This is a genomic window from Myxococcus sp. AS-1-15, from assembly GCF_020037055.1.
GTDB classification, from domain to species: domain Bacteria; phylum Myxococcota; class Myxococcia; order Myxococcales; family Myxococcaceae; genus Myxococcus; species Myxococcus fulvus.
Genome location: NZ_JAIQDF010000028.1, coordinates 1 through 57,413 on the forward strand (window position 1 = coordinate 1; position 57,413 = coordinate 57,413).

The 57,413-nt window shown below is 70.9% G+C and carries 42 protein-coding genes and 1 CRISPR repeat array; of the genes, 20 read left to right on the forward strand and 22 right to left on the reverse strand.

Annotated features, from left to right (window positions below; all coding sequences use genetic code 11):
• The first annotated feature begins 451 nt into the window (after nt 1-451).
• Nucleotides 452-1,773: direct repeats of the CRISPR family, unit length 31 nt; unit sequence GCTCGCCGTGATGCCGGAAGGCGTTGAGCAC.
• Nucleotides 1,774-2,026: 253 nt separating this feature from the next.
• Nucleotides 2,027-2,791 (forward strand): SGNH/GDSL hydrolase family protein, encoded by a 765-nt coding sequence (locus K8625_RS41935; RefSeq protein ID WP_223785872.1) that lies wholly within the window; start codon nt 2,027-2,029, stop codon nt 2,789-2,791.
• Nucleotides 2,792-3,018: 227 nt separating this feature from the next.
• Complete coding sequence (locus K8625_RS41940) at nt 3,019-3,543, forward strand: hypothetical protein (RefSeq protein ID WP_223785873.1); 525 nt, start codon at nt 3,019-3,021, stop codon at nt 3,541-3,543.
• A 54-nt stretch (nt 3,544-3,597) separates the two neighbouring features.
• Here the strand turns inward: K8625_RS41940 and K8625_RS41945 are convergent, their stop codons facing one another.
• From K8625_RS41945 to K8625_RS41955, 3 genes are read right to left on the reverse strand one after another with little or no spacing between them, the layout of a single operon-like run.
• Complete coding sequence (locus K8625_RS41945; RefSeq protein ID WP_223785874.1) at nt 3,598-4,428, reverse strand: sulfite exporter TauE/SafE family protein; 831 nt, start codon at nt 4,426-4,428, stop codon at nt 3,598-3,600.
• Between the two features lie 22 nt (nt 4,429-4,450).
• Nucleotides 4,451-4,768, reverse strand: coding sequence for a rhodanese-like domain-containing protein (locus tag K8625_RS41950; RefSeq protein ID WP_141329155.1), 318 nt, complete (start codon nt 4,766-4,768; stop codon nt 4,451-4,453).
• Between the two features lie 25 nt (nt 4,769-4,793).
• A complete protein-coding gene (locus K8625_RS41955) occupies nt 4,794-5,495 on the reverse strand; it encodes an MBL fold metallo-hydrolase (protein ID WP_223750852.1) in 702 nt (233 codons plus the stop codon).
• Between the two features lie 95 nt (nt 5,496-5,590).
• On the opposite strand from K8625_RS41955, the gene K8625_RS41960 reads away from it, so the two are divergent.
• Nucleotides 5,591-6,016, forward strand: a complete 426-nt coding sequence (locus tag K8625_RS41960) for a YeeE/YedE family protein (protein WP_141329151.1) — start codon at nt 5,591-5,593, stop codon at nt 6,014-6,016.
• 12 nt (nt 6,017-6,028) lie between these two features.
• Nucleotides 6,029-6,499 carry a DUF6691 family protein gene (locus tag K8625_RS41965; RefSeq protein ID WP_223750853.1) on the forward strand — a complete coding sequence of 157 codons (471 nt, stop codon included), beginning with the start codon at nt 6,029-6,031 and terminating at the stop codon, nt 6,497-6,499.
• Between the two features lie 69 nt (nt 6,500-6,568).
• Here the strand turns inward: K8625_RS41965 and K8625_RS41970 are convergent, their stop codons facing one another.
• Complete coding sequence (locus tag K8625_RS41970; RefSeq protein ID WP_223750854.1) at nt 6,569-8,083, reverse strand: ABC transporter substrate-binding protein; 1,515 nt, start codon at nt 8,081-8,083, stop codon at nt 6,569-6,571.
• 735 nt (nt 8,084-8,818) lie between these two features.
• Here K8625_RS41970 and K8625_RS41975 point away from each other — a divergent pair.
• From K8625_RS41975 to K8625_RS44350, 7 genes are all read left to right on the forward strand, one after another.
• A complete protein-coding gene (locus K8625_RS41975) occupies nt 8,819-9,340 on the forward strand; it encodes an RNA polymerase sigma factor (protein WP_223785875.1) in 522 nt (173 codons plus the stop codon).
• The gene (locus K8625_RS41980; protein WP_141329144.1) at nt 9,327-10,088 is read left to right on the forward strand and encodes an anti-sigma factor; all 762 of its coding nucleotides are present in this window, start codon (nt 9,327-9,329) and stop codon (nt 10,086-10,088) included. The genes K8625_RS41975 and K8625_RS41980 overlap by 14 nt, the downstream gene beginning before the upstream one ends.
• Nucleotides 10,089-10,222: 134 nt before the next feature.
• On the forward strand, nt 10,223-10,579 hold the full coding sequence (locus K8625_RS41985) for a rhodanese-like domain-containing protein (RefSeq protein ID WP_223785876.1): 357 nt from the start codon (nt 10,223-10,225) through the stop codon (nt 10,577-10,579).
• Between the two features lie 328 nt (nt 10,580-10,907).
• A complete protein-coding gene (locus tag K8625_RS41990) occupies nt 10,908-12,491 on the forward strand; it encodes a bifunctional UDP-sugar hydrolase/5'-nucleotidase (protein WP_223785877.1) in 1,584 nt (527 codons plus the stop codon).
• Nucleotides 12,492-12,532: 41 nt separating this feature from the next.
• On the forward strand, nt 12,533-13,573 hold the full coding sequence (locus K8625_RS41995; protein ID WP_223750859.1) for a YeiH family protein: 1,041 nt from the start codon (nt 12,533-12,535) through the stop codon (nt 13,571-13,573).
• Nucleotides 13,574-13,596: 23 nt separating this feature from the next.
• A complete protein-coding gene (locus tag K8625_RS42000; RefSeq protein ID WP_141329137.1) occupies nt 13,597-14,052 on the forward strand; it encodes a DsrE family protein in 456 nt (151 codons plus the stop codon).
• Between the two features lie 169 nt (nt 14,053-14,221).
• Nucleotides 14,222-15,019 (forward strand): sigma-70 family RNA polymerase sigma factor, encoded by a 798-nt coding sequence (locus K8625_RS44350; protein WP_223750860.1) that lies wholly within the window; start codon nt 14,222-14,224, stop codon nt 15,017-15,019.
• Nucleotides 15,020-15,041: 22 nt separating this feature from the next.
• Here K8625_RS44350 and K8625_RS42010 read toward each other — a convergent pair whose 3' ends face one another.
• Together K8625_RS42010 and K8625_RS42015 are read right to left on the reverse strand one after the other, a co-directional pair.
• Nucleotides 15,042-16,691, reverse strand: a complete 1,650-nt coding sequence (locus K8625_RS42010) for a phosphatidylserine/phosphatidylglycerophosphate/cardiolipin synthase family protein (protein ID WP_141329133.1) — start codon at nt 16,689-16,691, stop codon at nt 15,042-15,044.
• A gap of 125 nt (nt 16,692-16,816) precedes the next feature.
• Nucleotides 16,817-17,779 (reverse strand): hypothetical protein, encoded by a 963-nt coding sequence (locus K8625_RS42015; protein ID WP_223785878.1) that lies wholly within the window; start codon nt 17,777-17,779, stop codon nt 16,817-16,819.
• A gap of 807 nt (nt 17,780-18,586) precedes the next feature.
• On the opposite strand from K8625_RS42015, the gene K8625_RS42020 reads away from it, so the two are divergent.
• Both K8625_RS42020 and K8625_RS42025 read left to right on the forward strand, forming a co-directional pair.
• Nucleotides 18,587-23,332: a YdeI/OmpD-associated family protein gene (locus K8625_RS42020; RefSeq protein WP_223785879.1), complete on the forward strand. Its 4,746-nt coding sequence runs from the start codon at nt 18,587-18,589 to the stop codon at nt 23,330-23,332.
• Between the two features lie 3 nt (nt 23,333-23,335).
• A complete protein-coding gene (locus K8625_RS42025) occupies nt 23,336-23,674 on the forward strand; it encodes a hypothetical protein (protein WP_223785880.1) in 339 nt (112 codons plus the stop codon).
• A 181-nt stretch (nt 23,675-23,855) separates the two neighbouring features.
• On the opposite strand, the gene K8625_RS42030 is transcribed toward K8625_RS42025, so the two are convergent.
• Nucleotides 23,856-24,509 carry an SDR family oxidoreductase gene (locus K8625_RS42030; protein ID WP_223785881.1) on the reverse strand — a complete coding sequence of 218 codons (654 nt, stop codon included), beginning with the start codon at nt 24,507-24,509 and terminating at the stop codon, nt 23,856-23,858.
• Nucleotides 24,510-24,601: 92 nt separating this feature from the next.
• Nucleotides 24,602-25,816 carry a phosphatidylserine/phosphatidylglycerophosphate/cardiolipin synthase family protein gene (locus K8625_RS42035; RefSeq protein ID WP_223785882.1) on the reverse strand — a complete coding sequence of 405 codons (1,215 nt, stop codon included), beginning with the start codon at nt 25,814-25,816 and terminating at the stop codon, nt 24,602-24,604.
• A gap of 133 nt (nt 25,817-25,949) precedes the next feature.
• Here K8625_RS42035 and K8625_RS42040 point away from each other — a divergent pair, with 133 nt between their 5' ends.
• From K8625_RS42040 to K8625_RS42055, 4 genes are all read left to right on the forward strand, one after another.
• Nucleotides 25,950-26,504 (forward strand): DUF2378 family protein, encoded by a 555-nt coding sequence (locus K8625_RS42040; protein ID WP_223785883.1) that lies wholly within the window; start codon nt 25,950-25,952, stop codon nt 26,502-26,504.
• A 37-nt stretch (nt 26,505-26,541) separates the two neighbouring features.
• The gene (locus K8625_RS42045; RefSeq protein ID WP_223785884.1) at nt 26,542-27,198 is read left to right on the forward strand and encodes an exopolysaccharide biosynthesis protein; all 657 of its coding nucleotides are present in this window, start codon (nt 26,542-26,544) and stop codon (nt 27,196-27,198) included.
• A 150-nt stretch (nt 27,199-27,348) separates the two neighbouring features.
• Nucleotides 27,349-30,891, forward strand: a complete 3,543-nt coding sequence (locus K8625_RS42050) for a serine/threonine-protein kinase (protein ID WP_223785885.1) — start codon at nt 27,349-27,351, stop codon at nt 30,889-30,891.
• On the forward strand, nt 30,884-31,768 hold the full coding sequence (locus K8625_RS42055; RefSeq protein ID WP_223785886.1) for a methyltransferase domain-containing protein: 885 nt from the start codon (nt 30,884-30,886) through the stop codon (nt 31,766-31,768). The genes K8625_RS42050 and K8625_RS42055 overlap by 8 nt, the downstream gene beginning before the upstream one ends.
• Here K8625_RS42055 and K8625_RS42060 read toward each other — a convergent pair.
• The 8 genes from K8625_RS42060 to K8625_RS42095 all read right to left on the reverse strand — a co-directional run bounded on the left by K8625_RS42060 (nt 31,758) and on the right by K8625_RS42095 (nt 44,457).
• A complete protein-coding gene (locus K8625_RS42060) occupies nt 31,758-32,597 on the reverse strand; it encodes an SDR family NAD(P)-dependent oxidoreductase (protein ID WP_223750871.1) in 840 nt (279 codons plus the stop codon). The genes K8625_RS42055 and K8625_RS42060 overlap by 11 nt on opposite strands.
• Nucleotides 32,594-33,370, reverse strand: coding sequence for a lysophospholipid acyltransferase family protein (locus tag K8625_RS42065; RefSeq protein WP_223750872.1), 777 nt, complete (start codon nt 33,368-33,370; stop codon nt 32,594-32,596). Before K8625_RS42065 ends, K8625_RS42060 begins: the two co-directional genes overlap by 4 nt.
• A complete protein-coding gene (locus K8625_RS42070; RefSeq protein WP_223750873.1) occupies nt 33,367-34,335 on the reverse strand; it encodes a 3-oxoacyl-ACP synthase III family protein in 969 nt (322 codons plus the stop codon). The genes K8625_RS42065 and K8625_RS42070 overlap by 4 nt, the downstream gene beginning before the upstream one ends.
• Nucleotides 34,332-36,254, reverse strand: coding sequence for a patatin-like phospholipase family protein (locus K8625_RS42075; RefSeq protein WP_223785887.1), 1,923 nt, complete (start codon nt 36,252-36,254; stop codon nt 34,332-34,334). The genes K8625_RS42070 and K8625_RS42075 overlap by 4 nt, the downstream gene beginning before the upstream one ends.
• Before the next feature lie 78 nt (nt 36,255-36,332).
• Nucleotides 36,333-39,506, reverse strand: coding sequence for an efflux RND transporter permease subunit (locus tag K8625_RS42080; RefSeq protein ID WP_223785888.1), 3,174 nt, complete (start codon nt 39,504-39,506; stop codon nt 36,333-36,335).
• Nucleotides 39,507-39,515: 9 nt separating this feature from the next.
• Nucleotides 39,516-40,661: an efflux RND transporter periplasmic adaptor subunit gene (locus tag K8625_RS42085; RefSeq protein WP_223785889.1), complete on the reverse strand. Its 1,146-nt coding sequence runs from the start codon at nt 40,659-40,661 to the stop codon at nt 39,516-39,518.
• Nucleotides 40,649-42,247: a TolC family protein gene (locus tag K8625_RS42090; protein ID WP_223785890.1), complete on the reverse strand. Its 1,599-nt coding sequence runs from the start codon at nt 42,245-42,247 to the stop codon at nt 40,649-40,651. Before K8625_RS42090 ends, K8625_RS42085 begins: the two co-directional genes overlap by 13 nt.
• 143 nt (nt 42,248-42,390) lie before the next feature.
• Nucleotides 42,391-44,457, reverse strand: coding sequence for a tetratricopeptide repeat protein (locus K8625_RS42095; RefSeq protein WP_223785891.1), 2,067 nt, complete (start codon nt 44,455-44,457; stop codon nt 42,391-42,393).
• 261 nt (nt 44,458-44,718) lie between these two features.
• Here K8625_RS42095 and K8625_RS42100 point away from each other — a divergent pair, with 261 nt between their 5' ends.
• Entirely contained in the window at nt 44,719-45,969 is a 1,251-nt protein-coding gene (locus K8625_RS42100; protein WP_223785892.1) for a hypothetical protein, read from the forward strand.
• Nucleotides 45,970-46,092: 123 nt separating this feature from the next.
• Nucleotides 46,093-46,929: an alpha/beta fold hydrolase gene (locus K8625_RS42105; protein WP_223750880.1), complete on the forward strand. Its 837-nt coding sequence runs from the start codon at nt 46,093-46,095 to the stop codon at nt 46,927-46,929.
• A gap of 47 nt (nt 46,930-46,976) precedes the next feature.
• Here the strand turns inward: K8625_RS42105 and K8625_RS42110 are convergent, their stop codons facing one another.
• The 5 genes from K8625_RS42110 to K8625_RS42130 all read right to left on the reverse strand — a co-directional run bounded on the left by K8625_RS42110 (nt 46,977) and on the right by K8625_RS42130 (nt 55,024).
• Nucleotides 46,977-49,865 (reverse strand): HEAT repeat domain-containing protein, encoded by a 2,889-nt coding sequence (locus K8625_RS42110; RefSeq protein ID WP_223785893.1) that lies wholly within the window; start codon nt 49,863-49,865, stop codon nt 46,977-46,979.
• The gene (locus K8625_RS42115) at nt 49,858-51,069 is read right to left on the reverse strand and encodes a VWA domain-containing protein (protein ID WP_223785894.1); all 1,212 of its coding nucleotides are present in this window, start codon (nt 51,067-51,069) and stop codon (nt 49,858-49,860) included. Before K8625_RS42115 ends, K8625_RS42110 begins: the two co-directional genes overlap by 8 nt.
• Nucleotides 51,066-53,375 carry a DUF5682 family protein gene (locus K8625_RS42120; RefSeq protein ID WP_223785895.1) on the reverse strand — a complete coding sequence of 770 codons (2,310 nt, stop codon included), beginning with the start codon at nt 53,373-53,375 and terminating at the stop codon, nt 51,066-51,068. The genes K8625_RS42115 and K8625_RS42120 overlap by 4 nt, the downstream gene beginning before the upstream one ends.
• Complete coding sequence (locus tag K8625_RS42125) at nt 53,375-54,460, reverse strand: AAA family ATPase (protein ID WP_141325968.1); 1,086 nt, start codon at nt 54,458-54,460, stop codon at nt 53,375-53,377. Before K8625_RS42125 ends, K8625_RS42120 begins: the two co-directional genes overlap by 1 nt.
• 93 nt (nt 54,461-54,553) lie before the next feature.
• On the reverse strand, nt 54,554-55,024 hold the full coding sequence (locus K8625_RS42130; protein ID WP_223750885.1) for a hypothetical protein: 471 nt from the start codon (nt 55,022-55,024) through the stop codon (nt 54,554-54,556).
• Nucleotides 55,025-55,198: 174 nt separating this feature from the next.
• Between K8625_RS42130 and K8625_RS42135 the strand changes: the two genes are divergently transcribed.
• The gene (locus K8625_RS42135) at nt 55,199-56,173 is read left to right on the forward strand and encodes an NADP-dependent oxidoreductase (protein WP_223785896.1); all 975 of its coding nucleotides are present in this window, start codon (nt 55,199-55,201) and stop codon (nt 56,171-56,173) included.
• A gap of 69 nt (nt 56,174-56,242) precedes the next feature.
• Here K8625_RS42135 and K8625_RS42140 read toward each other — a convergent pair whose 3' ends face one another.
• Nucleotides 56,243-57,268 carry a linear amide C-N hydrolase gene (locus tag K8625_RS42140; protein ID WP_223785897.1) on the reverse strand — a complete coding sequence of 342 codons (1,026 nt, stop codon included), beginning with the start codon at nt 57,266-57,268 and terminating at the stop codon, nt 56,243-56,245.
• Between the last annotated feature and the right edge of the window lie 145 nt (nt 57,269-57,413).

The following is a 57,413-nucleotide window of genomic DNA, read 5'->3' on the forward strand; positions in this document are numbered from 1 at the left end:
ATGGCCCAGCTCATGGTGCGGGTACATGCCTACCTCGACGCGCGGAATGCACAGCGCTCTGCCTGTCCATCCCTGCGGCGAGCCGACCTCAGGCGCGCCTCCTGACGTCGTGCGAGAATCGAGATCGTTGGTTTAGAGCTTTATTGCAGGGCCATCCTTGCGGCTTATTTGTAATTTTCAGCTTTGACTTCTGAATCAATCCTGTGCACGAATCGGACGGACGTCGTCCGGAAAGTCCGGAGGGCGGAACAATCACGGACGTATCTTCAACGGCACGTCGGCGGGTGAGCCCTGCTGGCGGGAAGGAACCATATGAAGGCGTTCCAAGTCTCTGGTCGCGCGCGTCTGCCCCGGTGGGCCAAGCCCTCGTCATCACGACGCCCATGCTGCTGGTCGGCTGTGGCCTCGGTCCGCTCATGAGCGCCCCGCGCATCACCAACGCGGACAGCAACGACGTCGTGATGCCGGAAGGCGTTGAGCGCCGCAACAGGCTGAAGGATCTTGAGCGGATGGACGCCTGCCGCTCGCCGTGATGCCGGAAGGCGTTGAGCACACGTACTCCTGGGGGCTCATGAGGTCCCACGCGGTGCCGCCGCTCGCCGTGATGCCGGAAGGCGTTGAGCACGCGAAACCGTCAAGGACGTCGTGCCAGACCAGCGTGTGAGGCCGTTGTTCGCCGTGATGCCGGAAGACGTTGAGCAATTCTCAAACGTGACACTCTCACCCTTCTTCACCACGACGCCATCGCTCGCCGTGATGCCGGAAGGCATTGCGCACGCCACGTTTCGCGAGCTGAGGAACGAGGTGAACTTCCCGCCGCTCGCCGTGATGCCGGAAGACGTTGAGCACGACTCTGCCTCATCCATCATATGCGCCAGAGAGTGCCGCCGCTCGCCGTGATGCCGGAAGGCGTTGAGCACTCTGGCCTCCAAGGGATGCGGACGGCGACACGCGAACCGTTGCTCGCCGTGATGCCGGAAAGCGTTGAGCACTAGGCCGCCTGCACGAAGAGCTCCGCGCGGAAGCGCCCGTTGCTCGCCGTGATGCCGGAAGGCGTTGAGCACCTCGACACCGGCGTCGCCGATGGCGTGCACCAGCAGCCGTTGCTCGCCGTGATGCCGGAAGGCGTTGAGCACCCGCTTCGGTTGGCCTTCAACTCCTTCAGTTCGCCGTTGCTCGCCGTGATGCCGGAAGGCGTTGAGCACTGGAGGCGCTGAGGGTTGACGTACTTCTGCCCCTGCCCGTTGCTCGCCGTGATGCCGGAAGGCGTTGAGCACGATAGCATTCGTGGACTCGACCCGTCCGGCGCGCCGTTGCTCGCCGTGAAGCCGGAAGGCGTTGAGCACCACTCCAACGTGAAACCCACCACGGGGATGTCTTCCTCCGTTGCTCGCCGTGATGCCGGAAGGCGTTGAGCACACCTCCGGAGCGCCGCAGAGGTCCAAGTACGCGTCCGTTGCTCGCCGTGATGCCGGAAGGCGTTGAGCACTTGCGGTTGGCGACGGCCTGCTCGACGGCGGTCCACCGTTGCTCGCCGTGATGCCGGAAGGCGTTGAGCACCAGTGGGAGTGTTCGCGGCGACCGTCGCTCCGAACCGTTGCTCGCCGTGATGCCGGAAGGCGTTGAGCACTCAAGCGAGAATTTGAAAAAGCTTTCCTTACGAAGCCGTTGCTCGCCGTGATGCCGGAAGGCGTTGAGCACCTCACAGGCGACAACCAGGCGCTCGTGAACAACGGACCGTTGCTTGCCGTGATACCGGAAGGCGTTGATCCACGGACCCGTGGCTCCACTCGCGGCCCTATCACACGGATACATGTTTCACACTGCGAACAGGTCCGACCCAACGGTTCTGGAAATTTTCCACAGGGCCGCTCTCGCGGCTTGTTGGCATTTTTCAGCTTTGACTTCCGAATCAATCCTGTGCGCGAATCGGACGTCATCCGGAAAGTCCGGAGGACGGAGCAGTCACGGACGTATCCCCAAACGGCACGTCGGCGGGCGAGCCCTGCTGGCGGGAAGGCACCCTATGAAGGCGTTCCAAGTCTCTGGTCGCGCGCGTCTGCCCCGGTGGGCACAAGCCCTCGTCATCACGACGCCCATGCTGCTCGTCGGCTGCGGCCTCGGTCAGCTCATGAGCGCCCCGTGGATCACCAACGCGAACAACAACAACGTCGTGTTCCTGGGCGACTCCATCTTCGCGCTCTCGGGGGAGATTCAGACCGCCCTCCACGCCAAGGCGGGTGGGACGTTCCGCAACTACACGACCTCCGGCGCGGAGATCGAAGGTGGCGTCATCACCCCCTCCGTCCGCGGCCAGTTCGACCTCGCCGAGTCCGACAATCCGAACAGCCACATCGTGGTGATGGATGGCGGCGGCAACGACATCCTCATCCCCACCATCGCGCTCGCCGACCCGTACAACTGCAAGACGCAGTGGTATGAGTTCGGCCGCCTGTCGCAGAGCTGCAAGGACTACATCGACGACATCTACGTCGAGGTCGCGGACCTGCTGAACGACATGTCCACCAGCGGCGTCACCGACGTCGTCTACCTCGGCTACTACCGCACCAAGTTCGGGCTCCTCAACGCCAGCGACCTCGACCAGGCCGTCGACTACGGAGACCAGATTCTCGGCACGGCGTGCGCGAACGCCGTCGTCGACTGCGACTTCGTCGACCCCCGCGCGGCCATCACCAACGCCGACATCAAGGCCGACGGCGTCCACCCGACGACCTCGGGCTCGAACAAGATCGCCAACCTCATCTGGTCCAAGCTGGAGCCGCGGCTCTGATGCTCGGTCGGCGCGGGAACATCATCGTCCTTCTCGCGGCCGGCACCCTCCTGTCGGCTGGCGCGTTCTCCCTCGTCCGAGGTGGGGACGCGCCGGTCGCACAGGAAGATGTGTCGCGGCCCGTGCCTGCTCCGGTGTCGTCCCCTGGGGAAGCGCCTCGGCGGACCGTCAGGCAGGACTCCGGACCGACACCGAAGGACCCGACCGCCGAGGTATCCGCGCGCTGGATGCAGGCGGCGCAGGCCCTCAGTCAGGAGGAGGAGGCGAAGCGACGCGAGCTCCTCGACGTGGACCCGACGCTCCCACTCGAGGCGCAACAGGCAGTGTTCCTCGAACGGCTGTCCACCATCGCCGGCGTGGACCCGCGAAAGACGGAGGCCCAGCTGGTGCGCTCTCAGGCGACGGAGCTGTTCCTCCGGCTCGAACCCGTGCAGGCCCACCTCGTCGGGATGCCGGTCGAGGAACGACGGGCCGCCCTCGCGGACATCCGGCGACGCATGGGCTACTCCGCGGAGCAGATTGCGCGCAAAGCCGCGGAGGACGTGTACAAGGATGCCCGCTGGGAGAAAGGGCACGCGTACATGAAGGCGCGCGAGGCGCTGCTCTCACGGCTCGGGCAGGCGGACTCCCTGGACGCCGAGCTGGACTCCTTGCGCGAGCAGTACTTCGGCCACGAGGCACCGACGCTCGCGCGCGAGGAGGCCGCGGGGTTCTTCCGCTTCCAGCGACGCCGCGTCTACGGGCGGAACTGAGCGGCTTGCGTCGCGCCTCGCCGCCCACCATGACGCCGCTCGCGGACCGCGCCGTTAGTGCTCGCCCGAGCTCCGAGGCGTGCCCGTCACCGCGGCGCCGACGGACGTGGGCGTCACCTCGCCCACGCTCATCAGGGCCTCGCGGTTCTTCACGAGGATGAACACGCCCATCACCACGAGCAGGCCGGAGAAGGCCGTCTTCAGCGTGGCCTGGGACACGAAGTGGGAGGCCCAGGTGCCGGTCAGGATGCCGGCCACGGCGATGGCCGTGAAGACACCCAGCGCGCCCCAGGGCACCTCGACATGGCCGAGGTAGCCCGCGAAGCCCACCAGCGAGTTGAGCGCGATGACGAGCAGGCTGGTCCCCACCGCCTGCTTCATCGGCAGCCCCACCAACAGCACCAGCGCCGGGACGATGAGGAACCCTCCCCCCACGCCCACCAGCCCCGTGAGCCCGCCCACCCCCAGGGCCGCCAGCACCATGACGGGCACGGGCGCCTTGTGGGGCGAGGGCGCGCTCGCGGCGTCGCGTCGGCCGTTGCGGAACATGAAGAACGCGGACACCAGCATCACCGCCGCGAACAGCAGTAGCTGCGTCGCCCCGGACAGGAGCGCCGACAGCCTCGCCCCGCCATAGGTCCCCGCCATGGCCACCAGCGCGAACAGGAGCGCCGCCCGGAACCGGACGTTCCCCTTGCGCCAGTGGCTCGCCGCGCCCACCAGGCTCGTGACGCCCACCACCGCCAGGCCCATGGCGATGGACTCCTTGGCGCCGAAGCCCAGGACGTACACGAGGATGGGGACGGTGAGGATGGAGCCGCCGCCGCCAAGCAGGCCGAGCGACAGCCCCATCAACGCCGCCAATGAGAAGCCGAGCAGTTCCATGGTGTCCTTCCGTGACGCGCGCTCAGCCCGGGAGCGGCTCACGCACGGCGAGCATCCCGCCCGCCAGGTTGTAGAGGTGCTGGAAGCCGGCCCGGGCCAGCAGCCCCGCCGCCCGGGCGGAGCGCCCGCCCGAGCGGCAGATGAGCAGCAACGGCGCCTCGCGGGGCCACGTCACCGCCACGCGCTCGAGCGTGTCCAACGGGACGAGCTCGGCGCCGGGCAGATGCCCCAGCGGCCCCGTGAACTCGTCCGGCTCGCGCACGTCGATGCGCCGCGTGCCCGGGGCGAGCGTGTCGAGCTGCGCGGGTGTGATGTCTCGATAGGGAATCGGTGTCGTCATGTCATGGCTCCCGCCCGTGAGGGCGTCAGGCCCCCTGGGGCGCGGGCGCCGTGTGGCCACAGGCCCGGTTGGCGGGGACCGCGATGTCTATCTTTCGCGGCTTGGGCAGGTTCAGGTTCTCCATGATGTGGATGAACTCCGCCTCGCTCTTGCCCGCCACGCGGGGGTTGTGCCGCTTCTCCTCGGCGATGCTCGACACCGTGCGCCCCTGGTAGTCATGGCCGGGATACACGAGCGTCGAGTCGGGCAGGGTGAAGAGGACGCGCGTGAGGCTGTCGTACAGCTGCCGCGCGTTCCCGTTCTGGAAGTCCGTGCGGCCGTTGCCCCGGATGAGCAGCGCATCCCCCGTGAACACGCGGTCCCCGAGCAGGTAGCTGAGGCTGTCGTCCGTGTGCCCCGGCGTGGCGAGCACCCGGAAGACGAGCTCGCCCACGCGCACCTCGTCCCCGTGACGGACGTGCATGTTGGCGCAGCTGGCGCCCCCCACGCCGCCCACCACCGTGGCCTGCGTGCGCTCGCGCAGCACGCCCGACGCGGTGACGTGGTCGGCGTGGACGTGCGTGTCGAACACGTGGGTGAGCGTCAGGTCCAGCTCCGCCACCAGCTTCAGGTCGCGCTCGACCTGCTCGAGCACCGGGTCGATGAGGACGGCGTGGCGCGTGGCCTCGTCGCCGAGGAGATAGGTGTACGTCGAGGACTCCGCATCGAAGAGTTGTCGGAAAATCATGTCGTTGCCTCCTGAGGGTGAGAGCCCGACGCGTTCCAAAAGGATTCTTCACGCCCGCGCGAATCCTTTCCGGCGCGCACGGGCTCTCACGTGACATGGCTTCTTCCTTCCTGCTTCCTCTCCTCGGCGGTGCGCTCATCGGGTTGAGCGCATCCCTGCTCCTGTGGGCCAACGGCCGGGTCGCCGGTATCAGCGGCGTGGTGGGCTCGCTGCTGGCCCCCGTGCGCGGTGACGTCGCCTGGCGCGTGCTGTTCTTCCTGGGGCTGCTGTCGGGCGGGCTGCTGCTCGTCTGGCTGCGTCCCGAGACCTTCCCTGCGTCCGCCTCCCCGAGCGCCCGCGGCACGCTGGTGCTGGTGGGCGCCGGGTTGCTCGTGGGCCTCGGCTCGCGGCTGGGCAACGGCTGCACCAGCGGTCACGGCGTCTGCGGTCTCAGCCGAGGCTCGCAGCGCTCCTTCTGGGCCACGCTCACCTTCATGACCACCGGCGCCCTCACCGTCTTCGTGGTCCGTCACGTCCTCTAACGGAAACTCCCGATGCGTCTTCTCATCACTGCCTTCCTCAGCGGTCTCATCTTCGCCCTCGGACTGGGGCTCGCCGGCATGACGGACCCGGCCAACGTCCAGGGCTTCCTCGACATCGCGGGCGACTGGGATTACCGGCTCGCCTTCGTCATGGGCGGCGCCATCGCGGTGCACGCGGCGCTGCGTCCCCTCATCCTCCGGCGCGGGCGGCCGCTGTTCGCCCCGCGCTTCCCCGACCTCCTCCGGGGCAGGCCGGACGCGAAGCTCCTGGCGGGCTCGGCCCTCTTCGGCGTGGGCTGGGGGCTCGGCGGTTACTGCCCTGGTCCCGCGCTCACCTCGGTGGCGAGCGGCGCGCCCCAGGTGCTCGTCTTCGTGGCCGCGATGTTCGGCGGCTTCCTCCTCGCGCGCCTGCCATGGGCGCGCGGGAGCGCGGGGGCGCGGAGCCCCGGCTCAACGACGGTGGAGCCGCTCTCCTCGCCTTGAGGCGGGAGCTCGACACGAACCACGGGGAGGGAGGGAATCCAAATCCCTCCCTCCCCACGACTTCACAGCCTACGGGCTGAACGTCCCCGTGAGCACGCTGGCGCGGGCACGCGGCAGCGCGCGCTTGAACGGGCTCGTCGCCAGGTCGGAACCGGGCTGGTACCAGCTCTGGATTTCAGCGAAGTACGTCTGGCCCGACTGGAGCACGCCCGGCGGCAGGTACACGCTCTGCAGGTCGGTGTGCAGCGACGTCACGCGAGTCGCGGTGGTGGCGCCGTTGCTCGTGCCCAGCCGGTAGATGTTCACCACATAGTTCGTGGCCGTGCCAATCAGCGGCTTCGACCAGCGCAGCGAGGCGTCCGTGCCCACGCCCGTGAGGGTCTGGAACGCGCCACGGGTGTTGACGAGCGGCGCCTGCACCGGCCCGATGAGGGGCTGCACCGGCGCTGCGGAGAACGCGCTCGCCTCCTGGTCCACGCGGATGTCCACGCTCATGGTGAAGGGCGTCGCCGTCCCCAGCGCGTACGTCTTCGTGAAGCCCGCGGCCGCCAATGCCACCTTCTGCCACGTCGCCGGCAACGGGTTGTTGTAGGTCATGCTCCCCGTGACGATATCGGTCTTCAGCGCGTCAGGATTGAGCTTCACCAGGAGCGGCGGCCCACTGATGGACGCGAGCGCCTGGCCCACCGCGGCCGGCCGCGCGGACATCCAGATTTCGTTGTACGTGCTCACCGCGCTCGGGTTCACCTGGGTGCGCAGGGCGTCGAACGCCGAGCGCCTCCAGTCCACCGAGAACGTGCCCGTCGCGGCGGGCTGGGTGAAGGTCCCACTGACGGAGGTCGACTGGCCATCCGCATGGGTCAGGTTCGCTTCGAGCACCTTGTGCATCGAGCGGTAGGGCACGCCCATGGGGCTCGACTGCAGCCGCATCTGCGCCAGCGAGAACACATCCCCGAAGGCGAGGTGGTTGAGCAACACGGGGTTGGTCATGTTGGCGTAGTCGAAGCTCAGCGCGGAGAACGACGTCGCGCCCGCCTGGGGGAACCCCGTCTCGTTGCCGTAGAGGTAGCCGAACGCCCCCGGGTTCAACGAGTACATGTCCATGTAGTCCCCCGTCTGCCAGGGAGACAGGCCGGACGCGGACACCGTCACGGGGGTCGGCTGCCAGGGGAAGAGGCCATTGCGCCCCCACTCCGTGGAGCCCAGGTCGAACGTGCGGCCCGTGCTCACCAGGAAGCGCGAGCCCACCCTCAGGTAGATGCGGCCGGAAGGGACGTTGGGCACGGAGATGCTGCCGTCCGCGGCGCCCGAGCCCGGGTACGCCGTGAACGCTCCCGTCGTTGAATCCCGCGTGTAGGCCACCACCGTCGTGGCGGACTGGTTGTAGGAATTCGTCACATTGCCTGACGACGTGACGAACGTCACCGGGCTCGTCCCCGTGACCTGCGTGTTCAGTCCCTGGATGACCTGGGAGGCGGAGTCCTCCGCCACGGAGGTCTCCATCGCCTCGCCTTCCTCGAGGCCCGCGCAGCCGGCCCCCGTCAGTCCGACCAGGAGACCCAGGGAAAACAATGAGCTTTTCATGTGGATGAATGATGTCCCGTTGAGACGGCGTCCGGAATGGCGCCGCTGGAGATGATTCATATCGCGCGGGTCTGACATTGATTGATGTGTCTGGGTATTTGTATGGGAATGAAACTTCGGCATCGAACCGCGATGCACGCGGTGATACCGGAGTCGCTTCGCCCCCGCGCTTTGTCAGAGGGGGCTGGTAGGGTCCTTTTCGTCCGCCAGACCTCCGGGCGGACGCGGCATGGGGCCCCATGCTCGTCGCGTCGGGGGGACACCGTTCCTGCTCGTGAGGGGCCGGTCTCGTCACGGCCGCGTGTGGTGTGCTGCCGCTCGCATCGAGGCGTGCCGTTGCCAGGTCCTGGATCCAGGCCTGGTCGTGCATGGCCGTCGCGGTGGCGCAGCCTCACCCCGCGGCGTCGGCGAGACCAGGCCCTTGCAATTGCAGGCTTTGAGTGGGGCCGCGACGCGCCTGTCGGTGCCTCGCACCCTTGCGGCGCGGTCGCCTTGTCTCCACAGCTGCTGTTGGCGGGGAGCGCGATGTCTGTCTTTCGGAGCCTGGGCGGGTGGAGGTTCTCCAGGCTGTGGAGGAACTCCTCCTCGCGCACGCTTGCTTCCTTCCTGGCAGGGGCGCTCGCCGGCATGAGGTACTCGCACTCCAGTGCGTGAGCCCCTGATACGCCGGGCGTGGGAGCGATGTCCCGTTCCATCGTGGGAACTTCCCACCCGGGTCGCCGTGTCTTCCCTGTCGTGAGCCCCCGCGCCTTCATCGAACGAGCCCTGGAGCACCTGCCCGCCCTGCGGCGCGTGGGCCGACGGCTGACGGGCAGCGCGGTGGAGGCCGACGACCTGGTGCAGGAGACGCTGGCGCGCGCCCTGGAGCAGCGAGGCGCACTGAAGGAACCCGCGAGCCTCAAGGCCTGGCTACTCGCCGTACAACGCACCGTGTTCCTCAACTCCCGGCGTGGACTGTGGCCCCGCCTGGAGGTGCTGGAGGGTGGGCGAGGTCAGCCGCTCCCTCCCGAGCCCTCCGCCGACCTCGAAGTGGAACTGCACGCGCACGCCTTGAGCGAGGGGATGCGCGCGGCGCTCGACGCTCTGGCGCCCGAGTGGCGCGACGCGCTGTGGCTCCGCGAGGTCGAGGAGCTGAGCTACGACGAGATTGCCCAGGTCCAGGGGTGCCCGGTGGGCACCGTGCGCTCACGGTTGGCACGGGCGCGACTGGCGGTGTTCGACTTCCTCGAGAAGGAGAAGTCCCATGGAAGCCTGTAGCCCCGGCTGGCAGGAGCGGCTCTCCGCGTGGTTCGACGGCGAGGCCTCGGCATCCGAGCGACGCGAGGTGGAGCAGCACCTGCCCCGATGTGCGGGCTGTGCTCGGGAGGCGTCCCGTTACGCTTCGCTGCGGCGGACCCTGCAGACAGAGCGCGCCATGGAGGCCCCGGTTCCGTTGGCGCTGGCGGGACGAGTCACCGGACTGGCGCCGCGCCCGAGGTGGGCCTCTCCCTCGCGAAGGCTGGCGGCGGGCGTGGCCGTGGCGCTCGCGTCGGTGGGGCTCTTGTGGACGTCCTGGCCCGGCGGGATGAACGAGGCGCTGGCGATGGACCTGGAGCGGCATCACCTCAAGGCCTTCTCGCGCGTGACGCCCTGTGAGTTCGAGTCCTCGGACCCCGCGGCGGTGAAGGCGTGGGTGGAGCGGGAGGTGGGCTACCCCGTGGACGTGCCGGTGGTGCCCGGGGCGACGCTCCTGGGCGCGCGGCGCTGCAGACTGCACGGCAAGCTCTCCGCGTCGCTGCTGTACCGACATGAGGGGGGCAAGGCGATGACGCTCTTCCTGCCCCTGCCGGGCTCGCAGGCGGCGAAGGAGGCGGCGCGCTTCGCGGGCGATGGCCCCCGCTGCACCCGAGGGCCCGTGGGCGAGCGCATCTGCGTGGCGCCCGGTGGGGACGCGCGGGCCTCGCTCGCCGTCTCCGAGCTCGAGCCCGACGTGCTCCTGGCCGCGCTGGCCCGCCTGGCCCCCTGACCCGGGCCCTTCGCGCCCCCCGGGAATCAGGACGCATGCCAGGGCGCTGAATCCTTTTGCCGCCGTCCTGGCTCTGACCGGGCTGAACCCACACTCCCGGGGGCACTCCGCCTCCGGTGTCGGATGGAGCCATCATGAAGGTCGCCCTCGCCGTCACCGCCGCCCTGCTCGTGGGGCTGGTCCTCACCGCCTGCTCACACCTGCGCGCGGGAGACCCCGCCGTGGCGGAGGAGGCGCGCCGCCGGGTGGAGGCGGGGGCCACGCTGGTGGATGTCCGCTCGCCCGAGGAGTTCGCGGACGGTCACCTGCCGGGCGCGGTGAACATCCCGGTGGGGGAGCTGGCGCGGAGGCTCGGCGAGCTGGGACCGCCGACCACCCCCGTGGTCGTCTACTGCCGCAGTGGCGCACGCAGTGGCCGCGCCGAGCGTCTGCTGAAGGAGCAGGGGTTCCAGGACGTCCTCGACCTGGGCCCCATGCCCGCGTGGCGGTGAGGCGCGTGGTGCGAAGGCGTCACGGCACTTCGGCCCGGGGCCTGTCGCGGCGCGAAGCAGCGAGGTGCTCCGCATGGCGTCCCGTCCGCGCACGAGCCTGGGCGCTCCTCCGAGGTGGAGGTTCGAGGTGGAGCGCTCCTGGTCGGGAGCGTCGCGACGCTTGCGGTGTGTCCGCCCGGTCGGCGCGCGCCGTTGAGGCGGTCCCGTTCCCCGGGCGCCTGGACGCCTCGTGGCGGAAGCCCGAGGGACGCACTTTCGGCCCGGGAACTCCGCGACGCATGAGACGTGTCCTCCCCGGCGTCACCCGCCATCCCTCACCAGGTGCTCGATGAAGTTCCGTCCCCTGTTCGCACTGCTCGCGCTGGTCTCCGGTTGCGCGTCATCGCCGAAGTCCGCCGCACCGCCCTCGAAGCGTCAACAGCTCACCATCCTCTACGTGGCGGACCTGCACGCGCAGCTGCGCGCGCACCCGGAGCTGTTCTGGCGCGACGGCGAGGAGCGCATCGAGCTGGCGGGCGGCTTCGCGCGCCTGTCCGCGGCCATCCAGCGCATCCGCGCCGAGCGGGGTGGCGACGTGCTGGTGCTCGACGGCGGTGACACGATTCAAGGCTCGGGCGCGGCGGCGCTCACCGAGGGCCGCGCGCTCATCGCGCCGCTCAATGCGCTCGGTCTGGACGGCGCGGTGCCGGGGAACTGGGAGGTGGTGTACGGCCCCCAGGTGCTTCGCCAGCGCGCCCGTGAGCTGAAGCATCCGCTCTTCGCCGCGAACGTGCGCGACGCGGCGAGCGGCGAGCGGCTCTTTGCTCCCTCGCTGGTGAAGGACGTGGGGGGTTTGAAGGTCGCCGTGGTGGGCTTCACGGACCCGGACGTCCCGCGTCGACAGCCGCCGGGGTACAGCCAGGGGCTGCGCTACGACGGCCCGGAGGCGCTGCCCACGCTGGTGCGCGAGGCGCGCGAGCGCGACGGCGCGCAGGTGGTGCTGTTGTTGTCCCACGTGGGGCTCGCCAAGGCCGTGGGGCTCGCGGCCCGGGTGCCCGGCGTGGATGTCCACCTGTCCAGCGACACGCACGAGCGCACCTATGCCCCCATCGAGCAGGCGGGCACGTGGGTGGTGGAGCCCGGCGCGTTCGGCTCCTTCCTCGGCCGGCTGGACCTGTGGCTCGAGGAGGGGAAGGTGGTGGACCGCCGCTGGGAGCTCATCGAGCTGACCGCGTCGCGCTTCCCCGAGGACCCCGAGATGGCGCGGCAGGTGGAGGCCGCGCTCGCCACGCACGACGAGGCGCTCCTGGCGCAGGTGGGCCACACCGACGTGACGCTCGCGCGCTACGCGGTGGTGGAGAACCCGCTGGACAACATGCTGGCGGACGCCATCCGCGCCGCGGGCGGGACCGAGATTGGCCTGTCCAACGGCTTCCGCTTCGGCACGCCGCTGTTGCCCGGGCCCGTGCGCGAGGCGGACCTGTGGAACCTCTTCCCCGTCACCAACAAGTTGAAGACAGGCAAGGTGAGCGGCCGCCAGCTGCGCGCCTTCTGGGAGCAGGAGCTGGAGAACGTCTTCGCGAAGGACCCCGAGCATCGCTTCGGTGGATGGCTGCCGCGCCCCTCGGGGATGACGGTGCGCTTCCGCGCCGCCGCACCCAAGGGCCAGCGTGTCCTCGCGCTCGAGGTCGCGGGGGCGCCGGTGGTGGACTCGCGCCTGTACACCGTGACGGCCTGCGAGCGCGACGGCGACGCGCCGGACATGCTGTGTCGAATCCCCGGCGCGCTGGAGCCCCACGTGCTCGACCTGGACGCGCACGAGGCGGTGCGCCGCTTCCTCGCCGGCGCGCCTCGACTGAGCGACGCGCTGGAGGGCCGCGCGGTGGGCGAGGACCTTCCGGCCGTGCTCCGCACCCAGCAGGTCTCGCGGTGAGCCCCGCGCCGGACCCACGACGTCACGAACCCGGGCATGAGATGACCGCACCTGTCGCCGCTCCCTCCTCGACCGTCGTCACCGAACCCCAGGCGATGTGGCGCCGACGCCTGCCGGGCCTGGGGCTCGCCGCCGCGCTGGCGGGCGTCAGCTACGCGCTGGCGCTCCTGCCCGGCCTGAAGGTGGTGGGGCCGCTCACGGTGGCCCTGCTGCTGGGCATCTCGCTGCGGACGTCACTGGGGCTCTCGCCCGTGTGGAGGGAGGGCACGCGGTACGCGGCGCGCACGGTGCTGCGGCTGGGCATCGTGCTGATGGGGGCGCGGCTCGACTTCGGGCTGGTGGCGAAGGTGGGCCCGCGCGTGCTGATGCTGTCGGTGGCCGTCATCGTCGTCGGCATCCTCGGCATCCGGTGGGTGACGCGGCGCTTCGGCGTCCCGGAGAAGCTGGGGACGCTGCTGGCGGTGGGGACGTCCATCTGCGGCGCCAGCGCGGTGGTGGCCGCCAGCTCCGTCACGCGCGCGGAGGAGGAGGACACCACGCTGGCGGTGGGCCTGTGCGGCGTCCTGGGCACCGTGGGCGTCCTCTTCTACGTCTTCGTGGGGCCGCTCCTGGGGCTGAGTGACGCGCAGCTCGCCATCCTCTCCGGGGCCACGCTGCACGAGGTGGCGCAGGTGATGGCCGCGGCCTTCACGTTTGGCGCCGACGCCGGGGACCTGGGCACGCTGGTCAAGCTCACCCGCGTGGTGCTGCTGGCGCCGGCGCTCGTGGTGCTGGGGCTCGTCTCCGGGGTCGGCGGGAAGGTGCGCTACTCGCTGAAGGAGCCGCCCATCCCCTGGTTCGTCATCGGCTTCCTCGCGGTGGGCGTGCTGGGCACGGTGGGGGTGGTGCCCGCCTGGGCCCGGGCGTGGCTGTCCACCGCCAGCGTCTTCCTCATGGTCCTGGCCATGGCGGCCATGGGCCTGGGCACCCACCTGAGCATGGTCCGCCGCGCGGGCCTGCGCGTCGTCTACGCGGGGCTCGTCGGCTTCGCCGCGCTGGCCCTGTTCGCCTGGGGCCTCATCCACCTGCTGTCCATCCAGTAGTCCTCCCGCCGGAGTCCGTCCCGATGAATCGCCTCGTGTTGCTGCTCGTCACCTCGCTCGTCACCGTCCCCCTGGCCGCCTCCGGCTCGACGCCCTCCGAGTCGCGGCGGACGCCCGCGCCCCAGGGCAAGCTCGTCTTCGTGGCCACCACGGGCCTGGAGGACCTCGGCACGCTCTCCAGCGCCTTGCGCCACGCCAGGAGCGCGAAGGAGTCGGGGCACCTCTCGGACGTGGTGTGGCTCACCTACGGCCGCGCGGTGGTGGCGCTGGACCCGACGGTGAAGGCGGTGCCGGAGGAGGTCCGGCAGGCGGCCCAGGCCGCGAAGGCCGCGGGCGTGCGACTGGTGGCGTGCGGCACCGCGCTCCAGAAGTTCGGCATCGACCCGAAGAAGCTCCAGCCCCAGGCGGAGGTGGTGGACAATGGGGTGGCGGAGCTGGCGCGCCTGGTCGCCGAGGGGTATCAGCTCATCCGTTACTAGCGAGGCCGGGGCGAGCTGGCGCGCCCGGGGGGCCGCCCGAGCTCGCGGGCGGGCGCTCGGGCCCGTGGCCTCGGTTGCCGGGCGCTGCTCGCCGAGGCTGGCAGGGGAGGGCCCTCCAGGAAGGCGCGCAGGGGCTCCGACGTTCTTTCGAGGAGGAGGTGGGAGGCGGATGTCGACGCGAACCGACGAACAGTTGATGGAGGCCGCGCGCTCGGGAGATGGCGAGGCCCTGGACGAGGTCCTCACCCGGCACGAGAAGCAGGTGTATCGCTTCGGGCTGCGCATGTGCGGCTCGGAGGAGGACGCCAAGGAGGTCCTCCAGGAGACGCTGCTGTCGGCCTTCCGTGGCCTCCACGCGTTTCGCGGCGACGCGGCGCTGTCCACGTGGCTGTTCCAGGTGGCGCGCACGCACTGCCACCGCCTGCGCCGTCGTCGTGTGGGCGCGCCCGAGGACTTCCAGCCGCTCGACGCGCCCGAGGCCTCCAGGGTGGCCGCGGACGGGGCGACTCCGGACCAGGTGTCCCAGGTCCGGCAGCTGGGGGAGGTGTTGCAGGCGGCCATCCTCGCGCTGCCGGAGGCGCAGCGCGAGGTGCTCATCCTCCGGGACGTGGAGGGGCTGACGGCCGAGGAGGCCGCCGACGTGGTGGGCATCGAGGTGCGCGCCCTCAAGAGCCGGCTGCATCGCGCGCGGATGCAGCTGCGCGAGCACCTGGCCACCCTCCTGGGCCAGGAGGGCCCGGGGCAGCAAGCGGGGTGTCCGGAGCTGGCGCGGGAGCTGACGGAGGAGCTGGACCAGGCCGCCTGCATCCGCCTGGAGGACCACCTGTCACGCTGTCCTCGCTGCAACGAGGCCTGCGACGCGCTGAAGCGCACCGTCTCGTTGTGTCGGCGCATCCCCGGAGACGCCGTCCCCGCCCCGGTGCGCGCCGCGGTACGGCAGGCGCTGGCCCGCGCGGTGCCGGCGTGAGCCGCCGGGCCGCGCCCACCGCTCAAATCATGTTCCCCGCCGCCCACGAGCCCCACGCGGTGAGGCTGGTGTAGCTGACCTGCAGGTCCGCCAGCGTGAGCGGGACGATGTTCACCTTGCCGTCCGTCTTGCCCACGTTCTGCTCCGCCGCCGCGCGCCACTGGCTGACGTTCTTGGGCATGCCCCAGTGCTCGAAGATTTCCTCCCGCATCGCCTTCACGAACGCTCCGTCCTGGATGACGGCGCTCACCTCGGCGTCGAACTGCATGCTGCGGTAGGTCCAGTTGCTGCTCCCGATGAAGGCCAGCTTGTCGTCGACGATGGCCACCTTCGAGTGCACATACGGCGACTTCCCCTTCGCGCCGTTGAGCAGCGGTGAGTACATGCTGAACGACTCCGACTCGATGGCCGTGATGTTCTCCAGGTACTCCCACGTCCCCAGCCAGGCCGTCTTCAGCTTCCAGTGGACGCCCCGGTTCATGAACTGCGACGCCGGACGGAACGGCAGGTTGGGGTGCTTCCACGACTGCATCAGCGAGTCGTCCCCCGAATGCAGCCGCTTCTCCAAATCCGTGATGTACGTGTCGTTCTCCAGGCAGCCCAGTTTCTGGACCTGGGGTGACGGCGGCAGCAGCAGCGAGCGGCCGCTGAGAATCCACCCCTCGTAGCGCAGGCTGCAGTCCTTGAGGTCGCTGGCCTTCACCTTGCCGGCGCTCTTCGAGGTGAAGCTGGTCATCCCCGCCATCGCGATGGCGCGGAAGGCGAAGTTCATCACGTACGCGTACCCGCTGTAGTCCCCGAGCACCGTCTCCTTCGGGTGTGGGACCATCAGGATGATGCGCACCCCGCGCGCCGCGGCGGCGACCAGCGCGTCGATGATGCCCGGGTCCGTCAGGGCCTGGTTCTCCATGTAGACGAACTCCTTCGCCTTCTGGATGTGGCCCACCAGCTCCTTGCGGATGTCCCGCTCGGCCTTCTTGCCCTGGATGTCCGTCGTCACGAACGTCACGGCCTTGTCGCCGCCGCTCCTGTCCGGAGTGAGGGGCGCGGCGGGTGGCGTCTTGCCCGCCCACAGCTCCGACCAGTAGTGCCCCACGACGCGGTGGATGTCTCCCTTCAGGTGCACGGCCGCGTCGTGCCAGTGATTGGCCGCGTCATGCGTCGTGGCGGACTTGTAGTCCTCGCCCAGGTTCATCCCGCCCAGGAGCAGGTCCTCGCTGCCGGAGGTCTTGAACAGGGCAATCTTGATGTGGAGGCTGGTGAAGGGGTGCAGCGTGGTGCCCGCGTACGAGTGGTATTTGAACTCCAGGCTCCCGTCGGGGAACTTCCACTCCGTGAGCAGGTGCTTCCACTTGTCCAGCCACGCGGTCCAGTCCTCGCGCCAGAAGTGGTGATGCGGCACGAAGCACTCGGACTTCCAGCCGTTCCACAGGATGACCTGGACCTTCACCCCCGCCTTCGCGGCCGAGGAGAGCGCCTGCGCGAGCGTGCGCTGCGGCGCTCCGTCCACCGCGGGCAGCGTGAGTGACGGGTCCGCCTTCCAGTATGCCAGGCGGATGGTGGCGCCCTTGCCGTCCAGCTCCGCGCGGCGGATGTGCCGGTGCAGCTCGAGGAAGAACTTGTCACCGTCGAGGATGAAGTTCGCGGTGTCGCAGCTGGTGTCGACGCGCATCGTGGGGGCGTGCCGGTGCAACCCGGGGGCCACGCGCGGGGGCCGGGGGCGCGTCGTGACGCGACACGCCTCCGGGGGCTCTCGCGTTCAAGCCTGACGCAGGTGCGTTCCCGCGTGACGCCGGGCTACTTCCCCTCGAGCTCCGCCGCCCAGATGTCCTTCACGCCGCCGATGTGGTCGAAGGCGCAGTGGGTCGCACCGGCCACGACCTTCTCCTCCAGCGGGAAGGCGTAGCCGCGGAACGCGGTGAGGCTGGCCTGGATGTCGGTGAGGTGCTCGTCCTTGTCACCGTAGGCGTAGACCAGTCGCGTGGAGCCGCGCAGCTCGGGGCGCGTGCTGTCCCAGTCCAGCTTGCCGCCCCAGGGCGCCTCGCCGCCGCAGCCCAGCGCGTACACGCCCCGGTAGCGGTCGCCGTACCTGGGCAGGAAGCTCGCGGTGAGGAACACCGAGCCACCCGAGGAGCCGCCGAAGAGGATGGGCTCGTTGATGATGTTCCAGCCCTTGCGCAGGGCATCGAGCACCTCCACCAACGTGGCAGCGTTGTCACCCGCGAGGTCGCGGTCGGCCTCCGTCCCCTCCACGGCGCAGTTGGTCACCGAGGGCTTGGTCCACCACGCGCACTTGTTCGGCGCCAGCACGGAGACATAGAGCGTGTCGTTGTCGTAGGCCCACGGCGCCTGGAGGCGCGGCGCGGTGTCCCCCGTGTGCGCCCGGGCCCCATCGCCGTGCAGGTAGACGGCCAGACGCATCGGCGCGGGGACGATGCCCACCCGAGGCTCGATGATCTTCAGCTCCGCGCCCGCCACCTGCGCGACGCAGTACGGATACGTCTGGTTGTTGCTCGTCACCGAGCTGGTGCGCTCACAGGGCAGCTTTCCCGAACCTCCAGAGGTCCCCGGGCCCGCGTCCGGCTGGGGCGTGGGGCCTGCGTCACCCGAGCCCGCGTCCGTCCCCGCGTCGGTTCCGGAGTCCGAGCCATCGGGTGTTCCCGCGCCCGAGCCGGCGTCCGGCGTGGGCGTGGGGTCGGGGTCGTCCGAGCAGGCGGTGAGGGACAGGACGAGGAGGGCGGAGGCGAGGAAGCGGAGCATGGCGTGTCTCGACAGAGGAATGAGAACGGCTCCAGGCTACCGCGTCCCCACCCACACGGCGGCGTTATCCGCCACTGAGTTACCCCTGCCAGTGTTCACCGGTGGCCCTTGGGGCGTCCGTGCTCGTGTCGGGCCGGCTTGCGTGGACGCGGTGCTCGCATCGACGAGGCTCCTGGCGCGGCCCTCCACGCGACAATCCCTTTCATGCCACGCCTGGCAGATGCCTTGTGTCATTCGCCACGTGTACGGGGCGCGACGGCGTCGAGGGCTCGGTGCCGTGGGCGTGACGACCCGCTTCGGGCTCGGCTCGACCGCCGCGCCTCCGCGTCGTGGGGCGACGGCGGACCTCCCCGCGAAGGGCCGGGTGACGGGTCATCGGCGTGGCCCCGTGGGCTGGGCTTCGATGGGACGCCGTGGCTGACCGCACCGTGAGAGGGCGTCGATGCGCTGAGCGGCCGTTCATTCGTTCAGGACTTCACGCTCGTCCGCTCGTTCTGGCCTTGTTGGCAATGGTCATGGAGGGGCCCCAACGGTTCCGATGAGGCTGTCTTTCGACGGTGTCTACATATGCGGGGCCTCAATCAATCCCTTGCGGGCTGGAGGCGCGCACTGCCGGTCGCCGTGGCATGTCGCTGTAAGTCCTTGATGGGAGGCTGTCAGACCGAGGGGCAGGCGTGTGGGACGTCTGGCGCTGAAGCCTGATAGTCATCACCCGGCAATGATCGGAACGCCTCGCATCCGGGGAGGGAACGTTTTTTCCCTCCTTCCGATAATGAGGTGTCGATTCAGAAGGAAAAGGGGAGCGCCATGAGTCTGGCACCTACGGGTGGAGCAGGGTCTTCGAGCGCGGCCGCGGCGGCCGAGGCACAACGCAGGGCGGCAGAGGCGGCGCGCAGAGCGGCGGAAGAAGCCCGTAGGGCAGCAGAAGCGGCACGCAAGGCGGCGGAGGCGGCACGCAAGGCGGCGGAGGCGGCACGCAAGGCGGCGGAGGCCGCGCGCAAGCAGCAGGCGGAGGCGAAGAAGACGGCGGAGGCGGCGAAGAAGGCAGCGGAGAAGCCGGGCCAGAAGCCGGAGGACGCGAAGAAGACGCAGGCGGACGCGGCCGCGGCCGAGAAGGCGAAGAAGGCGGCGGATGAGAAGGCGGCCGCGGCGGCGAAGAAGCTGCAGGCGGCGGAGGAGCAGGTGGCCTTGTCGGCGAAGAAGGCCGAGGAGGCGATGGGGAAGGCGAACACGGAGGCGGTGAAGGAGAAGAAGCCGCAGCCGTACAGCCAGAAGGACATCGAGAGCGTCAAGCCGAAGAAGAACGAGCTGGTGTCGGCGTTCGACGGGACGGCGCGCAAGGCGGAGCTGGAGAAGCTGCTGGGGACGACGGCGCCACCGCCGGAGAACTCGGTGAAGCCGGTGGAGGGAGAGAAGCCGCCGGAGGCGCTGGACGCGCTGGACGCGAAGGATTTGCAGGACGCGACGAAGCTGAAGGACGGGGAGAAGTACAAGGACCCGTCGTCAGGCGCGACGTACGACGTGAAGAAGAACGCGCTGACGGGCGACACGACGCTGTCGGACGCGAAGAGCGGGAACACCGTCACGGTGAAGAAGGACGGCAGCTACACGTCCACGGTGACGGCGAAGGAGAAGGGGAAGGAAGGGGCCACCGGCGAGACGACGTGGACGAAGACGTCGGACGCGCAGGGGAAGACGACGGGGCTGGAGTCGAAGAAGAGCCAGACGCAGCAACACCCGGAGACCGGTGCCACCACCACGTCGTCGACGACGAAGTACGACGTGTCGAAGTCGCCGCCGAAGATTCAGAGCCGCACGGAAGAAATTCGGATGGAGAAGCCGCCGGCGTCGCTGGCGAACCGTCCCGGGACGCCGAAGGGCCCCGCGACGCAGACGACGCAGACGGACTACAACGAGTGGGGCATCCCGACCAGGCAGGTGAAGAAGACGGAGATCAAGACTCCGGGCTTCAACGCCGACGCGGTGAACGGCTTCGAGGCGGCGCAGAACAAGGCGCTGAACGACGCGTCGAAGGGTGAGGACCACCACAAGACGAACAACGCGCCGACGTCGCTGAAGCCGGGGGAGTCGAGCCTCACGGTGACGGAGGAGACGAAGTACAACGCCAAGGGCGAGCCGGCGGTCTCCACGCAGAAGACCGAGTCGGTGGCCACGCAGCCGCTGTCCTCCGACAAGAACGGCAATGGCGTGCAGGTGGTGCGCAATCAGCAGGAGGTGACGCGCGGCCCGAAGGACGCGGTGCTGACGGACTCGCTGCCGGCCGTGTCGCAGAAGACGCCGGGCAACGTCACCAGCAAGACCACCGTGACGGGGTATGACCCGGACGGCTCGCGCTTCGACGAGGGCCACGCCAATCGCACACAGACCGTCTCGCAGTCCTCGGGCACGGTGGACGCGAACGGGCAGTTGCAGATGAAGCACCAGCCGACGGAGGTGAAGAGCCTCCAGGAGGCGGGAGACAACCGCTGGAAGTACGACCACGTCGGCTTCGATGTTGATGCGAATGGCCAGGTGAAGAAGGACCAGGAGCCGAAGGAGCTGGACAAGGAGCGTCAGCTCCCCTGGTACGAGGACGCGAAGGACTTCGTCACCGAGGGACTCGGGGACCTGGCCGGGATGGCCGGAGACTTCGCCAAGGATGCGCTGGGCTTCGCGAAGGACGTCGTCCTCAAGCCCATCGACATGGCCATCGACCAGATCACCGCCCCCATCGAGGGCGCGGTGGCGGACGAAATCAAGAAGCTCAACAGCCCGGGCGATACCATCACGCTGAGTGGCAACCTCGACGTGAAGGTCGGCCTCAAGGCCGGCATCGACGGCGAGGTCGAGGTCGAGAAGACCGCCGATGGGAAGTACCAGCTGTCCGCGGAGGTGACGGGGGATGTCGGCGTGGGCCTGGTGGGCTCGGCGTCGGTGTCCGCGGGTGGCCGCGTGGAGATGAAGTTCGACACGCCGGAGGAAGCGGCGAAGGCGGCGGTCATCCTGGGCAAGGGACCTGCGGCGCTCGCGTCGGGTGGTGAAGACCACAAGTTCATGCTGGACCACCTGTCGGCGATGGAAGTGAACATCGGCGCCGAGGCGGAGGCGGGCCTGGGCGGCAAGTTCGGTCCCGCGAGCGCGGAGCTGTCGGCGAGCATCGGCGCGACGACGAGCTACCGGGTGGAGTTCGACAAGGGCAAGCCGACGAACCTGGTGCGCTCGATTGAAATCGAGGGCTCCGGCGCGGCGAGCATCGCGGGCGGCCTGAAGGGCAAGGCGGGCATCAACATCGGCGGCGAAGTGACGGGCTCCGTGAGCATGGAGACGTCGATTCCGCTGGATGCGAGCAAGGTGGACGCCAAGGACATGCTGGCGTTCATCGCGAGCCCGGCGACGGCGGCGTTCGCGGGGCCGGCGGAGACGAGCCTCTCCATCGAGGGCTCGGTGGACGCGGGCCCCGAGGGCCGCTTCTTCACCGCCGAGGTCAGCGGCCTGAGCGGCGAGGAGGTGCAGACCATCACCAAGAACCTGGTCAACGGCAACTTCGACAACGCGTTCGAGGGTGTGAAGGTCGACGCGCAGTTCACCACGGGCTCGTTCAAGGACCGCGAGCTGGGGGTGGGCGCGAAGCTGGGTGTCGTGGACTTCGAGGTCAACGCGCGCCACCGCGACGTCACGGCCGAGGGCGGCAGCGGCAACGGCGGCACCACGGTGAGCCTGGGCGGTCGTCGGCGCAATGGCACCAACGGCTCCGATGGGTCGAACGGCTCCAACGGGAGCAACGGCAGTGACGGCACCAACGGCTCGAACAAGCCGGGCTCGACGACGGGCACGGACTCCAAGCCGGGGACCACGACGGGGACGGACTCGCGCCCGGGGACGACGACGGACACGCGTCCGGGCACGACCACGAACCCGGAGCAGGCGGGCCGTCCTCCGCAGAACCGCGTGGAGAACCGGCCCACCGAGTTCCGCGTGAATCCCGCGACGGGCCAGCTCATCCCGGTGCCGCGCACGAACGGCCCGGAGAACACGCGCCCCACGCAGCCCGAGGTGGGCACGGACAACACGGGCCGTCCGCCCGTGCCCGTGGTGCGCAACCCCGAGCTCAACGGGCGCACGACGCAGGTCCGCTACGACAACGGCAAGGTGCACATCGAGGCGGGCCCGGACGCGACGAAGGAGGACATCCAGGCGCACATGGAGACCGCGCGCGTCCTCCAGCGCTACGAGGGCACTCTCGGCAAGGTGCGCCAGCTCGTCGACAAGGTGAAGCAGGCCATCACCGGCATGCCGGGGTACGGCACGCAGGGCTTCGAGTCGCGGCTGGAGGTGCAGAAGCTCAACGGCATCCTCAAGAGCCTGGAGGCCACGCAGGCGCAGCTCAATCAGGCGGTCAACGGCGCGACGGGGAAGTCCACGCCCGCGACGGCCGCGCAGCTCAAGGACCTGGAGCAGCGCATCGCCAGCGCCGAGCGTCAGCTCACCGAGCACGCGGCGCAGGTGGATTCGTTGACCTCGGGCCGTGGCTACGTGGCCATGAAGGACGACACCTCCAAGCCCCCCGAGGAGCGGATTCGCGCGGCCCTGGAGAACACGCCCCCCCGGCTCTATCCGCCGGAGCTGCGTGAGCAGTTCACCCAGGACCCGAAGTTCCGCGAGTTCTTCACCTCGATGACCCCGGGTGAGCAGCAGGTCGCGCTCGAGCGCCTGTCCACGCGGCGCTACACGCCCGACCAGCTCACCACGGAGATGACGCGGATGCGTGAGCGGCTCTCCCAGGCCGCGGGTCCGATGAGCCAGGACGCGAACCCCGCGGACCGCACGCCCGAGCAGCGCGCCGAGGTCCTCCGGGACTTCCGCGAGGTGAACGGCAAGGCGGGCATCTACCAGACGTATGTCTCGGACTCGAACCTGGCCGCCAACCAGGCGCAGGTCACCGCCATCCGCGACAACCTGAACGCCTTCAACCCCGACTCGATGATTGTCGTGGAGCGCGGCGGCGCCTTCCTCGGCGACGTGCTGACGCACGGTGACCCGGGGCTGGCGGACAAGACGACGACCATCCAGAAGGCCAAGGGGACCCAGCCCTACGACAAGATCCGCGCGGAGCTGGAGCAGAAGATCGCCAACGGCGAGACGCGCTTCGCCTTCGTCGATGCCTACATGGGGGGTGGCTTCGCCAAGGGCCTGCAGAAGGTCCTGGAGGATGTCAGCAAGGCGCACCCCGACAAGGACCTGCAGTTCCGGGTCGCCTGGATGCGGGAGGAGCTTGGGTTCGAGGAGCAGGTCCCGTCCATCGGGAGTGATGACGGCCGTCCGACGCTGAGGCTGCCGAGCTCCGGGCTGCCGGACTCGGGGAACATCAGCCACCTGGAATTCAACGTGCCGCTCGTTATCGGGGATGACGCCCCCGCGCTTCAGGACACCCGCGTGCCCGGGCAATCGATTAAGATCTTCGACAGCGAAGGGCGGCTGAAGGTCGTGAATCCACGGGAAGGTGAGAGCACACGCGAGTTGATCATCCGCGTGCTCAACGGAGAGGACAGCTAAGTCATGGCGCTGGCATGTCGCGAGTATGTGACGCCCTATCGCGCGGGCACGAGGAAGGACGACTACGAGCGGCTCGTGGCGCTCAAGCAGGCGCTCGACCCCCTGCTGCAACAGCGCAAGAGCCTGCGCTTCAAGGCGAAGGCGTTCCACAAGGTGGAGGAGCTGGAGGATGAGCTGCTCGACCCGAAGGCCATCCTGAAGGTGTCCGGAGGCGAGCTGCCGGTCATCTGGTTGAACCTGACCTACACGCCCGGAGACGTGACGGCCGAGGCGCTGCAGCCGCTGGAGAAGCAGTTCAACCTGCGGCTGCTGGGCGAGTTCGTGGACGAGAAAGCGGTGTGAGCTTCACCGGAGTGCCCGGTTCCACCCGAGGCACTCCGCTGGACTCATCGTTCCTCATCGAGGCCCGGGCGGACTTCCTCCGCTCGGGCCTTCGTTCGTCGAGGGGCATATCTCGGCGAAGCGACCGCGCAGAATGAAGGCACGTCGCCTCGAGCAGGGCGTGAAGTGGCGCGGCCGGGCCTCACCGCCCGGTCGCCGCCACCTCGCTCCAAAGGCTGTCACCCTCGAGCACCGCGCCCAGCGGTGCTCGCCGCTCCGCTACACGCAGCAGCACGGCGGCGAGCTGGTCCAGGTGAATCGGGCGCAGCCCGCGCAGCGGCTTCAGCTTCGCCAGCGTGCGCAGGATGGCGGGCGGGTGGTGGTACTCGCCCTCGAACGCGGGCGGACGCACCACCGTCCACGGGATTCCACTCTCGCGCACCAGCCGCTCCGCCTCGGCCTTCGCCTTCAGATACGCGCCCACCGGCCGGCCCGCGCCCACCGAGCTCAGCAACACGATGTGGTCCACGCCCACGCGCCGGGCCGCCTCCACCAGGTGCCGCGTCGTGCCGATGTCGCTCGTCTCGTACGTGTCCCCGGACCCGAAGCGCTTGCGCATCGTCCCGATGAGCTGGAGCACCGTCGTGCTCCCCTTCATCGCCTCCGCCAGCTCGTCCCCGCGCGCCAGCTCCACCAGCGCCTTGCGCGGCCAGCTCTTCGCCGGCTCCGTCTGGGCGCTCTTCGGACGCACGTGCGCGATCAACGGCACGTCCCGCTCCAGCGCCTGCTTCACCACGTTGCGCCCCGTGGCCCCCGTGGCTCCAGCGACGAACAGAAGACGGGAGGGCTCGGTCATGGCGCGCGGACTCCGACAGACAAGAGGGGAAGAGGCCCGCTCTTTCAGCACACCGGCCCCCTCCTGCCCAGCCCCACGGCGCTCCACCGTGCTCAGCGAGACACCTGCCCCGTGTCCCCCACCTCCCGCGCGCGCGACAGGTCCTCCAGGAAGAACGCCTCCATCTGCCTCGCCGCGTCCAGGTCCTCCAACACCAGCGAGCCCTCCTCCAGGATGTTGAACGACAGCGGGTCGTAGTTGATGGACCCCACCAACACCAACCGGTCATCCACCAGCATCGTCTTCGCGTGCATCATCGACGGCTGGTACTCCCAGACGCGCACCCCCGCCTTCAACAGCGCGTCGTACGTCGCCCGCTGCGCCACCGTGACGAACTTCTGGTCGTTGATGTCCCCCGGCGCCAGCACCCGCACGTCCACGCCCGCGCGCGCCCGCTCCTGGAGCAGCTCCGACAGCGGCCCGTTCGGCGTGAAGTACGACTGCGCAATCCACAGCCGCTTCGTCGCCGCGCGCACCAGCAGCTGCGTCAGCCGCTCCGCCCGCGTCACCTCCGGGTTCGCCGTGCTCCCCACGAACGCCGCCCAGCCCTCACCCGCGCCATCCAGCCCCGGCACCGGCAGGGAGAGCGTGGGGAAGTCCTCCGGCGGCAACAGCTCCCCCGTCGTCTCCTGCCAGTTCTCCGCGAACGCCTGCTGCATCTGCTCCACCACCGGGCCCGTCACGCGCGCGTTCGTGTCGCGGTACTCGCGCTCACTCAGGCCGTTGCCCAGCCACTCGTCCTGGATGGCCAGTCCCCCGGTGACGCCCACCCGCCCGTCGACCACCAGCACCTTGCGGTGGTTGCGCGCCAGGTTCTCGTCCGCGGGCAGCGGGCGGAACAGGTGCGCCCGACACCCCGCCGCCTCCAGCCTCGGCTTCACCTCCGCCTCGAACCCCGCGCTGCCGAACGGGTCCACCATCACCCGACACGCCACGCCCGCGCGGGCGCGCTCGGCCATCGCCTCCACCATCCGGTCCGAGGCCCGCCCCGGCCGCCAGATGAACATCACCAGGTTCATGGAGACCTTCGCCCGGCGAACCTCCTCCACCATGACGTCGAACACGTCCCCGTTGTTCGTCCACGTCAGGTGGTTGCCCGGCGCCATGCGCACGCCCACCGTCTGGTAGAGCGCCACCGCGAAGTCCGGCCCGCGCGAGCCCACCTCGCCCTTGAGCTGGAACACCCGCGGCCGCTCCTTCGTGCACGCGACGGGACACCCCGTCACGGCCACCGCCGCCACCACCAGCCACGCCATCCACCACCGCATGCCCCTCCCAGCTAGGCACTGGCGGCCCCCGCTTCACCCCCGGGGACGAGACAAATGTTCACCAGAGGATGTCTCGACCCACCCAGGACCTCGGCAACCTGTCGGATGCGGCGCGCGCTGTCGGCTGGCTAGCATGCCGACCGCCTTGGACACCCGCGAGCCGCTCGTCTTCCCCCAGAGCTTCGAAGGACTCATCCGCGCGCTGGGAGACCAGCTCGACGAGCGCTGCGTCGGACGGCTCAAGCAGGTGGGCGTCGACACCCAGGGGAAGCTCGCCCCCGCCTATCCCCTGGAGGTGTGGCTGGGCGCGCTGAAGGTCGCCGCCGACACGCTCGCCCCCCAGCTCCCACTGGAGGAGGGCGCCGCCGTCGTGGGCCGCCGCTTCGTGGAGGGCTTCAGCGGGACGCTCATCGGCGGCGCGCTGCTCACCACCGTGCGCCTGTTGGGCCCTGAACGCATGCTCGCGCGCATGACGCGCAACCTGCGCACGGGCACCAACTACCTGGAGGCCACGCTGGAGCCCCGAGGGCCCGCGCACTACGCGCTCACCTGCCGCCCCGTGGTGGTGGCGGGCTTCTACGTGGGCCTGTTCCTGGCGGGCCTGGAGGCCAGCGGCGCTCGCCACCCCTCCGTGCAGGTGGTCCGTCGGCAGGGCGAGGAAGCGGTGTACGACATCGCCTGGAGCTGAGCGTCCCCCGCCGGGGCGTGATAGGGGAGCGGCGTCCATGTCCACGACGCCCTCTTCGTCCTCCGCCCGGTTCTCCGACACCCAGGTCCAGCTCTCCACCACGCTGCGCGCCCTGGCGGCGCGACTGCCCGAGTCGCTCACGGTGCGTGAGCTGATGCAGGCGTGCGGCGAGCAGGGCCTGCTGCTCTTCTGTTGCATCCTGACCTTCCCCTTCCTCCTGCCCGTGTCCATCCCGGGCGTCTCCACCGTGTTCGGCGCGCTCATCGTGCTCATCGGCGTGGGCGTGACGCTCAACCGGGTGCCGTGGCTGCCGCGCAAGCTGCAGGAGAAGATGCTGTCGCGCGCGTCGCTGCAGCCCGCGCTGGAGAAGGGCGCGGACGTGTTCACCAGGGTGGACCGGCTGAGCAAGCCGCGCCTGCTCGCGCTCACCCACGGCGCCAGCACCAACCGCTTCAACGGGTTCATGCTCTTCGTCGCCGGCGTGCTGCTGATGATGCCCTTCGGCTTCGTGCCCTTCAGCAACACCCTGCCCGCGCTGGCCGCGCTGTTCTTCGCCATCGGCATCCTGCAGCGCGACGGCTACGCCATCCTGGCGGGCCACGGCATGACGCTGGGCACCATCATCTACTTCGGCGCCCTCATCTTCGGCGCCGTCCAGGGCGGCCGCAGCCTGGCCAGCCTCATGGGCGGCTGATACTCCCGGTGGGTGGGCCTCCTGCCCCAGGGGGCAACGGGAAGTCCGGAGGGTGCCGGGTGTGTAACAACCCGTGTATCACTGTAAGGAAACCAACCCCCCGGATTCCCTGAAACTTCGTTATCATCGCCGGCGGGCGGCCCCCCGCACATGCGTTACATCCCATTCGATGCGCCACAGCCTCGTTCCGAGGAACCCGCGCGCCTGTCCGGCGACGGCGAGGTCGTGGGCGGCCGCTACCGCATCATGGAGTTCCTGGGGCGGGGCGGCGCGGGCACGGTGTGGCGCGCGCAGGACCTGCTGACGGGCCCGGTCGCCATCAAGCGGCTGCACAAGACGGTGGAGGACCTGGTGCGGCTGCCGCCGGGTGAGAACACCCCGTCCTCGGCGGCCCGGCACGAGCTGGCGCTGTCCCTGGCGCACGAGTTCCAGACGCTCGCCTCGGTGCGCCACCCGCATGTCATCAGCGTGCTGGACTACGGCTTCGACGCCGAGCACCGGCCGTACCTGGCCATGGACCTGCTGGAGGACGCGCGGCACCTGGTGAAGGCCGGCGCCCACCAGCCGCTCGACGTGCAGGTGGAGCTCTTGGTGCAGACGCTCCAGGCGCTCGCGTACCTGCACCGCCGGGGCATCATCCACCGGGACCTGAAGCCCGCCAACGTGCTGGTGGCGCGCGGCCAGGTGAAGGTGCTCGACTTCGGGCTGGCGGTGGGGCGCGAGCAGGTGCACCGCGCGCAGCCGGGCGGCACGCCGGGCTACCTGGCGCCGGAGCTGTTCGAGGACGAGCCGCCCTCGGAGGTGACGGACCTCTTCAGCGTGGGCGCCATGGCGTGCCAGATGATTTTCGGGCGGCTGCCCTTCGACGGGAGGGCGCCGGCCGCGCCCGCGGACTTCCCCGAAGCGCTGCACGCGGTGCTCGAGCGCATGGTGTCGAAGGACGCGCGCCAGCGGCCCCGGAGCGCGGACGAGGTGATTGCCGCGCTGTGCGCCGCGACGCGCCGGCCGCTGCCCGCCGAGTCCGTCACCACGCGCGAGAGCTTCCTGCAGGCCGCGCGCTACGTGGGCCGCGCGCGCGAGCTGTCGCTCCTGTCGTCCGTGCTGGACCAGGCGCTGCTGGGGCGCGGGGGCGGGCTCCTGGTGGGCGGGGAGAGCGGCGTGGGCAAGTCGCGCCTGCTCGACGAGCTGCGGCCCCTGGCGCTGGTGCGCGGCGCGGTGGTGCTGCGCGGCCAGGCGGTGGCGGCGGGCGGCAGTCCGTACCAGGAGTGGCGGCCGGTGCTGCGGTGGCTGTCCATCCTCACGCCGCTGGATGACCGCGAGGCGAGCGTCCTCAAGCCGCTGGTGCCTGATTTGGATGCGGTGCTGGGGCGGCCGGTGCCGGACCCTGCGGACCTGGGCGCGGAGATGGCGCAGGCGCGCCTGCTGCAGGTCGTGGAGGACATCTTCGCCCGGCTGACGCAGCCCACGGTGGTGCTCCTGGAGGACCTGCACTGGGCCCACGGGGAATCGCTGCTGCTGTTGTCCCGGCTGGCGGCGCGCGCCACCGGGTTGCCATTGCTGCTGCTGGGCAGCTTCCGCGACGACGAGGCCCCGGGCCTGCCCGCCCAGCTGCCCGCGCTGGACGTGCTGCGCCTGCCCCGGCTGGACGCGGGGGAGATAGCGGTCCTCAGCGAGTCGATGATTGGCCCGGCCGGCGCGCGGCCCCACCTGGTGGAGCTCTTGCGCCGCGAGACGGAGGGCAACCCGTTCTTCCTGGTCGAGGTGGCGCGGGCGCTGGCGGAGGAGGCGGGCGGGTTGGACCGGCTGGGCGACATGCCGCTGCCCGAGCGTGTCTTCGCCGGTGGCGTGCGGCGGCTGGTGCGTCGTCGGCTGGAGAAGGTGTCGGCCAGCTCGCGGGACCTGCTGCGCGTGGCGGCCATCGTCGGACGGCAGGTGGACGTGACGCTGCTGCGGCACGCGGCGCCCGGCGTGGACGTGGAGCGGTGGCTGTCCTACTGCGCGGGGGCGGCGGTGCTGGACGTGGCGGACGGGCACTGGAGGTTCGCGCACGACAAGCTGCGCGAGGGCGTGCTGGAGGAGCTGGCCGCCGCGGAGCGTCCCCTGCTGCACCGCCGCGTCGCGGAGGCGATGGAGGCGGCGTACGGCGAGGGCTCCGCGCGCACGGCGGCGCTCTGCTACCACTGGGGTGAGGCGGGCGACTTCGCGCGCGAGGTGGAGTACGCGCAGAAGGCCGGCGAGGAGGCCCTGCGGGTGGGCGCGTGCCGGGAGGCGCTGCCGTTCCTCGCTCGCGCGCTGGAGCGGGTGTCCCCGAAGGACGCGCTGCGGCTGGGCCACCTGGAGGCGCTGCTCGCCGAGGCGCGCTTCCAGCTGGGCGAGCTGGAGGCGTTCCGCGGCCACGCGGAGCGGGCGCTCAGGCACTTCGGCTGGCCGGTGCCGACGACGCGCGTGGGCTGGGCGGTGGGCACGCTGATGCAGATGGGGGTGCGGCTGGTGCAGAGCGCCCGGCCGGACGCGCAGGGCGTGGAGTCCGAGGAGCGGCGGCGCGTGCGGCGCGTGGCGGGGCGGCTGCTCATGCGGCTCACCGACGCGTTCATCTACGGGCAGGAGGCGCTGCCGGTGCTCTGGTCGGGCCTGCGCATGCTGAACCTGTGCGAGCCGGCGGGCGCGTCCCCGGAGCTGGCGCGCGGCTACACCAACATGGCGGTGGTGGCGGGCGCGGTGCCGGTGCGTCCGGTGGCCGAGGCGTGGGTGGGCCGCGCGCGCGAGGTGGCCGAGCGCGTGGGCAGCCCCGCGGACCTGGCCTACGTGCTGTGCCGCAACGCCGTGTACGCGACGTACATGGCGCGCTGGGCGGAGGTGGAGGCGTGGCTGGAGCGCGCCACGGGCATCGTCGACTCGGTGGGGGACCTGCGGCTGGCGGAGGAGTGCCGCGCGCTCTACACCGTGGTGGGGTGCTACCAGGGCAAGTTCCAGCGGGGGCTGCCGCTGATGGACTGGCTGGAGAACTCGGCGCGTCGGCGCGGGGCGCTCCAGACGCAGCACTGGGCGCTGCACTACCAGGCCCACATCCACCTGCGGCTGGGCGACCACCTGAAGGCGCGCGCGGCGCTGGAGCAGACGGTGGTGTGGACGGAGGCGCAGGGCGGCCTCACGGACCGCATCATCCTGGACGGCACGCTGGCGCTGGTGCGGCTGCGCGAGGGCGACGTGGCGGGCGCGCGCGCGGCGGCGGAGAAGGCGCTCGCCAAGCTCACCGCGGGCAAGTCGGTGGCGCACTTCGTCTACTTCGGCGTCACCGCGGTGGCGGAGGTGCTGCTCACGCTGTGGGAGCGCGACGGCGGCAAGGACACGTCCCTGGTGCGGGGCGCTCGCGAGGCGTGCCGCGCGGTGGAGGGCTTCGCCCGGGTGTTCTCCTTCGCCGAGCCCGCGGCGAAGCTGTGGCGCGGCTGTGAGGCGTGGCTGTCCGGCGATGCGCCGCGCGCGCACGCGGCGTGGCGCGACTGTGTGGCCTTGGCCATGGCGAAGGGCACGGCGTACGAGGAGGCCCGGGCGCGACTGGAGCTGGCGCGACACCTGCCCTCGGAGGACCCGTCGCGTGGGCCCCACCTGACACGGGCACTGGAGCGCTTCGAACAGATGGGCACGCGGGACGACGTGGCGCGCGCGAAGGTGCTACGAGGCTCGGGTGTCTAGTGGATTGAAGGCAGGGGATGTCCCGCTGGTGACGTGTCCGGACTGCGGCGGGACGCTGGTGTTCCACGGCCAGGAGGAGGAAGGGCGCCTGGCGTGGGGCTGGCTTCGCTGCGGTGGCTGCGGCGAGCCGTGGCCGGTGAAGCGGGGCCTGGCGCGGCTGTATCGCGAGGACGCGGTGCGCGGCACGGACCGGCTGATGCGCGTCATCTACGACGGGCTGCCCGCGCTGCATGACCCGCTGACCACGGTGCTCACGCCGCTCTTCCAGTCCGTCTCCGAGTCGAAGATGCGCGCGGGCTACCTGCGGCGGTTGGAGCTGGGCGCGCTCCGGCCGCACGCGGACGGCACGCCGCTGCGCATCCTGGAGGTGGGCGTGGGCGCGGGGGCGAACCTGCCGCTCATCCGCCGCGAGCTCGTCACCGGCCAGGAGGTGGAGGTGTGGGGCGTGGACCTGAGCGAGGGGATGCTGGGCCGCTGCCAGCAGCGCCTGCGCAAGGGGCGCTACCCGGGCGTGCGACTCTTGATGGCGGACGGACACACGCTGCCGTTCCGCGCGGGCCTGTTCGACCGCGTGCTGAGCGTGGGCGGCATCGGCAGCTACCGCGACCCGGCCGCGGGCCTGCGGGAGCTTGGCCGCGTGGCGAAGCCGGGCACGCCCGTGGTGGTGGTGGACGAGCAGCTGGACGCGGGCCGCCGCCCCTCGCTCTTCCAGCGCGCCGCCTTCCGGGCCATCACGTTCTACACGCGCGACGCGCACTGCCCCCGGGAGCTGTTGCCCTCGCGCGCCGAGGACGTGCTCGAGGAGCAGGTGTCGCCGTTCTTCTACTGCCTGCGCTTCCGGATGCCCGAGCCCGTCGCCGCGCCCGTCACGGGTTGAGCACCAAATCGAGCAGCCGCAGCGTCATGCCGCCGCTGTAGTCGATGGTGGCGCCGTTGAACCAGCCCGCCTCGTCGCCCACGAGCACGCTGACGAAGTCCGCCACCTCCTCCACCGTGCACATGCGCCCCGCGGGGTTCATCCGCGCGTGGGCCTCCTCCAGCCGGGCCAGCGCCTCGGGTGAGTACACGTGCTTGAGCGCGGGCGTGAGCACCGTGCCGAACTTGAGCAGGTTCACCCGGTGGCCCTTCGCGCCCAGCTCCAGCGCCAGGTAGCGCACGTACATCTCCAGCGCCGCCTTCGACGCGCTGATGAGCCCCGTGTTCGACAGGTGTGTCTCATCCAGGGAGTTCTGCAGGCCGAGCAGCCGCGCGCCCGGCGCCAGCATGTCCGCGGCCACCAGCGCCTGCGTCCAGTACACGAACGAGTGCGCCATGGTGTCGAACGTCCTGCGGATGCGCCGCGTGTGCAGCCGGTCCTCGCCCTCGGACAGGAAGCGCCCCACCGAGGCGCCCGCAATCGAGTGGACGAAGAGCTTCACCGAGCGCGGCCCCGCCACCTCCCGCAGCGCCAGGACGCCCGCCTCCGCCGCCTCGGGCGTGGACGCGTCCGCCTGCCACAGCCGCGCGCGCCGGCCCGCCTCCCGCACCTGCCGCTCCACCTGCGCCGCGTTGTCCGCGTAGCGCCCCCGGTGCACCCCGAAGACATCCAGCCCGGGCTTCTTCGCCACCGCGTGGGCAATCGCCGCGCCCGTGCCCGAGGAGACCCCCAGGATGAGCGCCCAGCGTCGCCCCTGCGTATCGGGGGGCTCCCCTTCCGAGTCCTTCATCTCACCACTGCCTTCCCTGCCACTCGCGCGGGGCTCCGGCCGCGTGCCCGGTCCAACAGCGCCTGCACGGCGCCCGCCACTTCCCCGTGCGCCTGCAACATCGACGCGCGGTCACCCGCGTCGAAGTCCGGCGCCAGGTGACGCGTGAGCGGCTCGCCCACCCACTGCGTCATCTTCACGGGGAAGGGCAGCGACAAGGGCCACACGCCCGTCGCCCCCACCCCCAGCCACAACGGCAGCCGCGCGGGCATCCCCACGCGCCGCCCCAGCGCATAGCCGTCGTTGAGCCCCAGGAATGCGTCATCCATGCCGCTGCCACCCACGGGGACGATGGGCAGCCGGTAGCGCACCGCCAACCGCAGATAGCCCAGCCGCTCGCCCCAGCTCACCCGGTAGCGGTGGCGGAAGCTGCGGCACCCCTCGCGTGTGCCACCCGGTTGCAGCAGCACATGCTCGCCCCGGGCCACCGCCTGGGCGAGCCGCGCGTCATCGCCGGTGACGAAGCCCAGCCCGTCCGCCACCGCGCGCATGCCGGGGATGCGGTCGAACGCACCGTGCGCCACGCCGTGCGGCAGGTAGCCCAGGCGCTCGTGCAGCGTCACCGTCAGCATGCACAGGTCCACCGCCAGGGGCCGCCCGTGGTAGCCGACGATGAGCTTCGCGCCGGGCCGGAGCAGCGGCTCCAGGTTCACCACCTCGTAGCGGTGGTAGCGCTGGAGGAGCTTGAAGAAGCCCAGCCACGTGGCGAGGGGCAGCCCCCCGGCGCGTCTCATCCCCCCACCTGGTACAGCACCGCGCCGTGCGCGACGCCCGCGCCCACGCCCACCAGCAGCACGCGGTCCTTTGGCTTCAGCCGCTTCGTGCGCCACAGCACGTCCAGACACGTGGGCAGGGACGCCGAGCCCACGCTGCCCAGCGTGTCCACCACGCGCACGCTGCGCCGGGCCTCCACGCCCATCGCGTCCAGCACCGCGTCCAGCATCCGCCCGTTGGGCTGGTGCGTCAGCACCCACTCCACGTCGCGCAAGGCCACCTTCGCCCCGTCGAGCACCTCGCGCGTCGCGCGCACCAGCGCGTCCAGCGCCACCCGCGTCATCTCCTTGCTGGGCGTCAGGAATCGCATCCGCTCCAGCCGGCCCGTCGCATGCGGGTTCTCCAGCACCACGTCCGTGGGCAGCGAGCCGTCGTTGCCCAGCGCCACGCCCAGCACGCCCTCGTCCGGGCGCCCCGTCCCCAGCACCGCCGCCGCCGCCGCGTCCCCCAGCACCAGGTAGGGCCGAGGGTCCTCCGGCGTCGTGGTGCGCGACAAGAGCTCCACCGACACGATGCCCACCGGCCCCAGCCCCGTCGCCACCGAGCGCGCCGCCAGGTCGAACGCGCTCAAAAAGCCCATGCACGCGTTGCTCAGGTCCATGGCGTCGCAGCTGCCCGACAGCCCCAGCGCCGCGGCCACCCGGTTCGCCGTGGCCGGCGTGGTGACGTCGCCGCCCATGGAGCTGACGCAGAAGATGCGCTTGAGCGCGCGCGCCGGAAGCCCCGCCGCGTCCAGCGCGCCTCGCAGCGCTTGCGCCGCCACGTCCGCGGCCTGGGTGCCCGGCGGCGCGAAGTGACGCGTGTGGATGCCCGTCTTGCGCATCACCTCGGCCACGTCCCGCCCCACGCGCGCGCACAGCTCCGCCGTCGTCACGGCGGGGCCCGGTCTCAGGCTCGCCGTGCCCAGGATTCTCACGGGAATCATGCGGCCTGCTGGCCTCCGCGGTGCCGGCCGTTCGGGCCACAGTGCGCGCGCATCTGCTCCCAGTGCGCCTTGAGCTCGGTGAGCCTCTCCGCCAGGGCTTCGTCCGTGGCGGCGCGCTCCAGGATGTCTCGCGCCTTGGTGAACTCCATCGCCGTCCTCAGCGGAGTGTCCGCTGACTGGATGTCGTAACTCACGTCCGCCATCAAGCTCTCCGCGTCGCCGCTGCGATGCAACAGCAACACACCGCTGGCGACCAGGTCCAGCGCCCTTGAGACAGGATTGAGATTCGCCAGGAAGCGGCCCGCGCGGGATTGCGGCATCCACGCCGGCTCGCGCACGCCGAAGGGGAAGATGTTGCTGGAGAACACGAGGTCCGCTCCCGCGCTCACCAGCACGTTCGCGGGCACCATGCTGGTGAAGGCCCCGTCCACGTAGCGTGCGGGAGGCACCACCGTGGGCGCCCACATCCCGGGCGCCGACCCGCTCGCGCGCACGGCCTGTGCCACGTGTCCGCGCTCCAGCGCCATGCACTCGCCGCGCGTCAGGTCCGTGGCCACGGGCAGGAAGTGGATGGGCAGCTCCTCCAGCCCCACGTCGCCCAGGTCCCCGGTCACCAGGTGCTCCAGCGAGTACGTGGTGACGACGGCCGCCATCGCCGCCAGCGACAGCCGACGGCGCATGGCCTGCTCCTCCAGGCGTCGCAGGCCCGACAGGCCATTGTGTCCATCCAGCGCCGTGCCACAGAAGTACGCTCCCACCAACGAGCCCATGCTCGAGCTGCTGATGAAGTCCACCGGCACGCGGTGCTCCACCAGCCAGCGCAAGATATGCACGTGGTAGAAGCCCCACACGCCGCCGCCGCTGAGCGCCAGCCCCACGCGCCGGTGGGTGATGGCCCGGGCCCAGCGCGACAGCGCGTCCCGCTCCGCGCAGCCCAGTCGCAGCGCCGCGAGCGGACGGTCGTCCACCTCCAGCCCCTCCAGTCGTCCCACGTCCAGCCTCAGCCGGCACGGCTGCAACACGTGCGTGCCCGCGCCGGGCCTGTCCTGGGGCCGCCCCTCCAGCGCGGCGCTCCGGGGCGGGCGCACCGGGTCGATGAGCACGGTGGGCAGCACCCGGCCTTTCGCCAGACGGAACTCGCGCGTGGGCTCGTGGCGCGGCACCAGGGCCACGTGCTTGTCCACCAGGAGCGCGCCCTCCGCCAGCTGGCACCCGTCGAGGAACACGTAGTGCAAGTCGCCCTCCCGGGCGAACTCGCGCAGGCGCTCCAGGCCCAGCCGTCCCGGGGCGCCGCGCTGGGGGGCGGGCACCCAGGCGCGCAGCACGCCGTCCGCGCCCTTCACCGGGGCGGGCTCGCACGTGCCCGGCTCCGCGGTGCGCACCAGCAGCACCCGGTCCTTGAAATCGTGGGTGATGACCTTGGCCACCAGCTCGATGAGCCGCGACAGCGGCGCGCCCGTCACCTCGCTGGAGAAGGTGACGACCTCCACGTGGGGCAGCGGGTCCGGCTGCGGGGGGGGCTCGGCGTGCGCCAACAAGCGCTTGAGGTCCTGTCTCAGGCCCGCGCGCGCGTGGACGAGCGCCCACACCGCGTCCCTGGGGAAGAACAGGCCCTTGCAGGCGGTGGCCGCGCGCGCGGTGACGGAGTAGTGGCCGCCCATCAACGCCTCGAACCCCAGCGGCGTGCCGGGGCCGAGCGTCAACAGGAGCTCACCGTCGCGGCGGGCCTCCAGCTCTCCCTCCAACAGCAGGAAGAAGCCGTGGGCCTCCTGGCCCTCCTCGCACAGCACCGTGTCCTGTGCCCAGGCGACGTCCCAGGCCAGGTCGAGCAGTTGGAGGAGGACGGTGTTGCTGGTGTGGCGCAGCGCGGGAGCGCGCTTGAGCGCATACAGCCGACGACGCTGGACGTCGAGGGGCATGGAGCGGGCCATGAATCGACGGAGGATAGCGAACCCTCCGGCGTGGGATATTGGGTCGTATCAGCCCCGCCATGGACATCAGGCGGGCTGCGGTCGGGGCGGCTCCGAGGGCGGCGGTGTGCCTCCGCCTGGAGGCCGTGCGTGCTCGTGCCGCTTGAGCAGCCGCGAGCGCGCGGACTCCACCACCGCGTACAGCACGGGGATGAAGATGAGGTTGACGAACGTGGACAGCAACATGCCGCCGAACACGGTGGTGCCCAGCGACTTGCGCGCCGCCGCGCCCGCGCCCGACGCGAGCACCAGCGGCACCACGCCCATCAGGAACGCGAAGGACGTCATCAGGATGGGCCGCAGGCGCGTGCGCGCCGACTCAATCGCGGAGTCCACCACGCTGCGGCCCTCGTGGCGCAGCTGCTCGGCGAACTCGACGATGAGGATGGCGTTCTTGCTCGCCAGGCCCACGAGCATGACCAGCCCCACCTGGCAGAACACGTCGTTCTGCAGGCCGCGCGCGTTCTGGAACGCGAGCGCCCCCAGCATGGCCACCGGCACGCCCAGCAGGATGACGAAGGGCAGGGCGAAGCTCTCGTACTGCGCGGAGAGCACCAGGAACACGAAGACGATGCCCAGCCCGAAGATGAGCAGCACGCGCCCTCCTGCCTCCTTCTGCTCCAGGGACAGGCCCGTCCACTCGAAGGTGTAGCCCTCCGGCAGCACGTCGCGCGCCGCGGCCTCCATGGCCTCCAGCGCCTGACCGCTGCTGGCGCCCGGCGCCGCCTGCCCGTTGATTTCCGCGGCGCGGTACAGGTTGTAGTGCTGGATGTTCTGCGCGCTGGTGATGGGCTTGATGCGCACCAGCGCCTCCAGCGGAACCATGTTCCCGGTGGCCGAGCGGACGTACAGCGCGCCGATGTCCTTGGGCTCGTTGCGGAAGGGCATGGCCGCCTGCACGTACACCCGGTACACGCGGCTGGCGAAGGTGAAGTCGTTGACGTACTGGCTGCCCAGGTACACCTGCAGCGTGGCGAACAACGCGTCCAGCGGCACGCCCAGGGACAGCGCCTTCTCGCGGTCCACCTGGATGTCGAGCAGCGGCGTGTTGGCGGTGAACGACGAGAACACGCCGCGCAGGATGGAGGCCTGGTTGGCCTTGCCCACCAGCTTCTCCGTGGTGCTGGCCAGGTCCGGCAGCGAGCGGCCACCTTGCTGGTCCTCGAGCACGAACTCGAAGCCGCCCACGCTGCCCACGCCGCGGATGGCGGGCGGCTGGAAGGGCAGCACGCGCGCCCCGCCGATGCCGAGCAGCGGCCCGCGCAGCCGCTCCACGAGCCCCGCCACGCTCTCCTCCTGCTTCTTCCTCTCGTCCCACGGGCGCAGGTTGACGAAGAGGGTGCCGTAGTTGGCGCCGGTGCCCAGGAGCGAGAAGCCGCCCACGGTGAAGGTGCCCGTCACCTCCGGCTGCTTGCGGATGATGTCCTCCGTCTGCAGCAGCACCCGCCGCGTGTAGTCCAGCGAGGTGCCCTCCGGGCCCTGCACCGCGATGATGAGGTAGCCCTGGTCCTCGTCCGGGATGAAGCCCGAGGGCGTGGCGCGGTACACCCACGCGGTGCCCAAGAGGCACAGGGCGAAGACGATGATGACCGGCCACTTCCACGGGCCGATGAGCTTGTGGAGCAGCCGCCCGTAGCCGTCGCGGAAGCGGTCCAGGCCCTGGTCGAACTTGCGGAAGAACAGCCACTTCTGGCCCTCGTGCGGACGCAGCAGCCGGGCGCACAGCGCGGGCGACAGCGTGAGCGCCACCAGCGCGGAGAGGCTGATGGAGAAGGCGAGGGTGAGCGCGAACTGGCGGTAGATGGCGCCGGTGGTGCCGGGGAAGAACGACACCGGGACGAACACCGCGGAGAGCACCAGGGCGATGGCCACCACGGCGCCGGCCACCTGGCGCATGCCCCGCTCGGTGGCCTCGCGCGGGCTGAAGCCCTCCTCCATGGTGCGCTCCACGTTCTCGATGACGACGATGGCGTCGTCCACCACGAGTCCCGTCGCCAGCGTCAGGCCGAACAGGGTGAGCGTGTTGAGCGAGAAGCCGAAGGCGCTGACGAACATGAACGTGCCGATGAGCGACACCGGCAGCGTGGTGGCCACCACCAGCACGCTCCTCCAGCCGTGCAGGAAGATGAAGATGACCAGCACGACGAGCAGCACCGCCTCGCCCAGCGTGACGAGCACCTCTTCAATCGACGCCTCCACCGCCGCGGTGGTGTCGAACGCCGTCGCGTACTCCAGGCCCGGTGGGAAGTTGCGCTTGAGCCGCTCGAGCTCCTGGACCACGCCGTCGCGCACTTCCAGCGCGTTGGAGCCCGGGAGCTGGAAGATGCCCAGGCCCACGGCGTCGCGGCCGTTGAAGCGCAAGAGCTGCGCGTAGTTCTCCGCGCCCAGCTCCACCCGGCCCACGTCCCGCACGCGCACCAGCGAGCCGTCCTGGCCCCGCTGCACGACGATGGCGCCGAACTGCTCCGCGGTGGCGAGCTGCCCCTGCACGCGCAGGGTGAACTGGTAGTTCTGTCCCGGCGGCGCGGGCTCCTGGCCCACCTGCCCGGCGCCCACCTGCACGTTCTGCGCGCTCAGGGCCGCGACGACGTCGGAGGCGCCCAGCTTGCGCCTCGCCAGCTCCGAGGGGTCCAGCCACAGGCGCATGGCCAAGCGACGCTCGCCGAAGATGCGCACGTCGCCCACGCCCTTCACGCGCAGGATGGCGTCGCGGATGTACACGTCCGCGTAGTTGCTCAGGAAGCCCGTGTCATAGCGGTCCTGCGCGTCGAACAGGCCGAAGGCCATGAGCAGCTGCGTCTGCGCCTTGTTGACGGTGATTCCCAGCGCGTTGACGGCCGCGGGCAATTGCGGCGACGCGGTGGAGACGCGGTTCTGCACGTCCACCGCGGCGATGTCCAAATCCCGGTCCTGCTCGAAGGTGACGGTGATGCTGCTCTGCCCGGTGTTGCTGCTGGTGGAGGAGATGTAGCGCATCCCCTGCACGCCGTTGAGCTGGCGCTCGAGCACCGTGGTGACGGCGCTCTCCACCGTCTCCGCGGACGCGCCGATGTAGTTGGCCGTCACCTGGACCTCGGGCAGCGACAGGTCCGGGTACTGCTCAATCGGCAGGCCGGGGATGGTGATGGCCCCGACGAGCGTGATGAGGATGGACAGCACGCTGGCGAAGATGGGCCTTCGGATGAAGAAGTCGGTGAACATGCCGTGCCCTCACTGCCCCGCGTCGGAGGCGCCGCCGACGCCCTGGCCCTCGGGCTTCGCGGGCATGGGCTTGATGGGCTGGCCATCCCTCAACAGCTGCAGGCCGCTCACGACCACCTGAGTGCCCCCGTCCAATCCCCCCGTCACCTCGTAGTCGTTGCCCGTCACGTCGCCCACCTCCAGCGGCGTGCGCTTCGCCACGGTGCCGCCGTCGGCGGACGCCACCACGTACACGAAGGACTGGCTGCTGATTTGAGTCACCGCCACCGTGGGCACGGTGAGCGCCTCGCGCGCCTGGTACACCAGCCGCGTGCGCACCAGCTCCCCGGCGCGCAGCCCCACGGTGTTGTCGAACGCGGCCTTCACCTCCACCAGCTGCGTCGTCGCGCTGGGCGTGGGCGCCACGAAGAACACGGGCGCGGACACCCGCACCTTCCCCTTCTCGTCCAGCACCTCCACCGGCGTCCTGCCCACCTGGACGACGCGCGCCCGGTCCACCGGCACCTGCACGGAGACCTCCAGCGCCTTGCTCTGGTCCAGCGACGTGAGCTGCGATTGGGGCGTGACGTAGTCGCCCACCTTCACCGGGATGTCGCCGACCACGCCGGCGAAGGGCGCGCTCACCTCGTAGAAGCCCAGCTGCACCTGCTGCGACTGGATTTGCGCTTCAATCGCCCGCGCGCTCGCCTCCGCCTGCTGCGCCTGCGCCACCGCCTGCTCGTAGTCCTGACGGCTCTGCAGTCCTTCCTTGAGCAGCTGCGCGCTGCGCTCGCGGGTGCGCCGGGCGAACTCGCGCTGGGCCAGCGCGGAGGCCTTCTGCGCCTTCGTGGCGCGCAGCCCCGCCTCTTCGCGGCGCGGGTCGACGACGAGCAGCACCTCGCCCTTCTGCACGCGGGTGCCGGGCCGCACCGGTATCGCCTGCACGTAGCCGGCGACCTGGGGATACACGCTGATGCTGCTGCGCGAGATGAGCGCGCCCACGTACTCGGCGGCGTCCTGCACCTCGTTGGGGGAGAGCGCCTGCACCTGCACGGGCATCACCGTGCCCGCGGCGGCCTGTCCCGCCTGCGGTCCGTCTTCCTTGCCCGAGCCCTTGCACCCCGAGAGCGTCAGGAGCATCGCGCCCGCCGCGCCCCATGTCCTCACCAGTCGCATGCCGCCTCCGCCAGGAACGCCTCGACGCGCGCCTGCTCCAACTCGAACTCGCGCACCACCAGGGCCAGCTCGGCCTGCCGCAGCGCCGCGGCCGTCTGGATGAGCTCCAGGCTGGTGCCGGTGCCCACCTCGAAGCTGCGCCGGGTGAGCCGGTCGTTCTCCTCGGCCAGCCGCTGCTCCTGCGACGAGATGTCCCGCGACGCCTGGGTGACCTCCACGCCGCGCCGCGCCCTGGCCACCTCCACCGTGACGGAGCGCTCCAGCTCCACCACCTGCTGGCGCGCCACCTCCGCCTCCGCGCGGGACTGCCGCAGCCGCCCCTCGCGCGCGCCGCCGTCCCAGAAGGGCAGCAGCAGGCTGGCGCCGATGTTCCAGATGGGGACGTTCACCACGTCGTCCTCCACCGTGAGCGCAATCGTCGTGCTCGTCAGCGAGAGCGACGGCGCGTACTGCGCCTTCACCGCGCTGACCTGTCGCTCGGCCACGGTGTGCCGCGAGCGCGCCGCCGCCAGGTCCGAGCGCCCGTCCACCGCCTCCAGCTGGCGACAGTCCTTCCTCGCGCCTCGCAGCAGGTCCTCCACGCTCACGCCCTTGGCCAGCCCCACCGCCTGGGGCATGCCCAGCGCCAGGCCGAGCCCCTCTCTTGCCTGCCTCAGGTTCTCGTCCCCGGTGACGACCAGGGCCCGCGCCGCCTCGGCGTCCTGCTGCACGCGCACCACGTCCAGCCGCGTGCCGGCGCCCAGCTCCAACCGCCGCTCCGCCAGGGCCAGCCGCTCCAGCGCGGTGCGCAGGTTGACGCGGTTGACCTCGGCCAGCCGCTCCTGCGCGGCCACCTGCACCAGCGCGCGGGCCAGCGCTCCGCTGAGCTGACGCCGGGTCTCCGCCAGGGACAGCGTCGCGGCGCGCTGGGCCTCGCGGGCGACGCGGCGCGCGCCGATGGCCTGGAAGTCGAGCAACGGCATGGACGCGGAGAGGAAGCCCACGACGGGCGGCTGGGTGGGCCGGAGGCCGTCTCCGTCGCCGGTGCCTCCGCCGACACCGCCGCCGATGCCACCGCCCACGCCGCCCCCCGCGCCGCCGCCGATGAACGTCGTCGCGTCCGGGTCCAGCACGTTGTACTGCACGCCCACGGTGCCGGTGACGGTGGGGAGCAGCCCCGCCAGCGCGATGCGCGCCTGTCCCGCGGCGGACTCCACCTGGGCCAGCGCCGTCCTCAAGTCCGTGGAGCGCTGCCGCACCAGCTCCAGCGCCTCGTCCCAGGACTTCATCTGGATGGGCGCGGGCGGTACCGGCGTCAGGAGCGGGTCCGACACCTCGGGCTGCGGAGGCTGGGGTGAGTCGTCACCCGAGGGGCCGGGCCCGGGCGTGCTCGGCGCCTGTGAGGGCGCGCCGGGATTCCGGGGCGGCGTCTGTTGTCCCTGGGCGGACGGCGGCTTCGCGGGGGCCTGGACGGGCAGCACCCGGGGCACGCGCTGGCGCGGCTGCGTCCGCTGTCGCACGGCGGGGCGTGGCCGGGCCTGGGCGAGCAACACGCCCGGCTCGGAGCCAGGGTGCGAAAGCAGGAGGACGAGCAGCAGGGCGTTCATATCGGGTGCCCTGAGGTAGGGGAGGCACCCGATACCGGCCACGTACCGTGGGGCGAGGCCCCTCCTGCCGGACAGAACCGGCGAGTGCCTGCTCAACAGTGGATGGAGCGGCGGGAGGCTTCGTCCGCGAGCGGTCCCGCGCCTCAGTGTCCTTGTTGGAGCATGGACAGACGTTGCTTCGCCGCGCGGCTCTGCGGGTCGAAGCGCAGCGCCTCCTCCAGGCGCTCGCGGCCTTTCTCCACCTGTCCCTGCACGACATAGACATCGGCCAGACGGATGAGGGCGTCGGGGTTGTAGGGCTGCAGGTCCAACGCCTTCTCGAACTCGCGCACCGCGGTGGTCAGGTCCTTGCGGCGCACCGCGAGCTGCGCGAGCAGCAGGTGCGGCTGCACCAGCCCGGACGTCTCCGGCTTGGAGGCCAGCGCCTCCACGGCGGACAGGCCGCGAGCGTCACCGAAGCTCGCGAGCGTCACCGCCGCCGCCTGACGGACCCAGAGAGACTCCGTCTGGAGCAGGGCGGCCAGGTCCTCGCTGGCCTCGCGTGCGTTCACCAGGCTCAGCGCCTCGATGACGTCCGTGCGCAGCTGGCTGTCCTGGGTGCTCTTGAGCGCGGCGCGCAGGGCGGGGATGGCCTCGCGCTTGTAGCGACGCACCAGCACCTTCGCCGCCGCGCCGCGCAGGGACGGGGCTTCGTTCGCATCCGCGAGCGTGGCCTCCAGCGCGGGGCGCCCCGTCTGGGCGGTCTTGTCGTCGAAGGCGTCCGCGAGCCGGAGGCGGCGCTCCTGTCGCTTCGCGGCGGCCGGCCACAGCTTCGTCATCGCCTGGGCCATGGCCTCCGGCGTCTGCTTGGTGTGGCAGGTGTTGCACGCGTTGGGGATGGCGTGGCGCGTGGTGTTCTGGGGCGCGGGGACGTCCAGCGCGTGGTCCGCGAACTTGTCGAGCACGCCGGAGACGACGGGCGGCATGTGACAGGCCAGGCAGTCCTGCGCCTCGCGCGAGGTGTGGCGCGCGTGCTGGGCGGCCCGGGCGAAGAGGTCCGCGTGGCACTGCTGACAGGTGGCCGAGCCGACGGAGACCTTCGTCTGGGACTTGTCCGGGAGGTTCAGCTCGTTGGGGGCGTTGGGCTCGTGCGGCGCGGTGTGGCAGGTGAGGCAGGTGGCGCCGCCCTTGAGATGACACGCGGACTGGATGAGGGCCTGGTACTCGAAGCTGGAGGTGCTGGGGCGGCCGTCGGTGAAGTAGTCGCCGGAGCGCTCGTTGCCGAGGAAGACGACGATGGGCTGGTAGAAGTCCTCGTAGCGCTGGCCGGGCTGGTAGCGGTGCGTGGTGTCGAGGATGGGGAAGAGCGGACGGCGCGGGCCGTGGCACTGCGCGCACACGGCGAAGCCCAACTCGTGGGACAGCTTGGACGGCTGGACGATGTCCTTGGGTTCCTGCGTGTCGGCGTGGCGCGCGCCCGGGCCGTGGCAGCTCTCGCACGCGACGCCCGCGTCGGTGAAGGCGGTGGTCCACGTGTGCTGGTCGCGGTCATAGCGCGCGTCGAGGCCGGTGACGTGACAGTCCAGGCACGCGTGCTGCGCGCTGCGGCGGAAGTTGGTCCAGAAGAACGGGTGCTCGGGCGTGAGCGCGCCCTGCTTGGTCTCCGAGTAGTCCACCCATTCGCCCTTGCCGGTGACGTGGTAGTAGACGGGCAGCACCTGCCAGCGTCCGTCGGGCATCACCGCGACGGGGTCCTGCATGCGCTTGCCGCCGATGACCCACTCCACGGGGAACTCGGCGAGCTGTCCGTCCGAGCCCTTGGTGCGCATGAAGTGGCGCTCGCCGTCGCGGCGCATCCACGCCTCGCTGGAGTCGCCCTTGAAGTGCGTGCGCTTCGCGTAGTCGCCCACCACGAACTCGCGCGTCCCGGGGGACAACGCGCGCGCGTGCCAGTCCTTGCCCCACGCGGCGTGCTCGTCCTCGTGGCACTCGCCGCACGCCTCCGAGCCCGCGTAGACACCGCGCGCGGGATGCGCGTCCTTCACCGCGGTGGGCGTCGCGCTCGCCTGGACCGCGGGGGCCAGGGTGGGGGTGGCGGTGGGCGTCGCGGCCCGGGGCACGGGAGCCGGGGCCGACGAGCCCGGTGAGCGCAGCGCGAGGGTGATGCCCGCGGCGGTGCCGAGCAGCGCGAGGAAGACGAGGACGAGCAGGACGGGACGGGCGGGGCGCATGGCGGGGCGGAGCCGTGAGCCTGCCCTTCGCGCCCTGTCATGACAAGCCGGGCTCCCGGGGATGGCGGGGCTTGGCCGCCCTCCTGGGTCGGGAGCTCCGGCGGTGGATGGGCCGGCGACGGGTGCTGTCAGTGGATTGCTCCTGCAGCCTGGCTGCTGGGTTTGTCTTCACCAGGGACGATGTTTGACTTCTCTCGTGGGTGCCCGTTTCGTCCCGGGCAGGGTTGACCCTGGCTCACCACGAGGGGAGGCTCGGGGGCGATGCTCAAGCTCCAGTGGCTCCAGGTCCACCGTTTCCGCGCCGTGAAGCCCGGCACGCGGCTGTCGTTCAGCCCGTCCTTCAACGTGCTGCTGGGACGCAACGGCACGGGGAAGACGCTGCTGCTGGACCTGGTCGCCGCCGTGGCCAGCTCGGACTTCACCACGCTCGCGGCGGAGCCGTTCGACCTGGAGTACGCGCTCGCCGCGGACACCGGCCACATCACCGTGCGGGTCCGCAACGAGCCGGTGCCTCCCCAGAGCGGGCCCGTGGCGGCCGGGCTCTTCATGGACATCGTCGTCTCGCCGCGCGACATGGCCTGGCCGCTGGTCATCCACCGCGAGGGACTCCAGGTCACCGTCTCGCGCGAGGACGACGCGTCGCTCGTCGTGCAGGAGCGCCTGGCGCCGGAGGTCGCCGGCCGCCTGTGGCTGGTGCTCATGTCCGGAGGCATCGCCTGGGTGGAGAAGACCGGCGAGGGGTCCGCCACCGTGGAGCCGCTGCTCGCCATGGCGCGCGAGGTGTCCGCGCTCGCGGGGCTGAGCCGCTTCGACGAGGGGCTCGCGTACTTCGAGCAGCTCTACCAGGTCGAGCTGCGCCTCTCGCGGCGCGCGGAAGGTGTGCTGGCCACCGGCATGGGGCTCGCGTCCGAGGCGCTCCTGGACGGCCTGCGCCGGCTCGCCGCCGCCCAGTGGGGCTCACCGCGCTACGTCGTCCCGTCGGACGCGGTGCCCTTCCTGCGCGACGCGGCCAGGCTGCTGGGCTTCACCTCCGCGGAGGCGGTGCTCGTGCCCGTGGAGGCCCCGCCCGAGGGCAAGTACGAGTCGCTGACGCTCGGTGGGCTGGAGCTGGACTTCCTGGGCCCCGCGGGGACGCGCGTGTCGGCGCGGCACCTGGGCCATGGCCAGAAGCGGCTCCTGGCGCTCCAGCACTACCTGGCCCGGGCGCGCGCGGTGGTGGTCGCCGACGAGGTGGCCCACTCGCTCCACCCGCAGCTGGTGCGGGCCAGCGTGGAGCCCCTGAAGGGCCGGCAGAGCTTCTTCACCAGCCAGAGCCCGGGCCTGATGGACCTCTTGTCCTTCGACTCGGCGGACCAGGTGCGCTCGAGCCTGGTGCTGTGCCGCCGCGACGAGGCCACCGGCCTCTTGTCCTGGGAGAACCCCTCCCCGGAGGCCGCCGAGCGCCTGTTCACCGCCACCGCCGCCACGCCCGGCCAGCTGGGCACGCTGCTGCAGACGCAGGGGCTCTGGTAACCCCGGGACGCCCGCACGCACGCCGGGCGTCCGCGAGTCGACAGCCGGCGCAACGCGGCAAGACTGTTGCCATGTCGCGTCACGCCCTGGCCTATCCTGCTCGCAGGTGGGGAGGGAACCGCGATGCCGATGCTGTCCGTGAATGGAACCGAGTTGCATTACGAGGATACGGGTGGCTCGGGCGAGCCCATCCTCTTCAGCCATGGGCTCCTGTGGAGCACGCGGCTGTTCGACCCGCAGGTGGACGCGCTGCGAGGGCGCTACCGGTGCATCGCGTATGACCACCGGGGGCAGGGCCGCAGCGCCGTCCCCGACGTCAGCGCCATCGACATGGAGACGCTGTACCTGGACGCGGTGGGGCTGTTGGAGCAGCTCGACGTGGGGCCGTGTCACTTCGTCGGCCTGTCGATGGGCGGCTTCATCGGGATGCGCATCGCGGCGCGGCGGCCGGAGCTGTTGCGCTCGTTGACCTTGATGGAGACGTCCGCGGACCCGGAGCCGCTGGCCAACGTGCCGCGCTACACGCTGCTCAACCTCATCGCCCGGCTGGCCGGCCTGCGCCCGGTGGTGGACCCGGTGATGCGCATCATGTTCGGCCGCAACTTCCTGACGGACCCGAACCGCGCCGAGGAGCGGGCGCTGTGGCGGGCGCGCCTGTTGGAGAACCGCCGCGACATCTGGCGCGCGGTCAACGGGGTGATTCGTCGCAACGCGGTGTCGCACGAGGTGCCGAGCATCCGCGTGCCCACGCTCATCGTGGTGGGCGAGGAGGACGTGGCCACCGTCCCGGCGAAGGCCGAGCGGCTCCACCAGCTCATCCCCGGCTCGAAGCTGGCGCGGCTGCCGCGAGGCGGGCACTCGTCCACGGTGGAGGAGCCCGCGCTCGTCAACGCGGCGCTCGGCTCCTTCCTGGAGTCGCTGGAGCGCCCGCACGTGTCGCCTCGCGTGGGACTGGGCTGAGACGAGCCTCCGCTCGCCGCGACTGGCTCGCGGCGAGCGGGCCTGCCTCACCCCTTCAACCCGAGCAGCTTCTTCGCCGTGCGCGACAGGTCCTTGTCCATCGCGGCCTCGGGGATGTCGAGCAGGGCCGTCGCCACCACCTTCCCCGCGCCGTGCGTGTTCTCGCCGGCGAGCTTCAGGTACGTGCCGAAGCGGGCGAGCCGCTCGGGGTGCGAGCGCGCCACCTCCACCCGGGCGAGCAGCGCCTGGGACAGCGCCGCCTTCGGGAACTTCTCGAACAGGTTTCGCAGCGCCTGTCGCTCCATCGCCTCCGGCCGCGTCTCCGCCAGGCGCACGGCCGGCTCGAGCATCGCCAGCCCGAAGGTCTTCAGCGCGGTGGACACCACGTTGGGCTTCCAGCCGTCCACGAACGCGGAGAGCAGCGCCTCCGCCCCGCGCACGTCCCCGAGCACCCCCAGGGCATACACGGCCGCCTTCGCCCCTTCGTCGTCCGTGTCGCGCTCCTCCACGGCGTGGACGAAGCGGTCCAGCACCTCGGTGTCCCCCAGCCACGCGAGCGCCATGGCCGCGCGACGTCGCACGTCCTGCGACGCGTCTCCGTAGAACACCTGCCGCAGCACCGGCCACGCCTGCGTCAGTCCCAGGCCCTCCAGTTGGTCCACCGCCGCTTGTCGGCCCTCGCGGCTCGACTCCGTCAGCGCGCGCTGCGCGAAGGGCCGCAGCCGCTCCTGCCGCTCGCGTGCGAGGCGCGCCACCGCCTCCGGCCCCTTCTCCCGCGCCTGCACGTCGTCGAGCACCTCGCGCACATAGAGCCCGAGCCCGCTGTCATGCCGCCTGCGCGACAGGCCTTCCAGCAACACCCGCGCCTCGGGTCCACCCAGCTGCCCCAGCACCTGGACGGCCGTGCGATGCACCCGGTGGCTGTGATGCTCGGCCAGGGCGCGCTTCACCACCTCCAGCGCCCGCTCCCGGGGACAGGCCGTCACCGCGCGCACCACGAAGGTGCTCGCCGCGCCGTCGCTCCACGCGGGATACAGCGACTCCAGCAGCGTGTCCGTGCCCAGGCCCGCGTAGTGGTGCGCGGCGTGCGCCGCGGCCTCGTAGCGCGTCAGCTCCCCGCGAGCGCGCCTCCTCAAGGCCTCGCCCGGAAGCAGCGGCGCCTCGGGCTTGCGGATGCGGATGCTCGGGTGCGTGGGCACCGGCTCCAGCGCGCCCGCCTCCACCTGCACCGCGCCCGCCAGCCGCACCAGGGCGATGCCCAGCACCTGGTACACCTTGATGAAGTCCTCCAGCCGCTCCGCGGGGTCCGCACGCCGCGCCAGCGCCTCCAGGAGCGCCCCGGGCTTCTCCAACCCGAGCTCCCGCAGCCGCGCCACCAGGGGCTCCACCGCGCGAGGCGACACCGAGGGCAGCCCGTTCGAGAACCGCTCCGCCAGCTCGTCGCGCACCTCCGCCAACGCGATGGCCGCCGGGGACGCGCCCGCCGCGCGCGCCGCCTCCGCCCAACCTCCGCGTGGCACCGCGACTGGCGCCTCGACCCGCGCGCTCCGCCGTCCGCGCCGAGGCTCCTCGGGTGACTCCTGCTGTCCCAGGCCGCGCAGCTCCAGGCCCTCGGAGGTCTCCACCAGGACCGCGAGCGGGAACAGCGTGGGCAGCGCGGCCTCCAGCCCCACGTTGCCCAGCACCACCTTCAGCGTGGCCCCCTCCAGGGCCGCGGACAGGGGCTCGTCGAGCCGCGTGTCCGCCGGGAGGAACAGCCCCCGGTCTCCGGAGTCCACGAGCTGCGAGCGCTGCCCGCTCGCCAGCAGCGTCTGCACCCGCAGCGCCACCGGGAGCAGCTCCGGCGCGAACACGTCCTTGCGGTGCTCCTGGAAGGCCGCCAGCGCCGCGCCCACGTCCGGCAGCGCCACCTCGATGAGCCGCCGCAGCGCCGCGCCGCCCAGGTCCCGCGTCTTCTCCGCGCCCTCCAGGTCCAGCCGCACGGGCGCGAAGCCGGGATACCGGCCGCCCTTCGCGCCCTCCAGCACCGTGCCCGCGTGACTGCGCTTGGGCTCCACGCTGCGCAGGAACGCGGGGAGGATCTGCTTCTCCGCGTAGTGCGCACCCGTGCCCAGGTCGATGAAGCGGCTCTCGCGGATGACGAAGTTGTCGGGCGTGGAGCGCGTGGTGAACGCGTACTCCAGCAACCGCAGCCCCTCGACGGGCGCGCGGTCCTTCTTCGTCCACGTCTTGCCGATGAGCTCCTCGACGTAGCGGTCCTCCAGCGCCTCGCCGCCCAGGTGCTTCTCCACCTTGCGCGCGGTGAGCAGCATGTCCGCCATCAAGTCCGTGAAGACGGGAGGCTCGAACGCCCCGGTGCGCGCCGCCGCCTGCTCCAAGAGCCCCGCCACCTCCACCGCGCGCGCCGCGAGCCTGCGCAGCCCGTTCGCGCGCAGCGCCTCGCCCAGCGCGCGCACCTGCGCGGCCCGGTCCTCGGACAACGCGGCCACCCCGGACAGTCCCAGCTCGCGCACCAGCGTGGACACCTGCGCCACGCCGGACCTCATCAGCTCGGCCGTCTGCGTCTTGCCCTTCTTCACGCTCTTCTTCGCGGGGCCGCCCGCGCCCGTGGGCGCCGTGTCGGTGGTGACGAAGGCGTCGGGCGCGCGAGACCACGCCACCAGCAGCGCCGCCGCGTGCTTGCAGAACGGCCGCGAGCGCGCCGCCATGCACGAGCACTTCCCCTTCACCTCGTGCCCGTCGCCGAACACCAGGGACACCTTGTACGGCGAGGCCCCGGAGCCCGACGCGTTCGCGAACAGCCGGTTCTCGAAGCGCGACAGGTGCGTGAGCTGCTTGTCGTCGAAGATGCGCGCGCCCTTCGACAGCTCGTCGCGGTCGCGGATGATGTCCGTCAGGGCCCCCATGCCCGGGGCCAGCCTTCGCACCTCAACCATGGCGAGTCTCCTTGTCGGCGTCGAGCAGGGACGTCAGGTCCTGGTTCCGCATCACCCGCTCCACCACGTCCACCAGCCTGCGAGGCGTGCAGCCGAAGCACGGGATGCCCATCGCGGTGAGCTTCTCCGCCATCACCGGGTCGTACGAGGGCCTGCCCCCGTCCGACAGCGCCAGCAGGCACAGCACCTTCGCCCGCGAGTCCACCAGCTGCCGCAGCCGCGCCACCAGTTCCTGGGCGTCGCCGCCCTCGCACAAGTCGGTAATCAGGATGAAGAGCGTCTTCTCCGGGCGCTCCACGTAATGCGTCTGCGCATATGCCACCGCCCGGTTGATGTCCGTGCCTCCGCCGAGCTGCGCGCTGAAGAGCACCTCCACCGGGTCCGACAGCACGGGCGTCATGTCCACCACCTCGGTGTCGAACAGGATGAGCCGCGTGCGCAGCACCTCCAGCGACGCGAAGATGGCCGCCATCACCGAGCTGTACACCACGCTCTCCGCCATGGAGCCGGACTGGTCCACCACCAGCGTCACGTCCCACTCGTGGTGACGGCGCTGGTTGGGCCAGAAGTAGAAGCGCTCGGGGACGAGCCGCCGGTGCTCCGCGTCCCAGCCCTTCAGGTTCTGGCGAATCGTGCGCTTCCAGTCGATGTTGCGCGCAATCGGCAGCGGGCTCGTCCTGTCGCGCCTCAGCGCGCCGAACACCGCCGTGCGCACGGTGGACTCCAGCTTCTCGCGCAGTTGGTCCACCACCTCGCGGACGATCTGCCGCGCGAGCGCCTTGGCGTCCTCGGGGATGAGGCCGCGCGCGCTCACCAGCGTCGTCACCAGCTCCACGTTCTTCTCGAGGAAGGGCAGCGTCTCCGGCTCGAACAGGAGCTGGGTGAGGCCCTTCTTCTCGATGGCGTCCTTCTGGACGAGGGCAATCACGTCGTCGCGGAAGAAGCCGCGCAGCGCGCCCAGCCACTCGGGGATGTACGGCCGCGAGCCGGACGCTCCCGCGCTCTTCTCGCCGTAGACGAAGGACAGCGCGTCATCCAGCGCATCCAGCTCCGTCTCGCCCACGCCCACCGCGCTCGCGCCGGCGCCCAGCGCGTGCAGCGACGGACAGCTGCCCGTCTTCTCCGCGGCGGGGCCCAGCGCGAGCCGCCAGCGCAAGAGCGCCTCGCGGTCCTCCGGTGCCAGCTCCTTGGGGTCCACGCTCATAGCAGGTCATCCAGGTCGGCGAGCGCCTTGCCCAGCTCGGCGCTCATGTCCTTGAGCTTCTCGGTGTCCTTCTCCGCGAGAATCGTCTTCGCGGCCCGGCCCTTGTCTCCGAGCTGCCGCACCGCGACGACGTTCTCCAGGAGGTAGCGGCGCTCGGTGGGACCGAGCACGCCCAGTGCCCTCCTCAATACCGGGAGGGTCTGACGGAAGCGCTCGGGGTCCACGCTCGACAGGAACGCATCCAGCGCCCGCACCACCTCGCGGTTCTTCACCAGCACCAGCGCGTTGACGCGCAGGAAGCCCTCCAGCCACGACGCGCCCGCCTCGGGCTCCACCGCCAGCGACAAGCGCAGCCCCACCTCGCGAGCGACCTCCGACTCACTCAGCTCCTCGGCCAGGTACAACAGGCCGGTGGCCAGCCCCGACGTGGCCGGATGCACGACGGTGCTCGACATCAACCCGCGCGCTTCGGTGAGCCAGCCGGCCTTGTCCGCCAGGGGCTGCGCGAGCGCCACCTCGTGCAGCGTCCTCAGTGCCCCCATCACCGAGGGCACGGCGTCCTGGGCGCAGGCGCACGCATCGGACACGCGCAAGAGCGCGCGAGCGAAGGTCTTCTGGCACAGCGCCGCCACGGCCTCGTCGCCCAGCGCCGAATGGGTCCGCGAGGTGCCATAGGCCACGAGCCCCGACAGCGCCCGCGAGGCCGAGGCGAGCGAGGGCAGGTCCGCGTCCGTGGTCGCGTGGCCGTCACAGGCACGCAGGGCGGAGGCCATCGTCTGCGGGCAGCCGGTGATGACGGACTCCAGCAGCACCGCCGCCGCCGCGCCCGTGGACTTCGCGAGGGCCAGCTGGTCCTGGAGGACGCGCGTCGTCACCGCCTCGAGCGAGTCGCCGAGGACGATCTTCTCCACCAGCGCCACATCGGTGGACGGCGTCCACTGTGCCTGCCAGGACTCGCGCACGCGCGTCAGCGCGGCCTGTCCCCCCGCCTCCTGCGCCGTGGCCTTCTGCTGACCCGTGGCGGCGAGGCCCGCGTAGGGGATGCCCACCACGCGCAGGCGATGAAGGAAGATGGAGGAGCCGACCTCCACGGGGTTGTTCAGCCGCAGGGTGAAGGTCTCCGCGCTGTCGGTGCTCGGCAGTCGACGCGACTCGACCTCGCGCCAGAACTCCGCCTGCAGCGAGTTGCGGCCGATGCGGCTGGCCACCCGGCCCACCTGATGTCCGACGACGCTCTTCCACAGGAAGTCGTCGACGTGCGTCGCGTCCCCCCGACACAGCGTGGCCACGGTGGCCTCGCGCAGCTCGTCCAGGCCGGGGGCGCTCTTCTCGCGCAGGTCCGCGAGCGTCACCGCGAGCCGGTAGGCCTCCAGCACGTCGGACAGCGACGCGGTGAAGCCGCGCATGCGCAGGTGTCCCGCGAAGTCGATGAGCACCTCCAGCGTGGCTCGCCGGAAGTCGCACTGGGCCTCGTGGGCCTTCTGGTAGAAGTGCGGCGCGCGGTTGCCGGCGCCGTAGCCGAGCTGCTCGGACAGGCGCGGGAAGCTGTAGGGAATCACCGTCACCGCGCAGGGCACGGCGGTCGGGAGCTTCGCCTCCAGCGTCGGGTCCACGTCCCGGGCCAGGAAGGCCGCCACATGGGCCGCGCCCGCCACCACGGCGATGCGCTCCGGAGGCACGCCGCTCGCGATGACCTCCAACACCTGGCGCGCCATGAAGGCATCACGCCAGCGGTGGTAGTCCGGCCGAGGCCCCGCGTTGAGCACATCCGCCCAAGCGAGCAACACGGGCCGGAAGCCCTCGGGCGTCCAGTCAGGGGCCTCGAACATCGCCTCCCACAGCTCCTCGAACGAGCGATAGCCGCGCTCGCGAGCGAAGCGCTCGGTGAGCGGTTCCTCCATGCGCGCGCACGTGGACTCCGCGTCCTCCGAGGGCTCACCGTCGAGAGACACGGCTTCCACGTGACGGTCCACGCCCAGGCTGACGCCGACGGGGATGTCGATGAAGCGGGCGCGAGCGCCGTGGGCCTTCGCCCAGCGCAGGGCGGCGTATTCGGGCGAGTAGTCCGCGAAGGGCCACAGCGCGGAGCCCGGGGTGTCGTCGGTGCGGTAGCCGAGCAGGGCGATGGGCGGCTTCGTCTCCGCGTCGCACAGCACGTCCACCAGCTCCGAGGCATCGCAAGGGCCCTCGATGAGGACGACCTGGGGCTTCACGTGGTCGAGCCAGCGCGTGAGCACGGCGGTGGTGCGCGGCGAGTGGTGGCGCACCGGGAACAGGTGGGCGCCGAGGAGCAGGTCCAGGTCCATCAGCCCCTCAGGAGCTTCTTGCTGGCGGAGTACAGCTCCTTCCACGCGCCGGGGCGGCCCTTGGCCACGGTCTCCATGTACTCGCGCAGGGCCTTCACGTCGTCGGCCTGCTCCTTCACCACCGCGCCCACGAGCGAGGCGGCCAGCTCCTGCGCGGTGACCTTCCCGCCGCCGAACTGCTGCGCGAGGATGGAGCTGTTGAAGAGGACGCTGATGGCCTCCGCGGTGGAGAGCACGGCGCCCGGGGTGCGGACCTTCGTCTTGCCGTCCTTCGTCACGCCCTCGCGCAGCTCCTGGAAGAGCGTGAGCAGCATGCGTGACAGCTCCTCGGTGGGCGGCACGCCGACCTGATAGTCATTGCGCAGCTCGGCCTCGCGCTTCGTGACGATTTGAATCTCCTGCTCCAGGTCGTCGACGATGGGGACGGTGACGAAGTTGAAGCGGCGCTTGAGGGCGGCGCTCATCTCGTTGACGCCGCGGTCGCGGGTGTTGGCGGTGGCGATGAGGTTGAAGCCGCGCTGCGCGCTGACGACTTCACCCAGCTCCGGGATGGAGACCTGCTTCTCGGAGAGGAGGGAGATGAGGGCGTCCTGAATCTCCGGCGAGGTGCGCGTCACCTCCTCGAAGCGGGCGAACTTGCCGGTGCGCATGGCGCGCAGGACGGGGGAGGGGACCAGGGCCTCGGGGGTGGGACCCTGCGCGAGCAGCAGGGCGTAGTTCCACGAGTACTTGAGGTGGTCCTCGCTGGTGCCAGCGGTGCCCTGGACGATGAGGGCGGAGGTGCCGCTGATGGCGGCGGAGAGGTGTTCGGAGAGCCAGCTCTTCGCGGTGCCGGGCTCGCCGACGAGCATCAGCGCGCGGTCGGACGCGAGCGTGGCGATGCAGACCTGGATGAGGCCCCGGTCGCCCACGTACTTGGGCGTGATGGTGACGCCGCCCACGGGCTTGGGGCTCCCGAGGATGTAGGCCTCCACGGCGCGCGGCGACAGGGCCCACCCGGGAGGGCGAGGCTTGTCGTCGTGGGCGGCGAGGGCTTCCAGCTCACTGCTGAACTTCGCTTCGGCGGGCAGTCGGATGTCCGGCATGCGTGAAAGCTACCGGCCCGGTCTGACACGCCACGCTCCGTCAGGTTGTCTCGTCTGTGACTCGAAAACCCACCTCCCGGGGCGTCCGCCCGCTCACTCCGCGCAGGGGAACGCGGTGTCCAGCGTGCGAGTCCCCTGCACCCCGGGGCCCGTCAGCGTGGCCACCACCTTCACGGTGGACGCGCACTGATACGTCAGCAGGAACGGCACCACCGTGACGCCGCCCTCCGCGAGCACGTGAAGCTCGCGCGTCTGCGCCGTCTTCCACGCGCGGCGCGAACCGGCCTCCGACTCCTCCTTCGGCGCGCTCGCCGTGAGCTTCAGCCGCAGCGGCTTGTCGCCCTCGTACGTGCCCTTCACCTTCACCAGCAGCACCGCGTCCACGTTCATCCCATACGGGTCGGAGGCCTCGTCCACCGCGACGAGGGCCCCCTTCGCCCGGTCGAACACGCGCAGCTCCACGCCCTCCAGCGTCACCGCCGGCGCGCTCGCGCTCCCCGCCATGGACGGCACCCACAGGACTCCCCCCAGCAACAACGCGCGCAGCTTCGTTCGCGGCGACATCCTCGCCTCCCAGGCTCACGACAGCGTGTCCGGCCACTGTACGTCAGCCCGCCCCCTCTCGCGCCCGGTCGGCGGCCGTGTGGACATGCCCTGGCCCGTCGCTTCGTCGCTCGCTCTGCATTCCCACAAGGCCGTGCCCAGCCTGCGAAAGAAACCCCATCCCTGGAGACGCCCATGAACCCCTCCATCCCCTCCCAGATGAAGGCCGCCGCCATCGACCGTTTCGGCGGTCCCGAGGTGCTCGACACGCGCACCATCCCCGTTCCCCAGGTCGGTCCCGGTGAAGTGCTCATCCAGGTCGAGACCGCGGGCATCGGCCAGTGGGACCCCTCCGAGCGCGCGGGCGAGATGGAGGGCTACAAGCCGGGCAAGACGTCCTTCCCCCACGTCCTCGGCACGGATGGCTGCGGCACCGTCGCCGCCGTGGGGGACGGCGTGAAGAACCTGAAGGTCGGCGACAAGGTCTACGCCTTCGGCTTCCTCAACGACAAGGGCGGCTTCTACGCCGAATACACCGCGGTGAAGGCCAGCGACACCGCGCCCATCCCCAAGGGATTGAGCGCGGAGCAGGCGGGCGTCCTGGCGGCGGATGGCATCACCGCCCTGCAAGGCGTGGAGGACACGCTGAAGGTCGGCAAGGGCACCACGCTCCTCGTCTACGGCGCGAGCGGCGGCGTGGGACACCTCGCGGTGCAGCTGGCGAAGCGGCTCGGCGCGCGCGTGCTCGCGGTGGCCTCCGGCTCCGACGGCGTGGAGCTCTTGAAGAAGCTCGGCGCGGACAAGGTCGTGGACGGCCGCGCCGATGACGTCGTGAAGGCCGCGCGCGAGTTCGCGCCGGACGGCATCGACGCGGCGCTGGTGCTCGCGGGCGGCGACAAGACGAACCAGGCGCTCTCCTGCGTGAAGCCCGGAGGCCACATCGCCTACCCCAACGGCGTCGAGCCCGAGCCCAAGGGCAACGACGGCGTCAAGGTCTCCAGCTACAACGGCGAGGCCAACTCCCAGGTGCTCGCGCGGCTCAACAGCCTCATCGAGTCCGGCCCCTTCCACGTCGAGGTCTCCCAGGTCTTCCGCCTGGACGAGGCCCGCGACGCGCACGAGGCCGTGGGCAAGCACCACCTGGGCAAGCTCGCGCTGCGCATCCACTGACGCGCCACACCCGGGCCCCGCTTCCACGCGCGGGAAGCGGGGCCCGATTCCGTCACACGGGACGCGACGTCAGCGCGTCAGCTTGTCCGTGATGTCGATGGACGTGGGGCTCGAGGGCACGGCGAAGGTCTTCCCGTTGGCGGCCTGGAAGTCGAGCGACTTCAAGTTCACCGAGTAGACGAGCGGGTCCTGGTAGAACCGCACGTTGAGCACGTTGTGGGTGAGGTCCTTCACCACGGTCCACTGGGTGTAGTCGTCCTCTTCCTTCTGGGTGTTCTCGTTGAGGGCGCGCACGGTGCCTCGCGGGATGTCCACCGTGTTGAGCAGGTGGAAGGCGAGCGTGGTGGCCTCGGCGGCGTTGGCGACGGGGCGCGCGAAGTTCTTGAGGTACGTGGTGCGCACGAAGCGGGACGGAGGCATCGGGTCTCCGGGCAGCCCGCGCAGGCCGCTGCCGTGGCCGGGCTGCGCGAAGCTCTCGCTGCCCAGCTCCACCTTCTTCGCGTCCCACGGGGACAGGCCCACGTACTCGCGCAGGTTCTTCAGCTGGAACGGGAAGGGCGGCGCGTTGGTGAGCACGGCGACGGGGTTGTCGTGCAGGTGCATCACGCCGTCGAGGAACTCCACCACCAGGCTGTTGCCCTGGGCGTCATGGATGGGGAAGTGCAGCGGCAGGTACTGCGCCAGCCAGTCCGACTCCCAGACCTGGGCCTCGCCCTTCTCGAGCGCCCCGCGCACCTCCGCGACGGTGGAGAAGTTCCCCAGCACCCAGCCGGCGAAGAACGCCAGCGACAGCGCCTTCGAGTTGTCGGTGACCTTCGGGTAGCGCGAGTCCGGCAGCCACAGGCACCCGGTGGAGAGCCCCTCCGTGTTCAGGCCATCGACGATGAAGGGCACGTCACCCTTTCCGGTGAGGCCCACGTAGCCGTACTTGGACGTCCATGACAGGCCGTTGGTGAGTCCCGAGGGCGAGGGCGAGGCGAACCTCGAGCCCGCGGCCCTGACGAGCAGCTTGGAGTCGAGGTCGACGCCGAACTCCATGCTGCGTCCATTGACCACGCTCTTATCCGAGGCGACGACGAGGAAGTCGGTGCACATGCCAGGCTCCTTGCGTGAGGTGGGGGAAACAGGGGTGACGCGGGCGGCCCTTGTGCACCGCTCGCGCCACGCACGCTCCTGTCAGCGAATCCGCGCGGTTGAAATCGCGCCCCGGTCGCGCTCCGGGTCCGCGTGTCGCCTACTG

Excerpts from the sequence above, each read along its gene's own strand:
- K8625_RS42045 (WP_223785884.1), top strand. The coding sequence starts at position 26,542 with ATGTCCACGACGCCCTCTTCGTCCTCCGCCCGGTTCTCCGACACCCAG.
- K8625_RS42100 (WP_223785892.1), top strand. The coding sequence starts at position 44,719 with ATGCTCAAGCTCCAGTGGCTCCAGGTCCACCGTTTCCGCGCCGTGAAG.
- K8625_RS42120 (WP_223785895.1), bottom strand. The coding sequence starts at position 53,375 with ATGGACCTGGACCTGCTCCTCGGCGCCCACCTGTTCCCGGTGCGCCAC.
- K8625_RS42080 (WP_223785888.1), bottom strand. The coding sequence starts at position 39,506 with ATGTTCACCGACTTCTTCATCCGAAGGCCCATCTTCGCCAGCGTGCTG.
- K8625_RS42065 (WP_223750872.1), bottom strand. The coding sequence starts at position 33,370 with ATGAGACGCGCCGGGGGGCTGCCCCTCGCCACGTGGCTGGGCTTCTTC.
- K8625_RS44350 (WP_223750860.1), top strand. The coding sequence starts at position 14,222 with ATGTCGACGCGAACCGACGAACAGTTGATGGAGGCCGCGCGCTCGGGA.
- K8625_RS42050 (WP_223785885.1), top strand. The coding sequence starts at position 27,349 with ATGCGTTACATCCCATTCGATGCGCCACAGCCTCGTTCCGAGGAACCC.
- K8625_RS42000 (WP_141329137.1), top strand. The coding sequence starts at position 13,597 with ATGAATCGCCTCGTGTTGCTGCTCGTCACCTCGCTCGTCACCGTCCCC.
- K8625_RS42040 (WP_223785883.1), top strand. The coding sequence starts at position 25,950 with ATGCCGACCGCCTTGGACACCCGCGAGCCGCTCGTCTTCCCCCAGAGC.
- K8625_RS41940 (WP_223785873.1), top strand. The coding sequence starts at position 3,019 with ATGCAGGCGGCGCAGGCCCTCAGTCAGGAGGAGGAGGCGAAGCGACGC.
- K8625_RS42085 (WP_223785889.1), bottom strand. The coding sequence starts at position 40,661 with ATGCGACTGGTGAGGACATGGGGCGCGGCGGGCGCGATGCTCCTGACG.
- K8625_RS42135 (WP_223785896.1), top strand. The coding sequence starts at position 55,199 with ATGAACCCCTCCATCCCCTCCCAGATGAAGGCCGCCGCCATCGACCGT.
- K8625_RS42060 (WP_223750871.1), bottom strand. The coding sequence starts at position 32,597 with ATGAAGGACTCGGAAGGGGAGCCCCCCGATACGCAGGGGCGACGCTGG.
- K8625_RS42015 (WP_223785878.1), bottom strand. The coding sequence starts at position 17,779 with ATGCTCCGCTTCCTCGCCTCCGCCCTCCTCGTCCTGTCCCTCACCGCC.
- K8625_RS42035 (WP_223785882.1), bottom strand. The coding sequence starts at position 25,816 with ATGCGGTGGTGGATGGCGTGGCTGGTGGTGGCGGCGGTGGCCGTGACG.
- K8625_RS41980 (WP_141329144.1), top strand. The coding sequence starts at position 9,327 with ATGGAAGCCTGTAGCCCCGGCTGGCAGGAGCGGCTCTCCGCGTGGTTC.
- K8625_RS42095 (WP_223785891.1), bottom strand. The coding sequence starts at position 44,457 with ATGCGCCCCGCCCGTCCCGTCCTGCTCGTCCTCGTCTTCCTCGCGCTG.
- K8625_RS42030 (WP_223785881.1), bottom strand. The coding sequence starts at position 24,509 with ATGACCGAGCCCTCCCGTCTTCTGTTCGTCGCTGGAGCCACGGGGGCC.
- K8625_RS41970 (WP_223750854.1), bottom strand. The coding sequence starts at position 8,083 with ATGAAAAGCTCATTGTTTTCCCTGGGTCTCCTGGTCGGACTGACGGGG.
- K8625_RS42070 (WP_223750873.1), bottom strand. The coding sequence starts at position 34,335 with ATGATTCCCGTGAGAATCCTGGGCACGGCGAGCCTGAGACCGGGCCCC.
- K8625_RS41960 (WP_141329151.1), top strand. The coding sequence starts at position 5,591 with ATGGCTTCTTCCTTCCTGCTTCCTCTCCTCGGCGGTGCGCTCATCGGG.
- K8625_RS42110 (WP_223785893.1), bottom strand. The coding sequence starts at position 49,865 with ATGGTTGAGGTGCGAAGGCTGGCCCCGGGCATGGGGGCCCTGACGGAC.
- K8625_RS42010 (WP_141329133.1), bottom strand. The coding sequence starts at position 16,691 with ATGCGCGTCGACACCAGCTGCGACACCGCGAACTTCATCCTCGACGGT.
- K8625_RS41985 (WP_223785876.1), top strand. The coding sequence starts at position 10,223 with ATGAAGGTCGCCCTCGCCGTCACCGCCGCCCTGCTCGTGGGGCTGGTC.
- K8625_RS42125 (WP_141325968.1), bottom strand. The coding sequence starts at position 54,460 with ATGCCGGACATCCGACTGCCCGCCGAAGCGAAGTTCAGCAGTGAGCTG.
- K8625_RS42115 (WP_223785894.1), bottom strand. The coding sequence starts at position 51,069 with ATGAGCGTGGACCCCAAGGAGCTGGCACCGGAGGACCGCGAGGCGCTC.
- K8625_RS42075 (WP_223785887.1), bottom strand. The coding sequence starts at position 36,254 with ATGCCCCTCGACGTCCAGCGTCGTCGGCTGTATGCGCTCAAGCGCGCT.
- K8625_RS42090 (WP_223785890.1), bottom strand. The coding sequence starts at position 42,247 with ATGAACGCCCTGCTGCTCGTCCTCCTGCTTTCGCACCCTGGCTCCGAG.
- K8625_RS42105 (WP_223750880.1), top strand. The coding sequence starts at position 46,093 with ATGCCGATGCTGTCCGTGAATGGAACCGAGTTGCATTACGAGGATACG.
- K8625_RS42140 (WP_223785897.1), bottom strand. The coding sequence starts at position 57,268 with ATGTGCACCGACTTCCTCGTCGTCGCCTCGGATAAGAGCGTGGTCAAT.
- K8625_RS41995 (WP_223750859.1), top strand. The coding sequence starts at position 12,533 with ATGACCGCACCTGTCGCCGCTCCCTCCTCGACCGTCGTCACCGAACCC.
- K8625_RS42025 (WP_223785880.1), top strand. The coding sequence starts at position 23,336 with ATGGCGCTGGCATGTCGCGAGTATGTGACGCCCTATCGCGCGGGCACG.
- K8625_RS41955 (WP_223750852.1), bottom strand. The coding sequence starts at position 5,495 with ATGATTTTCCGACAACTCTTCGATGCGGAGTCCTCGACGTACACCTAT.
- K8625_RS41935 (WP_223785872.1), top strand. The coding sequence starts at position 2,027 with ATGAAGGCGTTCCAAGTCTCTGGTCGCGCGCGTCTGCCCCGGTGGGCA.
- K8625_RS41990 (WP_223785877.1), top strand. The coding sequence starts at position 10,908 with ATGAAGTTCCGTCCCCTGTTCGCACTGCTCGCGCTGGTCTCCGGTTGC.
- K8625_RS41945 (WP_223785874.1), bottom strand. The coding sequence starts at position 4,428 with ATGGAACTGCTCGGCTTCTCATTGGCGGCGTTGATGGGGCTGTCGCTC.
- K8625_RS41950 (WP_141329155.1), bottom strand. The coding sequence starts at position 4,768 with ATGACGACACCGATTCCCTATCGAGACATCACACCCGCGCAGCTCGAC.
- K8625_RS41965 (WP_223750853.1), top strand. The coding sequence starts at position 6,029 with ATGCGTCTTCTCATCACTGCCTTCCTCAGCGGTCTCATCTTCGCCCTC.
- K8625_RS42130 (WP_223750885.1), bottom strand. The coding sequence starts at position 55,024 with ATGTCGCCGCGAACGAAGCTGCGCGCGTTGTTGCTGGGGGGAGTCCTG.
- K8625_RS42020 (WP_223785879.1), top strand. The coding sequence starts at position 18,587 with ATGAGTCTGGCACCTACGGGTGGAGCAGGGTCTTCGAGCGCGGCCGCG.